At 38.1% G+C, this 45,964-nt stretch carries 38 protein-coding genes, 2 tRNA genes and 1 riboswitch; of the genes, 19 read left to right on the forward strand and 21 right to left on the reverse strand.

Annotation, left to right across the window (positions count from 1 at the left end; genetic code table 11):
- Positions 1 to 36: 36 nt before the first annotated feature.
- From H7254_RS14690 to hscB, 4 genes are all read right to left on the reverse strand, one after another.
- The gene (locus tag H7254_RS14690; RefSeq protein ID WP_301933674.1) at positions 37 to 780 is read right to left on the reverse strand and encodes a hypothetical protein; all 744 of its coding nucleotides are present in this window, start codon (positions 778 to 780) and stop codon (positions 37 to 39) included.
- 14 nt (positions 781 to 794) lie between these two features.
- Positions 795 to 1,874 (reverse strand): site-specific integrase, encoded by a 1,080-nt coding sequence (locus H7254_RS14695; protein WP_301933675.1) that lies wholly within the window; start codon positions 1,872 to 1,874, stop codon positions 795 to 797.
- A gap of 194 nt (positions 1,875 to 2,068) precedes the next feature.
- Positions 2,069 to 2,152, reverse strand: a tRNA-Leu gene (locus H7254_RS14700).
- Positions 2,153 to 2,179: 27 nt separating this feature from the next.
- Positions 2,180 to 2,659, reverse strand: a complete 480-nt coding sequence (gene hscB / locus H7254_RS14705; protein WP_301933676.1) for a Fe-S protein assembly co-chaperone HscB — start codon at positions 2,657 to 2,659, stop codon at positions 2,180 to 2,182.
- A 121-nt stretch (positions 2,660 to 2,780) separates the two neighbouring features.
- Between hscB and H7254_RS14710 the strand changes: the two genes are divergently transcribed.
- Both H7254_RS14710 and rnhA read left to right on the forward strand, forming a co-directional pair.
- On the forward strand, positions 2,781 to 3,983 hold the full coding sequence (locus H7254_RS14710) for an NAD(P)-dependent oxidoreductase (RefSeq protein ID WP_301933677.1): 1,203 nt from the start codon (positions 2,781 to 2,783) through the stop codon (positions 3,981 to 3,983).
- A gap of 80 nt (positions 3,984 to 4,063) precedes the next feature.
- A complete protein-coding gene (gene rnhA, locus H7254_RS14715; RefSeq protein ID WP_301924218.1) occupies positions 4,064 to 4,531 on the forward strand; it encodes a ribonuclease HI in 468 nt (155 codons plus the stop codon).
- Between the two features lie 322 nt (positions 4,532 to 4,853).
- On the opposite strand, the gene H7254_RS14720 is transcribed toward rnhA, so the two are convergent.
- A complete protein-coding gene (locus tag H7254_RS14720) occupies positions 4,854 to 7,073 on the reverse strand; it encodes a radical SAM protein (protein ID WP_301933678.1) in 2,220 nt (739 codons plus the stop codon).
- A 135-nt stretch (positions 7,074 to 7,208) separates the two neighbouring features.
- Positions 7,209 to 7,982: a DUF4197 domain-containing protein gene (locus tag H7254_RS14725; protein ID WP_301933679.1), complete on the reverse strand. Its 774-nt coding sequence runs from the start codon at positions 7,980 to 7,982 to the stop codon at positions 7,209 to 7,211.
- A 93-nt stretch (positions 7,983 to 8,075) separates the two neighbouring features.
- Between H7254_RS14725 and H7254_RS14730 the strand changes: the two genes are divergently transcribed.
- A complete protein-coding gene (locus H7254_RS14730) occupies positions 8,076 to 9,227 on the forward strand; it encodes an FAD-binding oxidoreductase (RefSeq protein ID WP_301933680.1) in 1,152 nt (383 codons plus the stop codon).
- A gap of 4 nt (positions 9,228 to 9,231) precedes the next feature.
- Here H7254_RS14730 and H7254_RS14735 read toward each other — a convergent pair whose 3' ends face one another.
- Positions 9,232 to 10,506: a T9SS type A sorting domain-containing protein gene (locus tag H7254_RS14735; RefSeq protein ID WP_301933681.1), complete on the reverse strand. Its 1,275-nt coding sequence runs from the start codon at positions 10,504 to 10,506 to the stop codon at positions 9,232 to 9,234.
- 299 nt (positions 10,507 to 10,805) lie between these two features.
- On the opposite strand from H7254_RS14735, the gene H7254_RS14740 reads away from it, so the two are divergent.
- Positions 10,806 to 11,624, forward strand: a complete 819-nt coding sequence (locus H7254_RS14740; protein ID WP_301933682.1) for a glutaminyl-peptide cyclotransferase — start codon at positions 10,806 to 10,808, stop codon at positions 11,622 to 11,624.
- 86 nt (positions 11,625 to 11,710) lie between these two features.
- On the opposite strand, the gene H7254_RS14745 is transcribed toward H7254_RS14740, so the two are convergent.
- The 3 genes from H7254_RS14745 to H7254_RS14755 all read right to left on the reverse strand — a co-directional run bounded on the left by H7254_RS14745 (position 11,711) and on the right by H7254_RS14755 (position 17,137).
- Entirely contained in the window at positions 11,711 to 12,265 is a 555-nt protein-coding gene (locus tag H7254_RS14745) for a hypothetical protein (RefSeq protein WP_301933683.1), read from the reverse strand.
- A gap of 123 nt (positions 12,266 to 12,388) precedes the next feature.
- A complete protein-coding gene (locus tag H7254_RS14750) occupies positions 12,389 to 14,032 on the reverse strand; it encodes a hypothetical protein (RefSeq protein WP_301933684.1) in 1,644 nt (547 codons plus the stop codon).
- 57 nt (positions 14,033 to 14,089) lie between these two features.
- Positions 14,090 to 17,137: a tetratricopeptide repeat protein gene (locus H7254_RS14755; protein WP_301933685.1), complete on the reverse strand. Its 3,048-nt coding sequence runs from the start codon at positions 17,135 to 17,137 to the stop codon at positions 14,090 to 14,092.
- 361 nt (positions 17,138 to 17,498) lie between these two features.
- On the opposite strand from H7254_RS14755, the gene H7254_RS14760 reads away from it, so the two are divergent.
- Positions 17,499 to 17,909 carry a DoxX family protein gene (locus H7254_RS14760; RefSeq protein WP_301924209.1) on the forward strand — a complete coding sequence of 137 codons (411 nt, stop codon included), beginning with the start codon at positions 17,499 to 17,501 and terminating at the stop codon, positions 17,907 to 17,909.
- Between the two features lie 164 nt (positions 17,910 to 18,073).
- Positions 18,074 to 18,505, forward strand: coding sequence for a thioesterase family protein (locus tag H7254_RS14765; protein ID WP_301924208.1), 432 nt, complete (start codon positions 18,074 to 18,076; stop codon positions 18,503 to 18,505).
- Positions 18,506 to 18,584: 79 nt separating this feature from the next.
- Here H7254_RS14765 and H7254_RS14770 read toward each other — a convergent pair whose 3' ends face one another.
- On the reverse strand, positions 18,585 to 19,013 hold the full coding sequence (locus H7254_RS14770; RefSeq protein ID WP_301933686.1) for a DUF6526 family protein: 429 nt from the start codon (positions 19,011 to 19,013) through the stop codon (positions 18,585 to 18,587).
- 105 nt (positions 19,014 to 19,118) lie between these two features.
- Entirely contained in the window at positions 19,119 to 20,537 is a 1,419-nt protein-coding gene (dacB, locus tag H7254_RS14775; RefSeq protein ID WP_301933687.1) for a D-alanyl-D-alanine carboxypeptidase/D-alanyl-D-alanine-endopeptidase, read from the reverse strand.
- A 44-nt stretch (positions 20,538 to 20,581) separates the two neighbouring features.
- On the opposite strand from dacB, the gene H7254_RS14780 reads away from it, so the two are divergent.
- The 4 genes from H7254_RS14780 (at position 20,582) to H7254_RS14795 (ending at position 24,619) form a co-directional block, all read left to right on the forward strand.
- Positions 20,582 to 21,844, forward strand: coding sequence for a competence/damage-inducible protein A (locus tag H7254_RS14780; RefSeq protein WP_301933688.1), 1,263 nt, complete (start codon positions 20,582 to 20,584; stop codon positions 21,842 to 21,844).
- 188 nt (positions 21,845 to 22,032) lie between these two features.
- The gene (locus H7254_RS14785; protein WP_301933689.1) at positions 22,033 to 23,385 is read left to right on the forward strand and encodes a dihydrolipoamide acetyltransferase family protein; all 1,353 of its coding nucleotides are present in this window, start codon (positions 22,033 to 22,035) and stop codon (positions 23,383 to 23,385) included.
- A 237-nt stretch (positions 23,386 to 23,622) separates the two neighbouring features.
- Entirely contained in the window at positions 23,623 to 24,195 is a 573-nt protein-coding gene (locus H7254_RS14790) for an RNA polymerase sigma factor (protein WP_301933690.1), read from the forward strand.
- Entirely contained in the window at positions 24,185 to 24,619 is a 435-nt protein-coding gene (locus tag H7254_RS14795; protein WP_301933691.1) for a hypothetical protein, read from the forward strand. Before H7254_RS14790 ends, H7254_RS14795 begins: the two co-directional genes overlap by 11 nt.
- 51 nt (positions 24,620 to 24,670) lie before the next feature.
- On the opposite strand, the gene H7254_RS14800 is transcribed toward H7254_RS14795, so the two are convergent.
- The 6 genes from H7254_RS14800 to H7254_RS14825 all read right to left on the reverse strand — a co-directional run bounded on the left by H7254_RS14800 (position 24,671) and on the right by H7254_RS14825 (position 29,460).
- A complete protein-coding gene (locus H7254_RS14800; protein ID WP_301933692.1) occupies positions 24,671 to 25,015 on the reverse strand; it encodes a hypothetical protein in 345 nt (114 codons plus the stop codon).
- Positions 25,016 to 25,138: 123 nt separating this feature from the next.
- Positions 25,139 to 26,443 carry a ribosome biogenesis GTPase Der gene (gene der / locus H7254_RS14805; protein WP_301933693.1) on the reverse strand — a complete coding sequence of 435 codons (1,305 nt, stop codon included), beginning with the start codon at positions 26,441 to 26,443 and terminating at the stop codon, positions 25,139 to 25,141.
- Positions 26,444 to 26,554: 111 nt separating this feature from the next.
- Positions 26,555 to 27,421 carry a GTPase Era gene (era, locus tag H7254_RS14810; protein WP_301933694.1) on the reverse strand — a complete coding sequence of 289 codons (867 nt, stop codon included), beginning with the start codon at positions 27,419 to 27,421 and terminating at the stop codon, positions 26,555 to 26,557.
- Positions 27,422 to 27,550: 129 nt separating this feature from the next.
- Positions 27,551 to 27,622: transfer RNA gene (locus H7254_RS14815), tRNA-Met, on the reverse strand.
- Between the two features lie 367 nt (positions 27,623 to 27,989).
- The gene (locus tag H7254_RS14820; RefSeq protein WP_301933695.1) at positions 27,990 to 28,712 is read right to left on the reverse strand and encodes a head GIN domain-containing protein; all 723 of its coding nucleotides are present in this window, start codon (positions 28,710 to 28,712) and stop codon (positions 27,990 to 27,992) included.
- 19 nt (positions 28,713 to 28,731) lie between these two features.
- Positions 28,732 to 29,460 (reverse strand): head GIN domain-containing protein, encoded by a 729-nt coding sequence (locus H7254_RS14825; protein ID WP_301933696.1) that lies wholly within the window; start codon positions 29,458 to 29,460, stop codon positions 28,732 to 28,734.
- A 107-nt stretch (positions 29,461 to 29,567) separates the two neighbouring features.
- A riboswitch (TPP riboswitch) is annotated at positions 29,568 to 29,663 on the forward strand.
- A gap of 37 nt (positions 29,664 to 29,700) precedes the next feature.
- Here H7254_RS14825 and H7254_RS14830 point away from each other — a divergent pair.
- Positions 29,701 to 31,866: a TonB-dependent receptor gene (locus tag H7254_RS14830; protein WP_301933698.1), complete on the forward strand. Its 2,166-nt coding sequence runs from the start codon at positions 29,701 to 29,703 to the stop codon at positions 31,864 to 31,866.
- Positions 31,867 to 32,261: 395 nt separating this feature from the next.
- Here H7254_RS14830 and H7254_RS14835 read toward each other — a convergent pair whose 3' ends face one another.
- From H7254_RS14835 to H7254_RS14845, 3 genes are all read right to left on the reverse strand, one after another.
- The gene (locus H7254_RS14835; RefSeq protein ID WP_301933699.1) at positions 32,262 to 33,689 is read right to left on the reverse strand and encodes an ATP-binding protein; all 1,428 of its coding nucleotides are present in this window, start codon (positions 33,687 to 33,689) and stop codon (positions 32,262 to 32,264) included.
- Positions 33,690 to 33,877: 188 nt separating this feature from the next.
- Positions 33,878 to 34,315, reverse strand: coding sequence for a response regulator (locus H7254_RS14840; protein WP_301933700.1), 438 nt, complete (start codon positions 34,313 to 34,315; stop codon positions 33,878 to 33,880).
- 63 nt (positions 34,316 to 34,378) lie between these two features.
- Complete coding sequence (locus H7254_RS14845) at positions 34,379 to 36,259, reverse strand: CHASE3 domain-containing protein (protein ID WP_301933701.1); 1,881 nt, start codon at positions 36,257 to 36,259, stop codon at positions 34,379 to 34,381.
- A 278-nt stretch (positions 36,260 to 36,537) separates the two neighbouring features.
- On the opposite strand from H7254_RS14845, the gene H7254_RS14850 reads away from it, so the two are divergent.
- The 8 genes from H7254_RS14850 (at position 36,538) to H7254_RS14885 (ending at position 45,666) form a co-directional block, all read left to right on the forward strand.
- Complete coding sequence (locus H7254_RS14850) at positions 36,538 to 37,383, forward strand: S9 family peptidase (RefSeq protein ID WP_301933702.1); 846 nt, start codon at positions 36,538 to 36,540, stop codon at positions 37,381 to 37,383.
- A 154-nt stretch (positions 37,384 to 37,537) separates the two neighbouring features.
- Positions 37,538 to 38,257, forward strand: coding sequence for a glucosamine-6-phosphate deaminase (locus H7254_RS14855; protein ID WP_301933703.1), 720 nt, complete (start codon positions 37,538 to 37,540; stop codon positions 38,255 to 38,257).
- Between the two features lie 233 nt (positions 38,258 to 38,490).
- Positions 38,491 to 39,723 carry a DUF6786 family protein gene (locus H7254_RS14860; RefSeq protein WP_301933704.1) on the forward strand — a complete coding sequence of 411 codons (1,233 nt, stop codon included), beginning with the start codon at positions 38,491 to 38,493 and terminating at the stop codon, positions 39,721 to 39,723.
- 7 nt (positions 39,724 to 39,730) lie between these two features.
- Positions 39,731 to 40,594: a fumarylacetoacetate hydrolase family protein gene (locus H7254_RS14865; RefSeq protein ID WP_301933705.1), complete on the forward strand. Its 864-nt coding sequence runs from the start codon at positions 39,731 to 39,733 to the stop codon at positions 40,592 to 40,594.
- A gap of 98 nt (positions 40,595 to 40,692) precedes the next feature.
- Entirely contained in the window at positions 40,693 to 41,979 is a 1,287-nt protein-coding gene (gene fucP, locus H7254_RS14870; protein ID WP_301933706.1) for an L-fucose:H+ symporter permease, read from the forward strand.
- A gap of 95 nt (positions 41,980 to 42,074) precedes the next feature.
- Positions 42,075 to 43,235, forward strand: coding sequence for a glycoside hydrolase family 172 protein (locus H7254_RS14875; protein WP_301933707.1), 1,161 nt, complete (start codon positions 42,075 to 42,077; stop codon positions 43,233 to 43,235).
- Between the two features lie 427 nt (positions 43,236 to 43,662).
- Positions 43,663 to 44,889, forward strand: a complete 1,227-nt coding sequence (locus H7254_RS14880; protein WP_301933708.1) for a tyrosine-type recombinase/integrase — start codon at positions 43,663 to 43,665, stop codon at positions 44,887 to 44,889.
- A gap of 270 nt (positions 44,890 to 45,159) precedes the next feature.
- Positions 45,160 to 45,666 (forward strand): hypothetical protein, encoded by a 507-nt coding sequence (locus H7254_RS14885; RefSeq protein WP_301933709.1) that lies wholly within the window; start codon positions 45,160 to 45,162, stop codon positions 45,664 to 45,666.
- The last annotated feature ends 298 nt before the right edge of the window (positions 45,667 to 45,964 follow it).

The following is a 45,964-nucleotide window of genomic DNA, read 5'->3' on the forward strand; positions in this document are numbered from 1 at the left end:
AGATGCTATTTTATTTGAAGGCGCCCGCCGAGGCGCTCAGACCTTGCCATAAGGCGTCTTAAAAACTATTCTTTTCAATTTAGTAACTCTTTTACTTAATTCTGATTTACTCCTATTTTCTCTCATTTTTTTTATTGCCGCATCAAAATTATGTCCATACCTACTTTCAGCAAAAGACTTTAAATTATCCAGCTTGTTATCCTTAAAAAAATCGCTATCAGAAAGAAAAATGCAAAACACTGCGCATGTATATTTGTCCTTACCTAATATCCACTGGTTGACATTAGCTTGTAGGGTTTTTTCATAATCAGAAAACACTCGTTGTTTATTAGCGGTAATAAAGGCTAAGGATTCCACTTCAGGTCTTTCAGACTTTTTAAACTTTATTGCCTTTTTCAATGACAATAATTTAGCAATGACAGTATTTACGAAAGACAAATTAAGGTTTGCGTTAGGCAAAGGCCAATAATCCTTAGGTTCGTTTATTAAATATTGTTGTAATTCCGCATTAAATTTTTGAGCATATTCATGGGCCTTATTTAGGTAACGTTCAACCCGTTCATTTTTCATTTTGTTCGAATCGTACAAGCCTAAATTATCATCAATTTCTGCCTCAAATAATTTTAGGTATTGCATTAATCGAAAATGTTTATTGGGGCTAATAATAATTTCGCCATCGTTATAAGGGTGTTTGTGCCTTATCTCTGAAATTTCTTCCATAGTCGTATTCAGTAGCTCATTATAAAAATTAAATTCTCCTTCTGTGCTTAGTTGTGCCATCTTACTGTTTGGATTTACAAATCAAAATTTAGTTTATCTGTTCCCTTCTGTTTCATTTCCTCGGCTGCTTGGACATAGCGCATTGTCTGTGCAGTGCTTGAATGCATCAATAATTTTGAAGTGGTTAGTATATCAACGTCATTGAAGATTAGGTTTGTCCCATAGCTGTGCCTTAGATTGTGCCAAGTAATCTTTTTTTTGATCTTTGCTCTTTCAACCCACGCTTTAAGTGTTTTGTTTGCCCCGTTTGCCGTTGGAAGGTTAAACACTTTCCCTCCCGGCAATCCTGCTTCACCTAATAACTTGATTGCAGTTTTATTTAATGGTATAGTATAGGAATTGTTTTCGTCTTTTAGTTTTGATCTAACAATTTCCAACTGGCTACTATCAAATTTTATTTTATCCCACTTCAACTGTTTTATATCAACCCATGCAAGTCCGGTAACAGTGCTGAACAAGGCAGCCCGTTTCACTTCGCTGCTTTCTGTAAGTGTTGCGGCTAAGGTTGCTATCTCAGCAAGAGTCAAAATATCCTTTTTGTTTGCCTTGCCTTTGGCCTTTCGTTCAACCTCATCCAAAATGTTTGATTTTAAAAAACGTTTCCGGTATGCGTTTTTAATCATCTTTTTAAACCGGTTGAAGTATGACTTCGCACCTTCGCCGGTGCTCTTTGATTGCAGGTAATCTATAAAGTCCTCAATCAATAAGGCTGTCAGGTTTCCAAAGGTTAACCCGGATTTTTTTTCCAAGACAAGGAAAGCAGAAAACCTATTTAAAACACCCTGCATGTTTCGTTTGTCTTTTTTCGTGTAGGCATCTACGTAAGTTTGCATCCAAACAGTAATGATCGTCTTTTTTGCAGCATCACTATCCATGTTGTAATTGTTGCCCTCAAGTTCAATGGCCCTGGTTAACCTTATGGCTTCGCCCTGCTGAAGTAGTTCTTTGTTGCTCTCTCTGTCACTTAGGTTTGAAGGCTTTGCAAGTTGCAGGTGCTTTAATGTTTCAATCGTGTGCTTGCCATCTTTATAAATATCTAACCTTAAAGAAGTGGTGCCATTTGCATTTTTTCGCTTTCTTAATGTTACACTCATTTGACTTTGGTTTGATTTTCTTTTCCCTAAGGTATGAAATATTATTGAATAAATGTACCTCAAGGTTCAAATAAGGTACAAGAAATGAGAAATCAATGTATAATCAAAGGAAATAAAAGGAAAGTGAAATAGTTGAAAGGCTTGCCAGTGCTACGTTTTCAGGCATAAAAAAACCTCCTAAAAAGGAGGTTGAGTGCCCACGAAAGGAATCGAACCTTCACACCCTTGCGAATGGCAGATTTTGAGTCTGCTGCGTCTACCAATTCCGCCACATGGGCATTTGTTTAACGGGCTGCAATATTACGTTAATCATCCAATCTGTCCAAAATACGTTGCAAGTATTTTTTCTTAAAATAATATTCCTTTACTTTTAGTAATTCGGCGGTGGTAATTGCAGCAGCATCATACTGTTCAATAATGGATTGAACACCGGAATAAATATCTTTTTCAAAGTCATTAATCGCCGTGGCTGACTCAGCCGTAAGCTCTTCATTCAGCTCCATTACTTCCATTAAAAAATCAGGTGGTAACAGATATTTTTCTTCCTCTTCCAGCAGCCCTTTTAATTGCAATAGATATTTTATAGTGCTGTCTTTATCCTTCAAAATTTTTAATGCCTTGTTAACGGCAGAAGATTTTTCCAGCGCTTCTTCCTGTTCAGCTTCCGTTGCCTGTGTAAAATAATCGGGATGGTATTTTTTTTGTAATTCAAAATACTTTTTTGCCAACTTGCTTTTGTCAACATTCAGACTTACCGGCAGATCAAATAATTCAAAATAATTCATACAGCAAATGTCAACTTACAAATATCAAATTCCAAATTATAAGTAATTGAATTTTGCAAACAGCTTCAATTGATGAAAGTGTATCAGTATAAACAATAACTTGCCGTTTTAAAACTACTGCATGTTAAAAATAGGTTTAATAAGAGAAGGTAAAATTCCTTGCGACAGCCGGGTAGCCCTTACACCGGCGCAATGCAAGTGGCTGCACAAAAATTTTAATGATATACGGGTAACCGTTCAGCACAGCAGCAGCCGCTGCTATAGCGATAAAGAATATCAACTGGCAGGCATAACGGTGCAGGAAGATATGAGCGATTTCGATATACTAATGGGCATTAAGGAAGTGCCGGTGAATATGCTGATAGATAAAAAAACCTACTTCTTTTTTTCGCATACCAAAAAGCTGCAACCTTACAACCAGGCAATGATAGAGGCGATTGCTGCAAAAAAAATTACATTGATTGATTATGAATGCCTGGAACATGAAGATGGCACAAGGATAATCGGCTTTGGTTTTTTTGCGGGCATTGTGGGGGCGCACAATGGTATGATGGCCTATGGTAACCGCACCGGCCTGTTTCAATTGCAAAGGGTTAGTACAGTAAACAGTTTTCAAAAACTGATACATACTTATTTTGGATTAAAAGTACCCGTAATAAAAATAGCGGTAACGGGCAGCGGACGTGTGGCACATGGTGTACTTGAAATTATGAACCTGCTGGGTATACACGAGGTGGAAACAGATGAATACCTGCAAAAAAAATTTACCTACCCGGTATATGTTCATTTAAAAGGAGCTGATCTTTATGCTCACCATCAAACCGGCCTATACAATCGCGATGATTTTCACCTTCAGCCAAAACAGTACCGGTGTAAATTTATCAACTACGTGGGCGAAACTAATATTTTATTAAATGGTATTTACTGGAATAAAGATATCCCCCGGCTGTTTGAACTGGAAGAGATGGCAAAAGAGAATTTCAACATCACAACCATTGCCGACATTACCGATGATATACATGGATCTATACCCTGCAATTTGGGCGACAGCACGATTGAAAACCCGGTTTATGGTGTGGATAAAAATACGTTTAAACGCACGTTGCCTTATGCAACTAACTCCGTAGATGTAATGGCAGTGGGCAATTTGCCCAACGAATTGCCCAGGGATGCCAGCCGTTATTTTGGCGAACAGCTAATAAAATTTGTATTGGATGGCGTACGAAAAGGTGGCAACGAAACCATTGATAAAGCCACGATTATTAAAGATGGTTTATTAAATGAACCGTTTAGTTATATGCAGCAGTATGTTGCTGAAGGATGAACAGTACAGAAATTACTGGAACAGGCCGCTACCTTTTGCTACAGGTGTAATTTATTGTTTACAAATTTTTAATATTATTGATGCAGAATAAAATTCAACTTTATACAGATGGCTCCTCCCGGGGCAATCCCGGCCCTGGAGGGTATGGTGCTCTTTTATTGTTTGGTGATCACCGAAAGGAATTGTCGCAGGGTTTTCGCCGTACTACCAACAACCGCATGGAACTGCTGGCAGTAATTGCCGGGCTGGAAGCCATTAAAAAAAATGAACTGCCCGTGACTGTTTTTTCTGATAGTCAGTACGTGGTAAATTCTGTTGAAAAAGGATGGCTAAAAACCTGGATAAAAACAGATTTTAAAGGAGGCAAAAAAAATAAAGATCTGTGGAAAAATTATTATGAACTGTCCAAAAAATTTACCGTCAATTTTGTTTGGGTAAAGGGTCATGCCAATAATCCTTTCAACAACCGTTGCGATGAACTTGCTACGGCTGCTGCGGATGGAAAACATTTGTTGGTAGATGTTGGCTATGAAGAAGCTGCAAATTAAGAATATGAATTAATAGTAAAGTTGATCGGGAAGAATTACATTAATTTTCCCTCCACATCGTTAAACCGTACAATGGGTTTTGCCGCATGCGGATTTCCGGTATCTTTCATTGCAAACTATCACATGTTGCTTCCTGCATTGTAATTTGTTGAAGTAAGTTGTTCATATTTATAGATCAGTTTCTCAAAGTATGGTGCAAATACCTATTGACCGTTTACTGCCATCCACTTTACCACTACCTATTTTTACAAATTAGTTATTCTTTGTACTGGTCGATATTTACTTCTGATAAATTATTGGTGACTTTAAACCTGCCTTCCAATCACAGTTGCAGCAATCCAAAACGGTATAAACTGTTCACGGGTTTGTTATCCCAAAAAAGCTCAAAGTCCTCCAGGGAGTGGGCTTCATAGCTTTCTTTCACTTCCTGTTGTGTATAAATTTTGCTGTTATCAACAGATAATTTTTCCAGCATACCTGCCAGCCAGTTTCCCTGTTGTTCGCTTACTTTTATGCTGGTGGTTTCTTTTTTATTTTGAAAAATCAGTTCAGCCATTGGCCAGTGATTACCCTTTTTTGATTTGATAAAATGTACAACCGCAGGCTTGTGTCCAAGCCATATAATTTTTGAAGCAGGCTTTGTTGCACTGGTTTCCACCTGTTCCAGCGCATTTACAATATAGTCTGGCGCTACCGTTGTTTTAGGTATCTTAAAATCAAACCATTTTTGCAGGGGATAATCAAAGCAGGTACCGTGCATGTAATTGAGCAACGATTTTTTTAATCCAAAACTATATGTTGGATGATCAGCTCCCGTGGGATCTGTATGCTCAATATCGTTGTTGGCAAAACTGCCGATGGCATCGCTTACTTTTTTTACTTTATATTTTTGTGGATTCAGCCCCACAGGGCTATGTGCCGTCATGGTAAACTGGTGCCAAAAGGCAGACTGCAGAATACCCGCTTCAAACAACTGCCTTACCATTTCCAGTGAGTCAATTGTTTCCTGGGCTGTTTGCGTTGGAAAACCATACATCAGGTAAGCGTGTACCATAATACCTGCATCAGAAAAATTTTTATTAACCCTTGCCACCTGTGCTACCGTAATTCCTTTTTGTATCAGCTCGAGCAAACGGTCAGATGCTACTTCCAGGCCGCCGGACACCGCAATGCAACCCGATGCTTTTAGCAACAGGCACAGGTCTCTTGTAAAACTTTTTTCAAACCTTATATTCGTCCACCAGCTTGCTGTTAATTTCCTTTTTATAATTTCAATGGCCAGGGCACGCATTAAAGCCGGCGGTGCAGCTTCATCTACAAAGTGAAAACCATTTTGCCCGGTTTGCGCAATGATTGTTTCCATCCTGTCGCAAAGTAGTTTTGCTGCAATGGGTTCGTACAATTTTATATAATCTAACGAAATATCGCAGAAAGTGCATTTGCCCCAATAGCAACCATGTGCCATGGTGAGTTTGTTCCAGCGGCCATCGCTCCATAAACTGTGCATAGGGTTAATCACTTCAATGGCAGAAATATATTCATCTAAGAACAAATCACTGTAGTCAGGCGTGCCTACCTGTCCTTGTTTATAATCTGTACAAGCCGCGTTATTGATGTAGTTAACCCGGCCATTTACCAATGTAAAAGTTCGTTTAAGCTGTTCAATGTTTATTTTACCGTCCAGGTGCAATAATAAATTTTCCAGCGGTGCTTCGCCATCATCCAACGTTATAAAATCATAAAATTCAAATACGCGTGCGTCTGATAATGAACGCAGCTCCGTATTGGCAAAACCTCCGCCCATCGCTACTTTTACGCCTGGGTAATGCTTTTTAATAAATTGCCCGCAACGAAGCGAAGTATATAAATTACCAGGGAATGGTACAGAAATGGCTACCAGCGCAGGTTCAATTGCATCCATTCTTTTTTTCAGAATATCAGTCAGTATGGTATCAATATAAGTGTGCTCGGCCTGCAGTGCTGAATACAATTCATCAAAGCTGTTTGCACTTCTCCCGAGTTTTTCCGCATACCTGCTAAACCCAAAATGTGTATCTACACATTCCGTTATCATATCACTCAAATCTTCCAGGTACATGGTTGCAAGGTGCTTTGCTTTATCCTGTGTGCCCATGCTTCCAAAAGCCCATTTTAAATCATCAAGTTGCGCAAAGCGACTGGCTTCCGGCAAAAAATCCCTCTTGCTAATCTGGTGTGCCAGGGTTGGATTTTTTCCCTGCAGAAATAAAATAACCGCATCAATGGTATTGATATAATCCTTTTGTAAAATAATTATCCTGCCGGCATTATCAGACCAGTCTTTTCCTGACTTTTTGATGGATTCAAATAAATGGATAAGTCCCTGTTTACTGAAAATAGCAAGGGTTACTTCAATACCAAGATCAGCCTGGAATGAACCGATGTGTTTTGTATTTAAAAAACCTTTCAGATACGCAGTAGCGGGATAAGGCGTATTTAACTGGGTAAATGGGGGTGTTATTAAAAAAACAGGCGTGCTCAAATGATGTGTATTTATCTGCAAAAATATCGGTTAAAAATTAAATAAAAGATGATGATGTATTGTGGGGATTTAACCTGCCAACGCATTTACTTAAACCGCACAAAAAAAGCATTACCTTTTTGTAATGCTCTTAAGTATCTATATTATTTAAAATAATTATTTACTTCCAAAAACTGATTTTAAAATACCGGTAACTTGTGCCGCAGGGTCTTTTCTTATTTTTTGTTCTTCTAAACTTATGTTTAAAAATAATCCACTTAAGGCTTTTTCAGTAACGTAAGCAGTAAGGTCGGGATTAACTTTTTTTGCAGAAAACCTGTTATAGTTGGTAAATACATCTTTCCAGTATTTGGTGGCATCTACTTTAACAAGGCTGGCTTCAATTACCGGTCTAAATTTTTCGGTTAGTTCCATGGTGGTTGTTTTTCTTAAATAGTCGGTAGCTGCAAAATCGCCTCCCTTTAAAATCTGCAATCCATCAGTAACACTCATTTGTTTTATGGCATTGAAAAAAATATTTCCAACTCCACTGGCAGCATCTTCTGCTGCCCTGTTCATGGATAAAACAGCCTTATCTACCATGCTTCCCAAGCCCACATTGCGCAGTGTTTTTTCTGCCTGTTGTGCTTCGGGAGGCATTAAAATTTTAATAGCAGCATCACCAAAAAAACCATTTGCCTTACTTAATTTTTTACTGCTGCTGTCTGTACCAACCCTTAAAGCTTCTTTTAATCCGGCAATAATATCATCGTTGCTTAAACCTTTTCCCAGGCTGGAAGAACCATTACCCGGATTAATATTATCCAGAATACTTTTACCGGAAGTGCTGTCTTTTTTTGTTACTTTATTCAACAGGCCTTTTAAACCCTGAGCCTGTGTGGTTGCAGTAAAAAGCGCTATGGTAATAATTGAAGTAATGATTTTTTTCATATAATATTTTGATTAGTAAGATAAAATTAGCACAGTAAGGGTTAATATGCTTATTTAGTTTTTATCTTTATCCCTTTTAACAATTTCAATAGCATGGCACAAATATCGTTTTGGGAGAAAGAAAGTTTTTTTGCACCACAGGATGTAATTATCGTGGGCAGCGGTTTTGTAGGTTTGTGGAGTGCGTTGCATCTAAAATTAAAAAAACCTGGATATAAAATTACAATTCTTGAAAGAGGCTTTATTCCTACAGGTGCAAGCACCCGCAACGCAGGCTTCAGTTGCTTTGGCAGCCCCGGCGAGTTAGTGGCTGATGTGGCAACAATGGGCGAAGATAATATGTGGCAACTGGTAGAAATGCGGTACCAGGGTTTGCAGCAAATAAGAAAAAATTTTACCGATGACGCAATTGACTATGATGCGTGCGGCGGGTATGAATGCTTTTCAAAACAATCTGCAGACTGGACCGAATGTACCGACAAACTTAACTGGCTAAATAAGGGTTTACAAAAAATTACCGGCGATGAAAATTTATTTAAAATAGCCGATGAAAAAATCGGCGCATTTGGATTGAAGGGCTTTGATCATCTGATAGAAAACAAGCTGGAAGCAGGTATACATTCCGGTAAATTAGTGCAGGCTCTGTTACAAAAAGTACAGGGCTTAGGTGTGCAGGTATTAACCAATATTGAAGTAACTTCTTATGAAAGCCATTACAATGGAGTACAACTACACACTTCTGTTGCGGGTAGCCCGGAAACGAATATCCCTTTTACGGCAAATCAATTATTGCTTTGCACCAATGCGTTTACAAAACAACTGCTGCCACAAGCCGATATTATACCAAACCGTGGACAGGTACTTATTACGGCTCCTATTAGTAACCTTCTTTTAAAAGGAACATTTCATTTTGACCAGGGCTATTATTATTTTAGAAATGTAGGTAACCGCTTGTTATTGGGTGGCGCAAGAAACAAAGATTTTGATAAGGAGAATACACTGGAAATGCAGACTACACCTATAATACAGGCTGCATTAGAAAATTTTATACAAGAACATTTATTACCGGATACAACCTACACTGTTACAGATTCATGGAGCGGTATCATGGCCATGGGTCAGCAAAAAACTCCCTTAATCCTGCACATTGAGAACAATATATTTTGCTGCGTCCGGATGGGTGGAATGGGCGTGGCACTGGCCCCAATGGCCGCACAAAAAGTTGCTGAGTTAATGAGCAGTTGATAGTTTATTCTTTGATAAGTTTTTTTGTAATCCTGGTAGCTCCTTCCTGGATACTGAGTATATAAACACCTTTGGCAAGCCCCGCAGTATTAATATTTGTTTTTGCTGAAATAACTGTACCACTGTAAACTTTATTTCCCGTTACATTAAAAATATTGATTGTTTTTAAAACAGATGCTTTTAATTCACCGATGTATTCAATTGTTACAATTGACTGCAACGGATTAGGATATATTTTTAACCCGGCAAATGGTTGTACAGCAACCGTGGTATCAATAGCAGGTAAAGCCCCGCCCTGGGCCAGGGTGCTGTCGCAGGCAAAAGAAAGCAGGAATGAATTGCGTATATTATTTTCAGCAAACAAGGCCCTCATTCTTATTTTTTGACCTTTGGTAAAAAGGTTCATACAATCATCGTTTGTAAAATCCATAAAGTTCATATACATGTCGCCGTTGCCGTTTGGAGAGCAATTGGTTACATGCGGAAACGTAGGGCAGCCATAGTTATAATACTGCTGAACAGGCGTATCGTCTACGTCGTCAGTACCGCAGATGGCATCGCCCCAGATATGTTTCAACCCAAGCCAGTGGCCTGTTTCGTGGGTAGCGGTGCGGCCTTTATCGTAAGGAGAACGTACATTGCCAGTGGTTCCAAAAACATCATACGATATCACTACACCATCCGTAGCTGCAGGGCCGCCAGGAATGCTAGAGTAACCCAATGTCCTTCCACCCATATTACAAACCCAGATGTTGAGGTAGCGTTTACAGTCCCATGCATCATCACCACCCTGGGCTGCATATTTCATGGCATCCTCGGGAGAAAAAAAATCTGTTTTGGTGTATTTTCTTATGATGCCTGTTGTTCTTCTGCCCTGCGGATCAACCTGAGCCAGACAAAACCTGATCCTGGTATCAGCAACCAGTGTTGCAAAAACTGTAGGGGTATTTATTCTATCTGCATTTAAATTACTGTAATCATTGTTTAACACAGTAAGCTGCGACTGTACCTGGGCAAGGCTTATATTCTGAATGGATGTATTGTATAAAATATGTATTACTACGGGAAGGTTAATAATTTCATCTGCTACAATATCTCTGGCCGCACTATTATTTGAAACAGCCGTTATTTGTGCAGCCGCTTTATTAAAAGAATTTTTGATGAAAGGATCAGTAGTAATTAATTGCTGGATATACCCGGCGGTACCACAATTGCGCTGTGCCTGCGCAACAGACATCTCCAGCATAAAAAATAAAATAAAGACGGATGAAAATTTCATAAACCAAAAATTTGAAATGCAAAAAGATAATTTGGCTCATGGGGATACAATGATACTGATCAAGGGTATTGGAGATACGGGCATTGGCCGAACAATAGAAAAGGTGGAATTTATAATCTCAGAATAAACAGCAGACGGTATTATTTAATGGGAGTAATTTGTAATATCCGTTTCAGAGATACCGTAAAAGTAAGGACAATTTGCTTGCCGGCAAAAAATATTTACATTTTTTTATTACAATGATGGCATTAAACCTGTTATGCTTTAGTATTTTTGCCTTTAAACCGAATTTAATTTTGATGACAAAGTATTTACTATTTGCAGCAGTATTGCTGCTTACTGCCTGCAACAGCAACAACAATGCTGTAGAAACAACCATTACTGAAACGCCTTTAACCGGTATTGCCGCACCACAAAATATAAACTTAAATATTATTGGTATTTATCCCCACGATACAAGTGCCTACACGCAGGGACTTGAGATTTATAATGGTAAATTATATGAAGGAACGGGGGATTATGAAACCTCTTCACTAAGAATCACTGATATTAAAACCGGAAAGGTAGAGCACAAACACATGATGGGTACCAATAAAATTTTTGGCGAAGGCATCACAATTTTTAATGATAAAATTTACCAGCTTACCTGGCAAAGCCATGTGGTAAATGTGTATGACCTGAATAATATTGATCGGCCCATAAAAACATTTAACTGGCCATATGAAGGCTGGGGTATTACACACACGTCAACCGAATTAATCATCAGTGATGGCTCTGCCAATTTATATTTTGTAAACCCCGATAATTTTAAAATAAGAACCACCACCCAGGTTACCGATAATATCGGGCCGGTAAATAACCTTAACGAACTTGAATTGATTAACGGCTTTGTATTTGCCAATGTATACCAGTCGGATACTATTGTAAAGATTGACCCTGCAAACGGACATGTGGTGGGCAAAATAGATTTGTCCGGCTTAAAGGATCAATATTTTAAAAACCTGTTAGTTCCGGAAAGAACCGATGTGCTAAATGGTATTGCCTATGACAGCACTACCAAAAAGATATACATTACCGGAAAGCGCTGGCCCAAAATGTTTGAGGCGTTTATAAATTGATGACAGCATCAGTGAATGAAAACGGAAGTTATATTACTGCTGTATTTTTTTATTTAAAAAAAGAGAAAGTTCCTGTTCTACATAACCTACGGCGTTATAACATTACCCAATAAATTAAATCCGTACTGCGATAAATAAAGCACAATTATTGACAAACCAACTACGCCTAAAACAATTGCCCAAATCCACCACTGACTTTTTTTAGTTATTTCTGTTTCGTCAAAATAGCCGGTCATTTGTGTAGAGGTTGTTTCCTTGTCGCCTACCAGTAATGCGTGTTCTGTATGTTGTCTTATTACGGTTTGAGCAGCCACAGTGGGTAAAAAAAAACTGTTTACCTTCCGGGGAATAAAATCAATGGCACCTTGCCCATTTTTTATAAAGTCCCCCACCCCTTTTAAGGTCACAATTCCTTTTTCATCAATGTCTTTTTTTATCAGTTCACTGAATGCAGTAAACTCGTTAAATACATTTTCATCAGCCTCCTGCGAAGCAGAAAAAACAATAGATGGCAACGGCGCTTTTATCTGTGCGTTCACTAAATCATGCTCAGCTGAAAGGCTGGTTACAGCAAGTGTACCAATACCGGGTAAGCGGCAGGTTTTATTCAGAAAAAGTGTTGGTGCAATGATGTATTCCATGGTAAATGTGTATTGTTCAAAGATAGGAATATACCATAAAAGACGATTATAGAAATAAGCAGTGCTTATCTGTTGAAAAAAATACTGTTAAACAAACCAGCGCTGTTCTTAATCAAAAAAAAATTAAAACTTAAGTATGATCCCAGCCAACACGCCGGTTCCGTAAACTTCGTACCCATACCAGCGCTGGTATTTATTGTTTAAAATATTATTGATATCCAGCCAGGCGCTTATTTTTTTATTAATCGTTACTTCAACGCCTGCACTCAGGTCGGCTGCGCCGCCTAAGGTTTGATTTATATTACCGGGCAACAGGTAAGCCGATCCGGTATATGCAGTAAAATCACTTTTAATCATTACCTGTTTAAACGCCCACCAGCGCAGGGATGCATCAATTTGCAATGGTATGGTGCCCCAGGCCTTCGCATTGTCATGCATGCCGGTATAGCCATTAAAAGTAAGTCCGCCGGTAATCGTAAATTTATCCTGGTTTATATAACTCAAATCGCCATGTATACGCAGGTCGGCCAGCTTACTTTCGTTGCTAACTTTAAACGATTTGGAATCAGAACCTATGGCAGTATCATTTATAAAGAAAGGCAGGTTTTTATACCTGAGCACGCCACCCTTGGCACTAAAATTAAAATGTTTACCAACAGATGCCTTGATGCCCCCATACAATTCAGTTTCTGTTGTATTGAGTTGAGGGGAAGTTAGCGGCGACAGGTAAGGATTGATAGCGGTTAAATTCTGATAACTGTTTTTAATAAACCGGCCAGTAAAACCAGCCTGCACCAAAAATGATTTATCAGGTATTTGTGCCTCGCCGTAAAAATTGGGTAGTACACTTAACTTACCATTATCCCAGGCAGGTGTTAACCCGCCATGTAACGATAACTCCGGTGTTGTATAAATTAATTCAGGTGCAATTGAAAAAATATTATTGCTGAATTTGATATTATCAGGCATGTAATTTTGAGTGGTATAGCTGGTTATGTCCGCTTTGGCAACCACTTTTACTGAAAAAATATCTCCCAGTTTTTTTTCTACCGGAGCCTCTATCAGCAAAGAACTTTCGGTTAATTTTTTCTGGTTAGTAAAAACATTGATCTCTATATTAGGGTTGTAATTAATATCCTGCTCATTTACATCTTTGTTGCGAAAGCCTCCCTTCAATTTAACATCTGTTAACCGCTGCAACAGATCGCTTTTATTGTAATTGTGCAGCGCATGATCGTAGCCGTATAAATAGTAATCATTCTGACTAATACCAGCACTGCCATACACTTCAGCCTTGTCTGTAAAATAACTACCGCTTGCTTTTAGGTTCATCTTGCTATAATCCTGGTTCTTGATTTTACCTTTTGATGAAATATAATCAGCATACACATTTACTAAACTTTCTTTGCCGTCGCCAAAACTAAATCCCGCATTAATGTACGGTGTTGAATAGTTACCAAAGCCTGCTTTCAAAAAATTACGGGAACCCATATCCAGACTGGTATCCTGTGTTAAAGCCAACGGTTTTAAAGTCATTGGCTGATAAGTATAAAATAAATTTTGTGCTGGAATGGCATACGGTGAAACCTGTCTGACCGTATCTGCGGTTAAATTGGTAGCCGAAAAATTAATTTTAACTGCGTTGCGCAATACGGGTTTATAGCTGGAAGTAATATCAATGCTTTGCTTTTTAGTGGTATCTCTTTGAGCAAAACATGCCATTGCCGGTAAACAAAATAAACCTGTTATTATACTTTTTGTACGCATAGTAATGTATATATTTTAAGCTGCTCTTTAATAAAAATGGTAATAGTAAAAGACGTTTTAATTTACTTTTGACGACTCTTTTTCTGCAGCCATCGCTTTATCCAGTTTTTGCTGAGCGGTTGTTTTCAATTCCGGCAGGGTAGAATTTTGAGCTACACTTTGATAAGTTGCTTTTGCATTAAAAAAATCTTTTTGCTGCATAAAAATATCACCCAATAAAATATAGCTGCTGGTAAGCCAGTAATCATAACTGCTGGTTTCTTTTATTACAACTTGTGCCGCTTTTTCTGCAGCTGTATAATTACCAATGCTAAACAAACAGTTCGCAATTTCATACCTGGCTTCTGCACCCCAGGCCGATTTATTGATAGCAGCACATGATTTGAATGAAGCAATAGCACCGTTGCAATCATTGCTTTTTTGCTGCGACTTTCCCAACACTAAAAAGGCAACCGATTTATCATCGGTACTAATACCTTTACCTTTTAACAAATCCTTTGCTACTTCATTTGCCTGGTCATATTCCTTTAACTGGTAATCGCATCTAACCAGGCCCCTTGCGGCTTCCAGCTGATTGTCCTGATTGACGGCACCTGAACGAAGCAATTCAAAAGCCTTTTTTGCATTGGGATAATCTTTTAATTCAAAATAATATATGCGGCTGGCTGCCAGCGCAGCCCTTTCAAAATATTTATTGATGCCTTTGCTGCTTACATAATTATATCCTATCAATGCATTGCTCCAGTCTTTATTTTTTGAGTAACATTCACTGCGAAAAAAGCTGGCTTCCAGTACAGAAGCGCCTACAGGAAACTGCGACAAATAATTGGTAAAGCCGGCGATAGCACCTGCACAATCGTTGCCATTGTATTTTAATTCTGCAGCCGAATAAGTAATGCCATCGGCCTCTGTTGCTGAAATATTTTTACCATTTTTACGCATCAGTTCAACGTACTCATTTGGTTTTCCGGATTCCACATAAATGCCTTTAAGGTTGTCCAGCGCTTCATCTACCTCAACCGACTGAGGGTATTGCTGTATCAGCTGCTGGTAGTTAGCCAAGGCTTGTTCGTTGTTATTGAGATTGTAATAACTAAGACCAAGTTTTAAATATGCTTTTGGTTTTAATCCGCCTGCACTATTATAGGTTAGTACCTTGTTTAAATAAGGAATGGCTTCGGTGAATTTTTCATCGGCCATATAAGTATTGGCTACTTCCATTGTTGCATCGGGTACCAGGCTGCTTTGCGGATACAGGCGGATTAAGCTGTTTAGACCGGCAATTTTTCCAGATGCGCTTTTTATACCCGCAATCATTGCTTTTTGAAACAGGGCATAATCACTTTGTGTCAATCCCTTGCTGATTACAATATCATACATGCTGCTGGCTTTGGAAAAATCTTTTACCATAAAATAATTATCCGCACTTCTTACATAAGCATCCTGTTCAACAGGAGTGGCTGTGATAGCTGATTTGGCTATAGCTTCAAAATTAGCCAGCGATTGCCTGTAGTTTTCCTTTTTCATCCAGCAATACCCAAGATCGTATTTTGCAGTGGCAGGTGTTGCTTCGCCTTGCGCAACAGCACCACTTTGTAAATAAAAAGATAAATACCGGATGGCTGCATCATAATCAGGTATGCGGTAAGCAATTTCTCCCTTCCAGAAATTAGCATACGGTGTAATAGATGAAGCTGGAAGTTTTAATATTTTTGAAAATAATTCATCGGCCTGTATTATTTGCTGATCGTTAAAATACTCAATAGCACGGCCATATAAAATACGCGGATAAACATTTTGCATGGCAGCGGTTGGTTTACTAAACGACTCATATAAAGTAAGCGCATCATTAAAATTATTAGTATTCGCCAGCAGGCCTACTAAAATTTCTTTTGCCTCGTTGGTAGAAATTGAATTGGGATAATTATTTAAAAAATTTCTCATTTCATTCAGGGCTACATCCGGGTAGCCAAGATCGTACGATAACTTGGCATAATTGAACAATGAAATTTCCTGTTGTTTTTTATTACTGCTGTTATTGGCACAATATTGAAAAGCCGTTCTTGCATTTGCTTTTTGATTGGTTCTTAAATAACAATCGCCCAGCAGGTACATCGAATTTTGTCCCAACGAATCCTGCTCATTGCTGAGTTGTTTAAAGCCCTCAATTGCTTTGTTCAATTGTTTAGCTTCATAATAACAATAACTCAATTCATACAAATCTTCCTTGCTTACCTTTTTTGTATTTTTTACATAATATTCCAGTAGTGGCAGAGCTTTTGCGTAATTCTTTCTTTCAAAATACATCTGTCCCAGCAACTGTTTCATTTCTTTATCATAATACAAACCTCCCCTGCTTAAAGTGCTTTCGCCATACCGTAAACTCTCCTCCTTTTTATTTTGAAAATAATAGATTTCGGCAATGTAGTAAGGTACCACACTTTTATATTCATCTTTCATTTCTACCAGCTTAAACGATTTTAATGCATCTGCATAACTGCGGTCGTAATAACTTATAAAACCGTAATAATAATTGGCAGGAATGTAATATTTATTTTCAGGCAGCTGGTGAATTTCGTTAAACAAAGGTTTGGCATCTTTAAAACGTTTCAGGTTAAAATAGCAGTACCCCATTTCAAATTTTGCATCAGCAATTTCTTCATTGCTCAGGTTATCGAGCGATGCCTGTTCATAATATTTTATAGCATTGGTAAAATCATTTTTCACAAAATAAAATTTACCTAAATGATAACTCATTAATTCTAACCGGGGCTGATTGTTTATCCATTCTATGTAATGCTTTGCTTCTTCTTCTGCAATGGGCAACCCCAGTTTCAAACGGCATACGATGTAATAATAATTTACATCATCATGCAAATACACATTATTACTTTTTTGATCATCAGGATATTCTTTCTTTACCACTTCCAGTAAGGGATACGCCAGTGCATACTGCTGTTTAATAAACAATTCTTTTGCGTCTTTAAACTTTCTTTCTGCATCTGTAAAAACATGTGTGGGTTGTGCAAATACTGAAAAAGAAAAGAGTACTGCTATCAGCAGCAAAAAATAGGTTGGTTTTATCATATTGATTATATCTTTCATTATTGCTAATGGTAAAATTAACTCTATTGCCGTTTACGCAAACACCATTCCAAACCAGTTGTTAATAAGTGGATAACTGTTGCATTCAAAAGGAAATGTACAGTTGAAAGCCTGTTAAAAAAAAGGTAAAGAATAAATATCTTTTATTGCAGTTCAAAAATTTTAACCCTCATTGATTTTTATTTTTCAAATAACATTATCATTTTTATAAATTATTTGCTAACCATTTGGTTTATGACCTTCTTCATACTGCTTCTAACAACACTTTATTACATTGCAATTGATGAATACAAATATTTTTACAGTATAAATAATGATAAAGATTAAATTGCCGGAAATTTATAACGTTTAAAAAACCAGGATGAAAAAATTGTTCTCTTCAAAATACAGTGCCAATGCTGTAAATGCAGCGATGCTGGTGTTAAGACTGGGCCTTGGCATCCTGATGCTGGTGGGGCACGGGTTTCAAAAAATTACCCACTTCAGCGTTACAGCGCAACACGTGCCTAACCTGCTGGGAATGGGAACAACCGTTAATGCTTCCTTAATAATTTTCGCTGAATTTTTTTGTTCCTTGTTCTTAATACTTGGACTGTTTACAAGGTTCGCATGCATCCCTTTAATCATTGCCATGAGCGTTGCATTGTATAAAGTAAATCATCTTGATTTTTTTGGACAAGGGCATGCAGCTGCTTTATACCTTACAGGTTTTGTTGCTATTTTATTAATTGGTCCTGGTAAAGTGAGTGTAGATGGAATGATGGGGAAATAGAGTTAATTGGCCGGATTTAATTAGCTAATTAGCACATGTGCTAATATGCCAATCAAATACCGCAGCATTCATAATTTTAATTCACTAATTTACTTTTTCCCTAAAATACAGCTGAATTCAGCAATTAATAAATCATCAAATTAGCACATCAGCACATTATCAATATGTATACTACAGAAACTCAAATAAGAATTCATTATGCCCTTACAGACCAGATGGGAGTGGTTTACCATGGCCATTATGCTGAGTTTTACGAAATAGGAAGGGCCGAAGCAATCAGGGAACTGGGGTATAGCTATAAAGATATTGAAGCCATGGGCATTATTATGCCTGTAGTAGATATCCACAGCCGTTTTTTAAGACCGGCAAAATATGATGACTTAATAATGGTTAAAACTATATTGAGAGAATTACCAGTACACCACAAAATTGTCTTTCATTCAGAAATTTACAATGAAGCAGGCGATCTTTTAAACACCGGTGATGTAACACTTTATTTTATGGAAGCAAAGCATATGAAGCGCTGCGAAATGCCCGCTGCGCTGAAAGAAAAGTTAGTGGGGTATTTTACGGAATCTGTTGATAAGACAAATTAAATATTGACGTTACCAACGTTGACACACATTTTGATTCCATTTTATACAACTGCTTAATCCGCATTAATTTTGCGCAAAATTAAGCCCGGTGATGATCACCCTTCCATTGCTGAATAGCCAGTTTAATTTCTTTGGCCGACATATTTTCATCCACTACTTTTTTTGACAGCCCTATGTATTCATCATCACCGGCAAAACGCAACGCAATAATTTGTGACATGGTTAAACGGCTGTCCTGTTGCTTTCCGGCAGCAAGATAATACCTGAAATTTTCTTCTGCCCTGATGGCCCTGTCCTGCACTTTTAATACAGAACCACGTACAATAAATGCCAGCACAAGGGTAGCAAAAGAAAGCGCTACCAGCAAAGAAGCTGAATAAATATTTGCAGGTTCAGAATGAAAAACATTCACTATTGAACCAATAAAAACAAATAACAGCAAGGGAACTATTACAAAATGAAATGCGGGAACAAACTTGCTGTGATTTTTATAATTCTGTTTGGACATATAATTAGTTTAGATACGAAATACAGCCATTCATTTCAATAAAAAAAATAAACCTTTATTTCTTGTAAAAATCATTATGTATTCAGAGGTATTGTTATGGAGTCATCACTTCATAACATCCAGAAGCTTCCATATTTTTTCTCTGACAGTGCCAGGATTGCCATCAAAATTATTTACCATAAAACAAAAAGTATAAGTAGTGCCATTGTTGCTGCTGACATAACCAGCGTACGTTCTAACGCCATTGATATAGCCATCCTTCATAGTAATGTTATTGATTACGGGTAAGGATTTATAAAAAGATGAATACCATTTTTGTTGCCGGGCATAATTTAAAATAGTAACCAATGCATTGGCCGTAACCCTGTTGGCAGGCGATAAACCGCTACCATCAATAATATTTAATGAGGGAGGATCAATCCCTCTTTTACTCCAAAAATCTTTTATAATAATTACACCATCCCCGGTAGTGCCTTTGCCCGCTTTTACGGCAGCGATTGTTTTTACCAGTGCTTCTCCAAAAAGATTCACACTTTTTTTAAGGAACCAGTAATTAATAGAATCCAATGAAGGTGATACAATTGAATCGAGGCGTATGCCATTGGGAATAAATAGTGCTTGATTGTTAACCAGGTGTTCTGTGTAACTCCAGTTTTTTTCCTGCACCTGAATACCATTGTTCTTTAAATACGCATCAACCGTTTGTAAAAAAAGGTTTGGCGGATCTGGTATGGAACCTGAAATGGTAAATCCATTTACCGTTGGAGGTACCGTTCCTTTGGCAATAATATTTTTCACAAACGGTGCTGAAAAAAGATACCCATTGTCGCCACTTCCTTTCTCGCCCGTTTTTACAAAATTAATAAATGACCAGGTCGATAAAACTGCCGCTGGCTGTGTTGCAATAATCGTGGTTGCATCATTTGCATTATTGCCTGTTTTAAAGGTTACATCAAACTGGTTTTCCCGCCAGTTAAGTCCCCAAACACCGGCACCGTAATAATTGCCTATATCTTCCCAAATCCAACCTTTCGGTATCGCATCCAGTAAAAAAAAATGATCGTCGGCTACTATACCTCCTGCAATTGACTGTATATTATTTTTTTGAAGACATGCTGCAATTTTTTTAAGTACATTTTCCTCTGAAGAGCCTTTCCAGCGTGAACTTCCAAGCGTTGGATCGCCGCTGCCAGCAACATACAGGTTGCCTTGTAAAATACCATTTTTTATTGGCTGGTCATGTGTTAAATAAGTTTTGTAACGGTAATCATTTCCCAGTAACTCAAAAGAGGTAGCACTGGTTATAATTTTCTGGCAACTGGCCGGTGCAAGGCCAATACTACTGTTTTTATCAAATACAATTTTGCCTGTCTTATTATCTACTACATACATGCTGATAATGGCATGTTTAAACTGCTCATCGGCTTCCAGTTTTTTTACACTGGCAGCCAGTTGAGTAGTTATGTTTTGTCCAAACAAAATTACAGGCAACCACCCATAAATAAATAAACAAACTGTTTTCATACATGAATTATCTTGCACTAAAATTAATCTTTTTTTTTACGAGTATGACACAAGCAAGCATCATTACAATAGGTGATGAATTATTAATAGGACAAGTGATTGATACCAACAGTGCCTGGATGGCACAGCAACTAAACATTGCAGGCATTAAAGTGTTGCGGCGTGTTGCAGTAGGCGATATGTGGGATGAAATTTGGAAAGCACTGGATGAGGAAAGTAAACATGCAGATATAATTCTTATTACCGGAGGCCTTGGCCCTACTGCAGATGATATTACCAAACCTTTACTTAATAAATATTTTAACGGTAAACTGGTAATAGATGAAGGTGCCTTAAAAAATGTAAAACATATTTTTGAAAGGGTGCTTAACCGGCCCATGATTGAAAGCAATTTTAAACAAGCTGAAGTTCCGGATACCTGCAAAGTTATTTTAAACAAAAGAGGAACTGCCCCTGGCATGTGGTTTGAAAAAGAAGGAAAAGTGTACGTAAGCATGCCGGGTGTACCGTATGAAATGAAGGGAATGATGGAGGATTATGTTATTCCGCAACTAAGCACGCATTTTATATTTCCACACATCACCCACCGCACTTTATTAACGGCTGGCATTGGAGAATCTTTTTTAGCAGAGCAAATAAAACAATTTGAAACCGGATTGCCTGCACATATCAAACTGGCCTATTTACCCAACTATGGCATGGTGCGTTTACGGTTATCGTCTGTAGGTTTTGACCGGGTGGCAGTGGAAAAAGAAATACAGGAATATTTTGAAACCCTGCAGCAACAGGTAAAAGAATTTCTGGTTACAAACCTGGATGAACCAATGGAAAAGGTAACTGGGAAACTTCTGGCTGCAAAAAACAAAACCATGTGTACTGCGGAAAGCTGCACTGGTGGCTATATTGCGCATTTACTAACCACAATCCCCGGAGCATCTGCCTTTTACGATGGCAGCGTGGTAAGTTATTCTTATAAAGCCAAAGAGGATTTATTACAGGTATCTAAAGAAACTTTGGAAACCAAGGGAGCAGTAAGCGAAGAGGTAGTAATGCAAATGGCAAAGGGTGCATTGGCAGCCATACAATCAGATTACGTGATTGCCGTTTCCGGTATCATGGGGCCTGATGGTGGCCTGCCCGATAAACCCGTTGGTACGGTATGGATTGCGGTTGGCAACAAAAATAAAATAGATGCACATAAATTATATTTTCGTTTCGATAGGGCAAGAAATGTTCAGCTTACTGCAACCCATGCTTTAAATCTGCTTAGGAAATTTATTTTGACAGATACAGAATCTGTTCCTTAGCAAACAGCGTATTAGCGGAAATAATTATCTTTGACGCTTACAACAATGATTGCTGTATTTTTAGTGTAAGGGCGGGAGTATATTTTGTCCGGGCATTTATTTTTCAAATTAACATCGTTGCATCGCCCTCTTGTACCATATACCTGTTGGGGATCACTCATTCAATTCTAATCTTTAATATAAACAGCATGGCACTTGTAGATTTAATAATGCCCAAACTAGGTGAAAGCATCATGGAAGCAACCATTTTGAAATGGCATAAAAAACCAGGCGATACCATAAAAGAAGATGAAACTGTACTGGATATTGCTACAGATAAAGTGGACAGCGAAGTGCCTTCTACAACTGCCGGTGTGCTGGAACAAATTTTATTTAGTGAAAACGATGTTGTTCCTATCGGGGCCGTTATTGCAAAAATAAGGGCAGGTACAGATTCGGCTGTAACCCAATCACAGCCAACAGCACCAGCATCACAACCCGAATACGAAGAAGCAAAATTAATTGAAGAAGTTCCTTACCAGCCATCACAGTTTATTGTACAACCTTCTGCTGCTGCTGGTAAAACTGCATTAAAATTCTACTCTCCACTGGTGCTGAATATTGCACAACAGGAAGGCATTACCATGGTAGAACTGGAAAAAATTGAAGGTACAGGGCAAGACGGCAGGGTTAGTAAAAAAGATATTTTAGCATACGTTTCGGCAAAGGCATCCGGCAATTATCCAGCGGTAACTGTTTATCAAAAAAAGGAGGTCATTGCAGAAAATGAAATACCTAATAACGAGGTTGCGGTAAGCAGTACTGCGCAGGTAATGACGGGAAGCTACACAGGCAATATAGAAATAATAGAAATGGACCGCATGCGCAAACTGATTGCAAAACATATGGTTGACAGTAAAAATACCAGTGCCCATGTAACCAGCTTTGCAGAATGTGATGTAACCAATCTTGTTTTGTGGAGAGAAAAAATTAAAAAAGATTTTGAAAAAAGAGAGGGCGAAAAAATAACCTATACCCCTTTGTTTATAGAAGCCATTGTAAAGAGTATTAAAAAATATCCCCTGCTAAGCAGTTCTATAGACGGTGATAAAGTAATTATTAAAAAAGATTTAAACATTGGTATGGCCACCGCTTTACCCAATGGTAACCTGATTGTACCCGTTATAAAAAATGCAGACCAATTAAACCTTACCGGGTTAACCAAACAGGTAAATAATCTGGCCAATGCAGCAAGAACGGGCAAATTAAAACCAGATGATACCAATGGAGGAACTTTTACCTTAACCAATATAGGTAGTTTTGGAAGTATTATGGGAACGCCTATTATTAACCAGCCCCAGGTTGCCATCATGGCTGTAGGCGCTATTAAAAAAAGAGCGATGGTTATTGAAACACCTCAGGGCGACAGCATTGCCATCCGCCACATGATGTACATTTCATTAAGCTACGATCACCGGATTATTGATGGCGCACTGGGCTCTACTTTTTTAAATGCTGTTTCAAAAGAACTGGAAAATTTTGATGGTAACCGTAGTATTTAAATTTTGAGTTCCTGTTCAATTTCGCATTAAAATTTTATTGGTTTTAAATTATTCCCTGCTAAATTTTGTAATGTTAGATCTTTATATTTCCCACTTAAAGGCAAATTATCCCTGGCGGGAAAGTTATCAAATTAATCATTGCCAGTAAGCTTACCATAAGACAATAAGATTTTTTTACCTGAACGCAGCTTATGGAATTTTATTAAGTTTACATCTTAATTTGTATACCTGACAACTTTGAACCCGGACAAATACAAACATATAGACGACGGCGAACTGCTTAAACAATTTTATGCAGATAAAAACAATGAGTGGCTTGGCATATTGCTTCAACGCTATACCTTATTGTTACTAGGTGTTTGCATGAAGTATTTAAAAAACGAAGAAGAAGCAAAAGATGGTGTGCAGCAGGTTTTTTTAAAAGCCATTACAGAGCTGCACAAATACAAAGTAGATTATTTTAAAAGCTGGCTGTACATGGTAGCAAAAAACCATTGCCTGATGAAGCTAAGAAATAAAGCACAACAGTCTTTGGAAATAAATGAAAAGCTTTTGGCTACACCCGATGAAGCAGAAGATAAAAATAAATTTGTGGCCCGGGATATTGCGCTAACCCAAATGGAAACCGCTTTACAGCAATTGAATGCGGAGCAGCAACAATGCATAACTTTGTTTTACCTGCATAAAAAAAGTTATCATGAAATAACTGCACAAACGGGGTATAGTTTACTGCAGGTAAAAAGCAATATTCAAAACGGAAAACGAAATTTAAAAATAATGCTGGAGCGTTTACAACAACATGAACAATGATTTAAAAGACATATTATCCAACAGCAATAAAGATATTGATAACCAGCAATTGATGGATTACCTGAGTCATCATATATCCCAGGCAGATATGCATGAGCTTGAAAAAAGCATGGCAGAAGATGATTTTATAAATGATGCAGTGGAAGGTCTGCAGGAAATTAAACCTACCAAAAATCTGCAGATATATGTTGAACAACTAAACAAGGATCTTCAAAAACAGGTTATAAAAAATAAAAGCCGGCGTTTAAAAAGAAGGATAAAAGATCAGCCGTATACCTATTTTGCGATTATCCTCATTTTATTACTTGTAATAATTGGTTATATCGTATTGAAAAGAAATAATCGTCCCCTGCCTGCTATAAATAAAATAACAGCAATTCAAAAAACTACCGCACAAATAATCAGTAAAACATGGCTAAACTAAAAGGTCCTCCTGAAAAATTCAGGAGGACCTTTATCATTTATTTTGTAATGCTTAGTGTTTAACAGCTTCTTTAGCCTTATCCACCATTTTATCAGCACCAGCTTTCATTTTGTCTGCGCCTTCTTTAGCTTTATCCGCCATTTTATCAGCAGCGTTATTTACCATCTTACTAGCACTATCCGCAGCTTTATTAACCATTTTGTTGGCACTATCAGCAACATTGTTCATCATTTTTTTAGCAGTATCAACTGTAGCTGATGCAGCTTTTGAAGCAGAATCAGCAGCAGCAGTAGCAGCTTTTGCAGAATCAGCAGCAGATGCAGGTGTAGATTCGGTACCATTGTTACAAGCGGTCATTGACACTGTAACAGCAAGAATAGCAATTAATTTTTTCATTGTAGTTTTTTTTGTTTTTAAATTTCGCTGCGAATATACTATCTTTTTTTAATTAGTCAAATATATTTACATAGTCCAACATAAACGTACTTAAAGCAATAAAAGTACAAGTGACTAATAAATTTATTTTTTTCTGAAAAATATTCTGACTGGTACGCCGGTAAATTTAAAATTAAGCCTCAACTGGTTTTCTAAATAATTTTTATAAGGTGTTTTAACATCATCAGGATAATTACAGAAAAATGCAAAGGAGGGCACTACAACCGGCAATTGGGTAACATATTTAATCTTAACCTGGCTGCCTCTAACTACAGGCGGATGATACGCTTCTACCGCTTTCAACATTTTATCATTCAGTTTGGAAGTAGCTATCTTTTGTTTACGGCTATCATACACTTCAAGCGCAACTTCCATTGCTTTAAATATCCTGGTTTTTTCAAGAGCCGAAATAAAAATAATAGGCAGATCACTAAAAGGTGCAAAGCGTTTTTTTAATTCTACTTCATAATCCCGGGCAGTATTGGTTTCTTTGGGCATTACATCCCACTTGTTCACCAATACAACAATACCTTTTCCTTTTTTTACAGCCATAGCAAATATGGAAAGATCCTGGGCGGCAATTCCTTTTTCAGCATCCAGTAACAGTAAACAAACATCCGCTTCATCTACTGCTTTTATTGCCCGTATTACAGAATAAAATTCAAGATCCTCATTTACTTTTGCTTTACGGCGGATGCCTGCTGTATCTATTAAAACAAATTCTTTATTAAATAAATTATAGTGGGTGTGAATGGTATCTCTTGTTGTACCTGCTATCTCACTTACAATAGTACGCTCCTGCCCCGTTAAGGCATTTAGCAAAGAGGATTTACCTACATTGGGCTGCCCGATGATGGCAAACTTGGGTAAATTCTTTTCTTCTTCTGCAGGTTCATCTACAATCAGGTCCGTCAACTCATCTAGTAAATCGCCCGTTCCTGTACCGCTGATGGAGGACAAAAAGTGTATCTTATCAAAACCAAGACTATAAAATTCGGAAGCTTCCAGTAATCTGTCGTGATTATCAACTTTATTAACTACCAAAAAAACCGGTTTAGCCGTTTTGCGCAGCATTTGAGTCATCGCTTCATCAAGGTCAGTAATGCCGGTTGCTACATCCACCATAAAAATAATGGCATCTGCTTCCTCCACCGCTATCAAAACCTGCTTGCGGATTTCCCTTTCAAAAATATCCTGGCTTTTTGGTACAAAACCACCGGTATCAATCACATTAAATGATTTACCATTCCAATCGGCTATACCGTACTGACGGTCACGGGTAACGCCACTTACATCATCCACAATGGCCTTGCGTTCTTCCAACATCCTGTTAAAAAAAGTACTTTTACCAACATTGGGTCTTCCTACTATTGCTACTGTAAAACTCATCTTTATTATTTGATAATTTATTATTTGATAATTTATTAATTGATAATTAATGGAAAAATGAAAACCTGTTTGAAAAAAATTTACAATAACCCATTATTCAATTATCCATTATTAATACCCGTATTCTTTTAGCTGCATTTCATTGTCCCGCCATTTAGGACGAACTTTTACAAACAGTTCTAAAAATACTTTACTGCCTAAAAATTCTTCGATATCTTTTCTTGCCAGTGTACCCAGCTGTTTAATCATTTTACCACCTTCACCCAGGATAATTCCTTTTTGTGTATCTCTTTGTACAATGATATCTGCCCCAACTTTTATCAGCGTTGATTTTTCTTTAAACTCCTGTACCAACACAGTTGCGTGGTAGGGAATTTCTTCTCCATACAATAAAAATATTTTTTCTCTGATGAGTTCACTTACAAAAAATTTTGTTGGTAAATCACTAATGTCATCTCCTTCATAAAAAGGGGCACCTTCCGGCAACATGTCAATAATAATTGCCAACAGGTTTTCAATACCTTTTTTCTTTAATGCGGAAATGACAATTACCTGCCTGCAGTAAGGCTGTTGTTCAAAAAAATGGGTGGCTTTTATAATATTTTCTTCACTCACCGCATCTGCCTTGTTTAAAATTACCAGTGCCGGAACTTTCAATCTTAATTGCGAAAAAATTAAATTACTTTCTTCGGGGTTTTCCCTGGCATCCGTCATCAACAAAGCAATATCGGCATCTTCTAAACTTCCTTTTACTGCCTGCATCATTTTTTCGTGCAGCTTGTATTTGGGTTCGATTATACCCGGTGTATCAGAAAAAATAATCTGGTGACCTGATCCTGTTAAAATTGCTTTAATACGATGCCGCGTAGTTTGTACCTTATGAGATACAATAGCGAGCTTTTCGCCAATGAGCGCATTAAGCAATGTACTTTTACCTGCATTGGGCTTTCCAAAAATATTTACGAAACCTGATTTCATGTATGACCTTTAAAGGCAAGTCTTAATAAGACTTTGATAACCGCATACAAACAGACTGGAGGAGGTGATCAAATTCATCAGCAACTTGCCAAGAATAAAAAAGGCTCTTGCGAGCCTTCGTGTTTTTAGTTGCGAAGAGAGGGATCGAACCTCTGACCTTCGGGTTATGAGCCCGACGAGCTACCGCTGCTCTACTTCGCGGTGCAAAAGTAAGGGATTACACTATTGCCGCCAAATATTATACATCAGTATCTCAAATTAAATGATAAACCAAACGGTACAATGGTGCATAATGCCAGTGGCAGCATGCTTATTACTACCTGGTGGTGGCAAAAAAATAAAATAAAAGGAAGATGAAACACACAGCCCCTGCCCGCAGGAACCGATTAAACTTATCATCACCAGCACTTGTATGCCGGAGATAAAGAAGAAATCAGCAACCCGTTATAAGGATAAAATAACGGAGATGGCGGATGATATGAAAGACCGGCTGACCATCATCAACATAAAATCAGGTTGATCGTTGGTATTATGAACCGGTCAACCTGATTACGTTTTATAGCAAATATTATTTTCCTTTTCTGCCAATGCTGCTGGCACCGCTGCTGTGCTGGTTTTTTATCACCGCGTTTCCCCTGTAAGAAATATCGCTGGCACCGCTGGCATCGGCTGATATTTCTTTATTTACTGTAATATGGATGTCAGAGGCGCCGGATGCTTTTGCGTTGCAAATATCTGTAACAAGGTTGTAGCCTTTAAAGTCGCTGGCGCCGGTAGAATATATACTCACCGTGTTGGTAACACCACTGATGGTTGCATCGGAAGCACCACTTAATTCGATTATAAGGTCGTTTACTTTTACGGCACCTTTAAAATCACTGGCGCCGCTCATATCCAACGCTAATGAAGGCACATTGATGGTGCCGGCAAGCTGCACATCGCTTGCCCCTGAGGCCTGAAGCTTTTCTAAATTTTTGAAGGAAACATACACTTTCAACTTTTTATTTCCCCCGCTCCACATTTTGTCTCCTTCATAATATATTTTCAGGGTATTGTTTTCCACCACGGTTTTAATATGCTCTTTATATTTATCTTCAGCAGCACTAACGGCAATTGATTCGGCGTCAAACTGGGAAAGATACAGATCAATACCACCAGATATTTTGATTGCATTAAAACTTCCAGTCAATGTTCTAAGTTGTGCATTGGCATCGTTTACAAATACTTTATTTTGCCCCTGCCCTGCTACAGTAGCCGTAAGGATTGCCAGAGATAAAATTATCTTTTTCATATTTGGATTTTTAATACAATTAGATAGACTCTTTTTTTACCATACCGCCGCTTGAAACACTTAAATCCTTCATCACGGCATTGCCTTTGTAACGAATGCCACCACCACTGTTTGCTTTGGCGTTTAATTCTTTGTTAACTGTAATTCTTACTCCGCCGCCACTGGTTGCTTTTGCCTCGCAAAAATCAACAGCCAGATCGTATCCTTTAAAAATGGCACCGCTGCTTACATCTACCTGCAGTTTTTCTGTTTTGCCTGATAGGTCAATTTCTGATCCGCTGTTTTGCGAAATTGCCATTTCGCCTACATTTACGTGCCCGCTAAAATGTGCACCGCTGGTAAATGTACATTGCAATTTATTTACAGAAACAGTACTTTTTAAAATTACGTCAGCCCCTGAAGATGCATAAATTTTTTCGAGCGCTTTAAAAGAAACATATGCGTTCAGTTTTCTTTTTTCGCTGTACAACCAACTTAAACCACTTTTATCAAAATAAATTTTTAAGGTACCGTTTTCTACAACCGTTTTAAACCGTTCCATATACTTTTCTTCTGAAGCGCTTACTGCAACAGACTCTTCGTTGCCCTGAGTAAGATACAAATTAATACCGTCGGACACGGTGATGGCAGTAAAGCCGGCTATTACTGTACGTTGTTGCGCATTGGCATCATTTACCGCTACCTTATCCTGGGCAAATGTGCTTAAATTGATTAATGTAATAATTAGTGCGATTACTATTTGTTTCATGGTAATTTTTTTAGTAATACGCTTACTGTAAACTATTTGTTACACAAAAGATGAAAATAATTTAAAACTCCTTTACCTTCGTTCTTCAAAACTGTTCTTATTCATCGTCTGAATTTCCGGGGTGCTTCTTTAATAGAGGCTGAGATAATACCCGTTAACCTGCTCAGGATAATGCCTGCGAAGGGAGCAATAATTCACATCGGATCGTCATCCGGATGTTCAGCACAAAATTTTATTGAAATGAAAAAACTACTAATGAGTGGTATGCTTTGTGCTATGGCAATTAAAACAATTGCCCAGGAAATTAAAAAATTTAATGACACTTCGTTTATGCAGCCGGTGGAAGTTACTGCCATCAGGGCAAATGATAAAGCGCCCTTTGCCAAAACAAATCTTACCAAAAAAGACATTGAAAAAAATAATCTTGGCCAGGATTTGCCGTACCTGCTAAATCAAACGCCTTCCGTAATTATTAATTCGGATGCAGGCAATGGCGTAGGTTATACCGGCATCCGCATTCGTGGTACAGATGCAAGCCGCATCAACGTTACGCTCAACGGCATCCCCTATAACGATGCAGAAAGCCAGGGCACTTATTTTGTAGATCTGCCCGACATTGCTTCCTCCGCCAATAGCATTCAAATACAGCGTGGGGTGGGAACCAGCAGCAACGGCGCGGGATCTTTTGGTGGCAATATCAACTTATCTACCAACGAAATAAATGAAAAACAATACACCGAACTAAACAATAGCTACGGTAGTTACAACACCTGGAAAAATACCCTGAAATTTGGCACCGGTATCATCGGAAAACATTTTACCATCGACGGCAGACTGAGCCAAATCAGTAGTAACGGCTATATTGACCGGGCCAAAACCAACCTGAAATCTTTTTATTTTAGTACTGCCTGGGTAGATGAAAAAAATTCACTACGACTCAATATTTTTTCGGGTAAAGAAAAAACCTACCAGGCATGGAACGGTGTTCCGGAAGCATTACTGAAAACAGATCGTACTTATAATATTTCAGGGCAGGAACAGCCGGGAACACCTTACCCAAATGAAACTGATAATTACACCCAGACTCATTACCAATTATTTTACAATCATCAGTTTAATAAATACCTGAAAGCAAATGCTGCAATTTTTTTAACCAAAGGAAAAGGCTATTTTGAAGAATACAGGGCAGATCAAAGCTTGTCGGCCTATGGCTTACCTGAATATATTGTTGGCACCGACACAACTAAAAATACTGATATGGTAAGGCGCGAATGGCTTGACAATAATTTTTATGGAACCATATTTTCTTTACAATACAAAAAAGAAAATACCCAGCTAACTTTTGGGGGAGGGTGGAATAAATACGATGGCAAACATTATGGAGAGATTATCCATGCTGTAGTACAACCTGCTGTTCCATTAAATTATCGCTGGTATGGAGATTTGCCTGCGCACAAAAAAGATCTTTCTCTTTATACAAAATTTACCCAACAGGTTAGTGAACATTGGCAATTGTTTGCTGATATGCAGGTAAGAACTGTAAACTATATTATCAATGGTTTCAGGGATAATCCTCTGTTGGTTATTAAAAACAATTATACTTTTTTAAATCCAAAAATCGGGTTTACTTATACCAATAAAGAATGGCAGGCTTATGCCTCTTATGCCCGGGCGGGCAAAGAACCCAACAGGGATGATTTTGAAGCCGGCAAAACGCAGCAACCCATGCAGGAAGAATTAAATGATGTGGAACTGGGCGTAGAAAGAAAAAGCAACACCTTTTCTTTTGGGGCCAATCTTTTTTATATGAAATACCACAACCAGCTGGTATTGATTGGAAATATTAATGATGTGGGATCTTACACAAGAACCAATATTGACAACAGTTACCGTGCTGGCATTGAGTTGCAGGGAAGAGCAGTGATTACAAATTATTTAAATCTTACAGCCAACCTAACCTTAAGCGAAAATAAAATTAAAAATTTTAAAGAACTGATAGATAACTACGACAGTGGCGGAACTGTAACCAACCAATACAAAAAAACGGATATCTCGTTTTCACCAGCAGTTGTGGCCGGAGGAAGTATTAATATTATACCGGTTAAGAACGGAGAGATTAGTTTGCTGAGTAAATATGTAAGCCGTCAATACCTGGATAATACCTCTCAAAAAAGCAGGAGCCTGGAGGCTTATTATGTGCAGAATATCAGGTTAACCTATGCCCTGCCAACCATTCATTTTTTAAAGGCTGTTACATTTATTCTGCAATTAAATAATGTATTTAATAAAAAGTACGAAGCCAATGGTTATACATTCAGTTATATTTCCGGCAAATTAACTACTGAAAATTTTTATTTTCCCATGGCCCCGTTTAATTGTATGATGGGGGTAAACATCCGCTTGTAAACCAATGCCGGATGGCTGATGTCGGAAGTAGGATTTTTTATACTTCTCAGGAGCAGTCTGAAAACAATTTTTACATTACCCTATAAGTAACACAGTGGCCGGTGGGGATACCGGCCACTGTGTTAGCCGGGGTTAGAGTACGCCACTAACCGCAGGATGCGAAATGAAAATTCTGTTTTTAAACAGCTTTTCCCTTCCGGCTATTTACTGAAATATATTATTTGGATTACTGCGGAGGAAATTCGACGTTCCTGAAGTCTGCAGCATTCGTTCCAATGCCCCTACTACATGGAAACTTTAACATGAAAGACAAATTTGGTTGCACCATAGGGTTTTTAATAAGATCGCTTACCCAGCGATGATTTATTGTTTTGCAGTTTGTAATAAGCAAGTCCTTATACTTTTTGTTCAGGAAACACAACGGAAAATACGGTACCCGATTCTACCTGCGACTGCACATCTATTTTTGCATGATGGCTTTTAAGAATATTGAATGTAGTGGCCAATCCCAGGCCAATCCCATTTCGCTTGGAAGTAAAATATGGTTCAAATAATTTTTCTTTATTTTCCGGGCTGATACCGCATCCGTTATCAATTATCATTAAACTGGTTTGGTTGTTTTGAACAATGGTTTTTACTTCTATTAAACCGGTTGTATCTGGTACTGCTTCGATGGCATTTACCAATATATTTAAAATAGCCATTTCCAGTTTTGCCGCATCTGCCCTAATGATCGTATCACGCTGATCGCAATTGGTAACGAGAATGATATTACGCATTACCAGTTTATCCTTTACTGCTGCTATTACTTTATCCAGCAGGCCATGCAACGACACATCCGTTAAATTCATATCCGCCGGTCTTGAGCTTTGCAGCAGTTCCGTTATAAGATCGTTGATGCGCTGACTATTGCGCTGTATAATATCAAGTAAAAAAATATCTTCTTCGATTATGGTTGTCTCCTGCAAATTTTCTGTAGCAAGTTTAATATTGTTTAACGGGTTTCTCACTTCGTGTGCCAGGGTAAGAATAAATCGTCCGGATGCAGCCAGTTTTTCTGCCCGCTGGCTCGCTTTTTCTGCCTTTTTCAGATCCGTGATATCATGAATTATTCCCTGCATATATGGCTCATTGGCACTATCAGCTTCAATTGAAGCAGATATTAAACAAGTTTTAATTTCTTTGCCGGCAGTAATAAAATCCAGTTCAAAATTTTCTATTTCCCCGTTCGCTTTTACCTGCGTAAAAAAGTATTCCATATCCGCAGGATTTTTTAAAAAATCAGCTAAAGGTTTACCTATGCAGCTGGCTGCATCAAAATCAAGAATATCTGTAACGGCATAATTAATATTTGTAAGCGTTGTATCTGGTTTTGCAATAAAAACAATGTCTTTCGACTTTTCAAAAATACTGCGGTAACGCCGTTCGTTTTCCTGTATTATCTGCATACTACGAACGCGTTCCAGGGTATAGCGGATGGTTCGTTCCAGTTTATCTTCATCCAGTTCTGCTTTTATCAGGTAATCAAAAGCACCGGCTTTTGTGGCTTCGGTATCAATATTGTAATTACCCTTGCCGGTTAGCAAAATAATGGGCGTAAACATGTTTTTTGCTACTGCATCTTTAATAAGATCAATGCCATTTTTTGCACCAAGACTGTAGTCGCAAAAGCATAATGTATAGTTGTTGTTGCACAACTCATCCAACGCATTTGAATATCTCTGTACCCAATTGACTTCAAAGGTCCAAACAGTAATATTTTTAAAATAATTACTAATCAGTAAAAAATCATCTTCATCATCTTCCACTATTAAAATCTTCACAAGTTGGTGACGGGTGCTCATAATTGGGTGATTGATATTGTGACAGAAAATTGGAAAAATTGCAACATGGGCGAAAGCTAAAGTACGAAAGATAATTTTACCCTTATGAATTCTTCAAAATTGATGGCACAATATTTAGATAAAACCAGCGATTAATTTAACAGGGCGAAGATTTAAAAGTGATTATTTTAAATTAAAAAATCAGGAATGGAAGAAGATTGCTTTATGGCAGCAGAGGTGCTGTCTGTTAGCAACTGTTGAAGCTTATTCAGTAAATTATTGAAATCAATCGGTTTATGAAAAAAAGCAGTTGCGCCTAATTTACGGCTTCGCTCAATGGTAACATTGTCATTGGCTGTGGTAAAAATTATCACCGGTATATCTTTTAAAAATTGATCTTTTTTTATAGCACGTAAACATTCAAATCCATTCATTACAGGCATGTTGAGATCAAGAAAAATGATATCCGGGACAGGGTTGATTTTTAATTTTTCAAGGGCTTCTGCTCCATTAAAAGCAACCTCACATTTCACTAAACTATTTACCTGTTTTAAAGCCTCTTTAAAGAGCATCTGATCATCTTCATCATCATCTACCATTAATATATACTCGATAGTTTTGGTCATTTGTTTAGTTTGTTAGTTGGGGGTATCGTTAAATTACGGATTTAACACTCTATTTGCTGCACATTAATTTTGATAGGGTAAATATAAACAAAAAACAGCACCCGTACCGCTTTCCCCTTTTGCCGATATAATCCCATTATGATGATGCATTATTTTTTTACAAATTGCCAATCCAATACCGGTTCCTTCGTAAGCTGTTCTGCCATGCAACCGTTGAAAAAGCTCAAAAATTTTATGTTCATATTGTTGTTCAAAACCTATTCCATTGTCCGCTATAGAAATTTTCCAGAATTTACCTTTCTGGCCGGGATGATCTGTTTTCATTTCTTCTTCAGAGAGCACGGAGGCTGTAATGATAATATGAGGCGGCACATCCTTTCTGCCATATTTAACAGCATTATGAATAATATTGGAGAACAATTGCAAAAACTGTATTTGTACTACATTCAGTACCGGCAAATTATTGGTTTCAATAGTTACATTTTTTTCTTCCAGCATTTCGGCCAGGTTATTCTTTACTTCTTCCACAACACTGTTAAGATCGGTGCGGATAAATTTAATTTCTGAATTGTTGGCATTGGAGTAACTTAGTAATGCCTGTATCAGATTTTGCATACGGGCCGCAGCAGCAATGATTCTTGTAAAATAATCCTTTCCCGTTTCCGACAAATTAGCATCTTCCTTTTTTGCAAGAATGAGCTTACTGAAAGATTGTATTTTTCGTAAAGGTTCCTGCAAATCGTGAGAAGCAATATAGGTAAAAGACCCAAGTTCTGCATTGTTGCGTTCCAGTTCCAGGTTTTTGGCAGCCAGCGTATCATTTAATAAAATATCTATTGAAACATCCTGTATTGAACCTACCAACAATTCATTGTTTTCACTTTGAATAAACGCACCGCTCGACCTGCAGTAAATAATGGTATTCTGTTTAGTGATAATGCGGTAAACATGTTCAACAAGCGTGTGTGTGTCTAATGTTTCTTTGCCATCTTTAATTACCTGTTCCTTGTCATCAGGATGAATAAAACTGGTAAACTTTTCAAAACTGGGAACAAATTCCTGCGGCTCATATCCAAGTAGCCGAAAAAGATTATCAGAATATTTGAGCCCACCAGTTTGCAGGTTCCAGGAATAACTGCCAATCAATGCATTTTCTTCGGCATAAGAATAAATACTATTGGTGAGTTTTAGTTCTTCATTTAAAATTTTTAATGCTTCCGTTCTTTCAGATACTTTAATTTCCAGTTCGCTTGCAAAATGTTTAGTGGCCCGCTGCAGTTCCTGCGCAGAGGCCTCATTATCTTCTGCCTTAACGCGTAAATGCATTTCGTTTCTAAGCCTGAAATAAGCAACTGTTACAATAACGATGGCTATCAGCGAAAGTAGTAAGGAATAAAGCGGAGTTATAAAAGCGGTACGGTCTTTTTGTAATGTTCTGTGTAATAATAAATCATTTTCAATCTGTGTCATCACTGCAATATGATCCCTTATTTCATCCATGGAAGCTTTACCTTTTTCCAGGTAAACAATCATGCTATCTTTTACACTACCCTCGCTCATTGATTGTTTAAAAATGAAGGCTAAAACATCAAACTGTTTTTTAATCAGTACGGATAAAATTTCATTATTTTTTTGCTGGGTATTATTCGTACCAATAAGTATTTTTACATCTTCGATATTTTTTTTTACTTTTTCAAATGCCCCGTAATAGGGTTGTAAAAAGGCGGGCTTTTTTGTAAGCAGGTAACCCCGTTGGCCTGTTTCAGCATTCAGCAGGTTTACTAAAACCAGGTTTAGTGTATTACTTACCTGGTAACTATTATTTAATAAATTTTCTGCATCATTTTGCGAGTTAATCCGCTGATAAGAAATAAAGCTTGTTGCCAGTAAAATTAAAAGCAGGCCGGTAAAAAATACATCTGGTAATACTATCTTTTTTTTCATTGATATCTTTTAAAAATTGCCTGGTGGCATCCGGTTACTTTTGTTGTACCTGTTATTTAAGCACATTTTTTGCAACACCATACGGTTAAATAAAAATATAGAATTGCATTGAATAATTGCGTAGTTTTTTTTCTGCATTTATTATTTATTAAAGAAGAAATAAAAGGTACAAGTGTTACAGTTACTTTGTTACTACGTGTCGCTGCAGCTGCAGGCTTTTATAATAAGGCGAAAATACTGTCAGCAAAAAATAGATAAATCCCGTAATTTTAAATATCATGAACTCGATAAAAAACATACTGATCACAGCAGGCGGTAATCGCCAAATGGCACTGGATATTTTTTTTGAAAAAAAAATGGAGCAAAAACCAGTGGTGATTTATGCGCATGGTTTTAATGGCTTTAAGGATTGGGGGAATTTTGACCTGATTGCTGAAAAATTTGCCGGGCGGGGATTGGTATTTATAAAATTTAATTTTTCGCACAACGGCACCACGCCCCGGCAACCGGAAGAATTTGCAGACCTGGAAGCATTTGGAAATAATAATTATTCAATGGAACTAAATGATTTGAAAGAGGTAATAGATTGGGTAGTAGATAAAGAAAATCCTTACCGGCAAGCCATTGATAACAGTGCTATCTATCTGACAGGACATAGCATGGGCGGAGGTATTGCCATCCTGCAGGCAGCCAGAGACCGTCGCATAAAAAAATTAATTACCTGGGCAGCCATCAGTCAGTGTAAAACGCCCTGGGGTAGCTGGCCTCCTGAACAAATGGAAGAGTGGAAGCAAAGCGGGGTTCAGTATTATACCAACAGCCGCACAAAACAGCAACTGCCTTTGTATTACCAGTTGTATGAAGATTATTGTAACAACCAGCAAAAGCTTGACATAAAAAGCGCTATGCAAAGCCTGCAAATTCCTGTATTGATTTGCCATGGTACAGCTGATACTGCCGTACCGGTTGAAAATGCAATATTGTTAAAAACCTGGCAACCGGCGGCACAAATTTTTACCGTTGAAACCGATCATGTATTTGGAAGAAAACATCCCTGGACTGATAATGTTTTGCCCTCCGCAATGGAAGCCATTGTACATGCCAGCATACAATTTTTATTGTAGGGTACAACGGTTTTAAAAATAGTATTCAATCAGCAAAGAAAGTGTAGGATTAGGGCAACAGACTCTTTCAATTTTCACTTGCTGTAAAAGCCAACCGGCAACGTATATTGATTGATGCCCAACTGTTTATTTTCAGCTTAAATAATATTAGCCAATGGTTGCTACGTTTAAAAATTATCAGGATTTGTCTGCCTTTGCAGCTAATAAAATTATCCGTTTAGTAAAGCATAAAAAAAATGCCGTATTGTGTTTGGCTGCCGGCGATACGCCGGCTTTAACTTATCACCTGGTAGTGGAGACAGCTAAAAGAGAAGCAATCAGTTTTTCGGAAATTATATTTACAGGCCTGGATGAATGGGTGGGCATTGGCCCGGATATACCCGGCAGTTGTTATCATTTTTTGCAGCAAAAAATATTTGGCCCTTTGGGAATAAAAAAAACGCAGATTCATTTTTTTAATAGCATGGCAACTGATCTGCAGCAGGAATGCAACCGCATCAATACCATCATTCAAACAGTGCGTGGTATTGACCTGGCACTGGTAGGCATTGGGCTAAACGGTCATGTTGGTTTTAACGAGCCAGGCATTGATCCTGCAGGGAATGCTCATGTAGTTACCCTGGATGAGGTAACCAGTATTGTGGGACAAAAATATTTTAAAACAAATACTGCTTTATCCAAAGGCATCACATTGGGGATGGCGCAAATAATGCAGGCCCGTGAAGTTTTGTTACTGGCGAACGGCGCAAAAAAAGCAGCGATCATCCGCAGAACATTAAAAGAAGATATTTCAAATGCAGTGCCTGCAGGCTTTATTACCACCCATCCAAATGGATGGATATTGCTGGATGAGGAAGCGGCGGCTGAATTGTAATTTGTTTAGCAATACTATAAATTGTACAGGTAGGCTTTATTATAAGTAATGTAGTAAAAGAGTATCTGTAAAACTCTGCCTGTTAAAATCGCTATGCTTTATTTGTATATGTTTGAGGAATTATTTTTTACATAGGGCGGTAAAGATTTCAGGGCAACCATGTTGTTTTATTTTTAGCGCTACAATAACCAGGCGTTGCTGCAACTAAAATTATATTAATTAAATTGAGCTATATGAAAAATTACCTGTTTTTTTATCCCTGTTTATTACTGGGTGCAGCAGGCTGCAATCTGCCGGCTAAAAGCCCTGCCGCTGCAACGGCAAAGGATTCTGCTTCAAAAGGAACTTATGCTTATGATGTAGACTTTTTAAAAAAGCACACCACCAAAGTAATTGAACTAACCAGCGAAGACAGCTCCGCAAAAGTATTGTTATCGGCAGATTACCAGGGCCGGGTTATGACCAGCACTGCTTTGGGCGATACCGGTATCAGTTTTGGCTGGCTGAATTATGCATTGATAGCTGCACCCGAAAAAAAGAAACAATTTAACCCCGTGGGGGGAGAAGAACGTTTTTGGATGGGCCCGGAAGGCGGCCAGTATTCATTGTATTTTAAAGGCGGTGATTCTTTTAATATAGCGCACTGGCAGGTACCTTCGTTTATTGATACTGAAATGTACGATGTAACACAAGCCAGTAAATCAATGGCTGTTTTTTCTAAAAAAGCCATTATAAAAAACTATAGCGGAACCAGTTTTGATATTGCGATTGAAAGAACCGTAAGCCTGCTTTCAAAAGATCAACTGGCAAAAAAACTAAAAGTATCCATCCCTGCTGATATTGATTTTGTAGGTTTTGAAACAAGTAACAAAGTAACCAATACCGGCAGCACCAACTGGACAAAAGACAACGGATTATTATCTATCTGGCTGTTGGGAATGTTTACTCCTTCCCTTGAAACAACCGTTATCATTCCATTTCATCCAATTGCCAACGCACGATCTTTTATCACGGATAATTATTTTGGCGATATACCCAAAGAACGTTTACACGTTACCGATAGTGTACTCTATTTTACCTGCGATGGAAAACTGAGAAGTAAGATTGGTTTATCGCCCTTGATTGCCAAACCAATTGCAGCCAGCTTCGATTTTAAAAATAATGTGCTCACAGTTATTATTCCGCAGGTAAATAAGGAGGCCGCTTATGTAAACAGCAAATGGGAAATGCAGGCACAGCCTTATAAAGGCGATGTAATCAATTCGTACAACGACGGACCGCTGGCAGACGGAACACAGATGGGGCCGTTTTATGAAGTGGAATCTTCGTCACCGGCACTTGAATTAAAAACAGGTGCAACGGGCGAATATAAACAAACCACTTGCCATTTTCAGGGCAGTTATATCACCTTGCAACAATTGGCAAAACAACTGCTGGGCGTTGACCTTAACACAATAAAAAAATAACATCACCATGCATTTATACAAAACTTTAAAAGGCAATTTACTGAAACAGCAGGAAAATTATTATTTACTAAAAGATGATTGGGATACATTGATCAATCAGCCGGATTTGTACAAACATCTTTTACAACTGTCAACAACTGCCGAAACGATTTCCGGCGATGAAGCAATACACGGAATTAATAATTATTTACAGCCACCGGTAGGCAGCCAGGAAGTTTGGGCAGCGGGTGTTACTTACCTGCGCAGCCGCGATGCAAGAATGGAAGAATCAGAAGATACAGGAGCCGCCGATTGTTACCAGCGGGTTTACGAGGCAGAGAGGCCGGAGCTGTTTTTTAAGTCGCTTTCACACCGGGTTTCAGGTCATGGCCAGCCGGTGCATATTCGCAGGGATTCAAAATGGGATGTACCCGAACCTGAGCTTGCTTTGTACATCAATTCGTTGGGCAATATACAAGCCTACACCATCGGCAACGATATGAGTTCAAGAAGTATTGAAGGAGAAAATCCTTTGTATCTGCCGCAGGCAAAGATGTATGAAAGAAGCGCAGCACTTGGGCCTTGCCTGCTGATCATTGAGGAGCCAATTACATTGGCTACTTCCATCGGCATAACCATTTACCGCAATAATAAAAAGATGTTTGATGATGCCACTACACTTGCCAATATGAAACGCTCTTTAAGCGAACTGGCCGGGTGGCTGTATAAAGAAATGGATTTTGAAACCGGTTGCTTTTTAATGACGGGCACCTGTGTAGTACCACCCAATGATTTTACATTGCAGGAAAAGGATGTAGTAAATATCCGCATAGATGGCATTGGTATATTGACAAATACCGTTGCTCTTAAAAATAAATTTTCAGGAGCGTAAAGTATTATTTTAATTGAAACTTTTTTTTATTGCAGGTACAGTATATTTATAGTTGAAAAAAAATTAACCCGGTTTTTAAAAAATCTTTAACGATCAACATGTCCAATCAACCACCGAAAGCCGCAAGCTATAAGGTAGCTTTTGTATTAATTACCAGCCTTTTTTTTATATGGGCTTTTTTACACAACATCAATCCAATCCTTATTCCGCATTTAAAAAAAGCCTGCCAGTTAACAGACCTGCAATCTTCTTTTATTGATACGGCTGTATACCTGGGTTATTTTATTATTGCGTTGCCTGCAGGCTGGTTCATGCATAAATACGGGTATAAAAAAGGAATTCTTTTTGGTTTAATTTTATATGCTATTGGTGCAGCATTGTTTATTCCAGCGGCTTCTGCCCGCAGTTATAATTTCTTTTTAGTTGCGTTGTTTATCATTGCCAGCGGCGCTACATTTTTAGAAACCGTAGCCAATCCTTATATCACCAAGCTGGGTGATAAGGCGTCATCTGAACAACGCTTAAATTTTGCACAATCCTTTAATGGAGTAGGTGCTTTTATAGCACCCATCATTGGTGGACAATTTATACTTTCGGGCATTGAACATACGCCCCGGGAGCTTCAAAATTTTTCACCGGAGCAACTTAACAATTATCTTTCTTTTGAAGCAAACAGTATAAAAATACCCTATATGGTTATTACAGGTGTGGTATTATTAGTAGCACTTTTTTTTGTTTTTACCCGTTTACCCGAAATTGTGGAAGAAGATATTGAGGACGACGGACATGGCCACAAATCTTTTTCTTTAAAAATATTTCGCCACCGGCATGTAACCTGGGCAGTAATTGCAGAATTTTTTTATGTGGGTGCACAGGTTGGTGTGGGTAGTTTTTTTATCCGTTTTTCCAGGTTTACCATGGGGCTTCCTGAAAAAGAAGCCGCCTATTTGTGGGGCTTTATTGCAATGGTTGGCTTTATGCTGGGCCGCTTTGCCGGAACGTTTTTTATGCGGTATGTCAAGCCTTCAAAACTGCTAAGTTTGTATGCAGTAATAAATATTGTATTGCTCATTATTGCCTTAATGGCTTTCGGTAAAATAGCCGTGTATTCCTTGCTAGCCGTGCCTTTCTTTATGTCTATCATGTTTCCAACCATATTTGCTTTGGGTATTAAGGGGCTGGGAGAAGAAAGTAAAATTGCTTCTTCTTTCCTGGTAATGTCCATTGTTGGCGGAGCCATTATTCCTCCCATTATGGGACAGATTTCGGATAAAACGGGCAGCATACAGATGGCCTATATTGTTCCGTTGCTTTGTTTTGTATTTGTATTGTATTTTGGCTGGAAGGGGTATAAATTTGTTGAACCAAAAACAGTTGTTGTTTAAAAATAATTGTTGAGGAGAAAACAAACTTTTAGCACCTGATGATTAAATGATCCGGAAGGCTTCTTTAGATTTTCATATATTTTAAAACTACCATCATGCAAAAGACTACCAGTTGTTTATTTTTTTGTATCGTTATCTGCGCCATTTCGCAGGCGCAAAAATTTAATGGCATCGAATCCAATATGGGCAATTTATTCCGGATGTCGGATGCCAAAACGAGGTCTATCAGTCCGGAGAATTTTACCGGTGCAAAAGGCGAAGGCGGTAAAGCCACTACAGGAACAGGTTCTGGCGCAAGTAAAGATTTAGGGCAGGGCTGGAAGGTAAGTCCGAGTGTGGTCATCAAATCTAAAACTACTTTCACTGTTGCAGAAATCAGCGGGCCAGGTTCGGTGCAGCATATCTGGATGACACCCACTGGCAACTGGCGGTATTCCATCCTGCGTTTTTACTGGGATGATGAAACCACGCCTTCCGTAGAAGTTCCGGTGGGAGATTTTTTTGGTATGGGCTGGGGCAAATATTCTCCGTTGCAGTCGCTGGCAGTTTGCGTAAACCCAGGCAGCGCTTTTAATTGTTACTGGCCAATGCCCTTTAGAAAAAAATGTAAAATAACCATGGAAAATATGGATGATGCAGATATGGTATTGTACTACCAGGTTGATTATATTTTAACAGAGGTACCCCCGGATGCTGCTTACTTTCATGCACAGTTTAACCGTACCAACCCATTGCCTTATAAACAGGAGTACGTACTGGTAAATAATATAAAAGGAAAGGGACAGTATGTGGGTACTTATATAGCCTATGGCGCTCACAACAATGGCTGGTGGGGCGAAGGAGAAATAAAATTCTTTATGGATGGCGATACCAATTTCCCCACCATTTGTGGCACCGGCACCGAAGATTATTTTTGTGGCTCGTATGATTTTGATACACAGAAAAAAAATGAAGCAGGTGTGGAGCATTCTAACTACACAGAATATTGCACCCCGTATGCCGGCTTGCCTCAGGTAATAAAAGGTGACGGGCATTATGAAATAGCGCAGCGTTTTGGCTTGTACCGCTGGCACATTAAAGACCCTATCCGTTTTGAAAAAGATTTAAAAGTTACCATACAGGCGCTGGGCTGGAAGCACAACGGCACTTACCTTGTATTGCAGGATGACATTGCTTCTACGGTGTTCTGGTACCAGGCAGAACCGCATACCCCTTTTCCAAAATTACCGGCAAAAGATCAACTGGAAGTTAATTAAAAACACGCTTTCATCTCAAGGTTTGCGAGGACACCAGCCCCGGCAAAAAGGCGAATACGTCGGATGTTGATTTACAAGACACAACATTGGCTTCGGGAAATTGCAGGATATTATGATTAAAAAGCGGGTTCCAGCAAGGGCTAAAAAAAACGCAATATTTGTTTTTTTCTTTAGACAGTGGGTTTATAATGCTCAGTTTAGTTATCAATCTCAACGCTTTTCATAAGTTAAATATTAAAAAAGTTTGGTTTTAAAAATTAATAAATAAATAGTATTTTAGGTTTGTCAAATCAATTATCCATGTGTAAATCTGTAACTCAGGTATGGCATTGCTTTTAAAAAAACACCATTTAGTTGTATCAAGCCTCAGCAATTAATAATGCAGAAATCATAAGCATTTGTAAAATAAACACCAAAATGTTGGATTATGATTACGATTGTTTTAAAACCATTTCACCAAAATGCAGAAGAGCGTATTGGGATTTTTTTTGACTTTAATTTAAGTCTTGACAGGAAAATAAGAAAAATACATTTTGTGCGTTGGAACAATGCCTTTAAATGCTGGCACTTGCCAGTAAATTCAGAAAGTTACAATGAGTTGTCTGCAGCCGTAGGGGATGCTGCAGCGATTGACAACAGCCGGTTAAGGTTTTATCTTGAAAAAAGAAATAAAATTCAGGCAGGCAATCAATTTGCCATTGCAAACAAGAGTGATGCCGTGGCAACAAATAATAACTTTTCGATAAAACGAATTAAGCCACCAGCATCGGCCAAATCCCTGATATGGCAGGTAAGTAACGAAAATTTAGAAGAGCTGGCAAAAATGGTACAGCTATTAAAATTACAAGGCAAAAGCGATCGTACAATCGATACTTACCGCAGTGAATTTCTGCAGTTGCTTCAAACCATACAAAAAAAGCTGGTGAGCAGCCTTACCACGGAAGAGTTAAAACGGTACATGGTGTATGCAATGGAAACGAAAGGCATTTCTGAAAATACCGCCAATAGCCGCTTAAGTGCGATTAAATTTTACTTTGAACAGGTATTGGGCGGGGAGAAATTTTTTTGGGAGATACCAAGAGCAAAGAAACCGAAGCTATTGCCAAAACTTATCAGCGAAGAAAAAATAATTTTGGGGCTGATGAACGTTGCCAATCTGAAACACCGCACGCTGTTGTTACTTGCCTATAGTGCGGGTTTAAGAGTAAGCGAAGTAGTTGGGTTAAAAATAGCGGATATCAACAGCGACCGGATGCAAATTTCCATTAATGGAGCCAAAGGCAAAAAAGACAGGATGGTAATGCTAAGCGCATCGATACTGGAATTATTGAGGGAATACTATCAATGCTATAAGCCAAAAGAATGGCTATTTCAGGGACAGCACAAGGGTGAACATTACAGCAGCCGGTCGGCACAGGAAATTTTTAAATCAGCCTATAAAAATCTGGGGTTGCCGGAGCAATGCAGCTTTCATAGTTTGCGGCACAGTTTCGCCACCCATTTACTGGAAAACGGAACGGATATCAGCTATATTCAAAGACTGCTTGGGCACAGCGATATAAAAACTACATTAATATACGCCCAGGTAAGTAACAGAGATGCAGGAAAAATTGAAAGTCCGCTTGATAAGATACTGCGGAAAAAGAAGGGCTAGAATTAGATTTCAGATGTTTTATTTAATATGCGGAAGTTTGCTCAAAACTTGCGTTTTTCCAATTAATCATACATTATTTAATATTTTATACGAAAGTTTAAACTTTCATATATTAATTCCCCGTTTATATATAATTTTAGTAATTAAAAACTTATGCGGTTTTAACATTTTTCAGAAAAATGAACATTCGCATATAATTACGTTGGTTGCTATTTTAAAGACCCCCACCATTTGACACCATTTTTGACAATTTCAACCATATTAAAAGCAATGGACATCAAAATTATCATAACTGCTATCTTAACTTTTATTGCGACGGGAATATTAGCACCATTTAGTAAAGTAATTTTTGAAAAGATATTTTCTGCATATAACCCAGACCCAAAAAAAATAAATTCAGGAATAAAGAATACTCTCCTTTTTGCATTGCGGTATTTAGTGCCAATTGCTAATGTTATATACTTATATATTTCACATAAAGAGGTTGACAAGTTTTTAGTTTTAACGACTGTTTTTATTTTTTCGGTATTAGTATTAAATATTTCGTTAGACATGTTATTTAAGTTTATGGACAGGTTTTTTATTAATAAAAAGACAGATTTACTTTCTCCAATAATTTCAATTATTAAAGAATTATTAGATAAGAGTGTAACACATGATAAAGTGCTTATTAAACTAACTGAAGTCCAATATGACCATATAAACATTGCAAATAAACTCTCCGAGCAAGTTGCATCTATCCCTAAACAGCAAGACCAAAAACAGCAACCAACATGAGGTTTTATAATATTGGGGCCTGACCAACAAACATCAGCTAAAAGCAAAGCCAGGCATCAGTTTCGGCTTGACCAGCATCTTTAATCTTTAGTACAAACAATGAACTTTTAATTATTAATTTGGCTTCGGTTGCGGGCAGACGGAAGTTAATATCCCAACATCATAAAGCCCTACCGTTGTACGTCACCCTATTGAACATCCTACACATATACAAGCATCCATGACTTTTGCCGACACGACCCAAAGCACAAAGTCAGGCACATTGCAAGGCACACAAAAACGAAACACAAAAGCCAAC

This window comes from Ferruginibacter sp. (assembly GCF_014377975.1).
GTDB lineage: Bacteria > Bacteroidota > Bacteroidia > Chitinophagales > Chitinophagaceae > Ferruginibacter.

What these genes read in the sequence shown, in the direction of transcription:
- H7254_RS14690 (WP_301933674.1), bottom strand. Translation starts at nt 780, where the DNA reads ATGGCACAACTAAGCACAGAAGGAGAATTTAATTTTTATAATGAGCTA.
- H7254_RS14695 (WP_301933675.1), bottom strand. Translation starts at nt 1,874, where the DNA reads ATGAGTGTAACATTAAGAAAGCGAAAAAATGCAAATGGCACCACTTCT.
- hscB (WP_301933676.1), bottom strand. Translation starts at nt 2,659, where the DNA reads ATGAATTATTTTGAATTATTTGATCTGCCGGTAAGTCTGAATGTTGAC.
- H7254_RS14710 (WP_301933677.1), top strand. Translation starts at nt 2,781, where the DNA reads ATGTTAAAAATAGGTTTAATAAGAGAAGGTAAAATTCCTTGCGACAGC.
- rnhA (WP_301924218.1), top strand. Translation starts at nt 4,064, where the DNA reads ATGCAGAATAAAATTCAACTTTATACAGATGGCTCCTCCCGGGGCAAT.
- H7254_RS14725 (WP_301933679.1), bottom strand. Translation starts at nt 7,982, where the DNA reads ATGAAAAAAATCATTACTTCAATTATTACCATAGCGCTTTTTACTGCA.
- H7254_RS14730 (WP_301933680.1), top strand. Translation starts at nt 8,076, where the DNA reads ATGGCACAAATATCGTTTTGGGAGAAAGAAAGTTTTTTTGCACCACAG.
- H7254_RS14735 (WP_301933681.1), bottom strand. Translation starts at nt 10,506, where the DNA reads ATGAAATTTTCATCCGTCTTTATTTTATTTTTTATGCTGGAGATGTCT.
- H7254_RS14740 (WP_301933682.1), top strand. Translation starts at nt 10,806, where the DNA reads ATGACAAAGTATTTACTATTTGCAGCAGTATTGCTGCTTACTGCCTGC.
- H7254_RS14745 (WP_301933683.1), bottom strand. Translation starts at nt 12,265, where the DNA reads ATGGAATACATCATTGCACCAACACTTTTTCTGAATAAAACCTGCCGC.
- H7254_RS14750 (WP_301933684.1), bottom strand. Translation starts at nt 14,032, where the DNA reads ATGCGTACAAAAAGTATAATAACAGGTTTATTTTGTTTACCGGCAATG.
- H7254_RS14755 (WP_301933685.1), bottom strand. Translation starts at nt 17,137, where the DNA reads ATGAAAGATATAATCAATATGATAAAACCAACCTATTTTTTGCTGCTG.
- H7254_RS14760 (WP_301924209.1), top strand. Translation starts at nt 17,499, where the DNA reads ATGAAAAAATTGTTCTCTTCAAAATACAGTGCCAATGCTGTAAATGCA.
- H7254_RS14765 (WP_301924208.1), top strand. Translation starts at nt 18,074, where the DNA reads ATGTATACTACAGAAACTCAAATAAGAATTCATTATGCCCTTACAGAC.
- H7254_RS14770 (WP_301933686.1), bottom strand. Translation starts at nt 19,013, where the DNA reads ATGTCCAAACAGAATTATAAAAATCACAGCAAGTTTGTTCCCGCATTT.
- dacB (WP_301933687.1), bottom strand. Translation starts at nt 20,537, where the DNA reads ATGAAAACAGTTTGTTTATTTATTTATGGGTGGTTGCCTGTAATTTTG.
- H7254_RS14780 (WP_301933688.1), top strand. Translation starts at nt 20,582, where the DNA reads ATGACACAAGCAAGCATCATTACAATAGGTGATGAATTATTAATAGGA.
- H7254_RS14785 (WP_301933689.1), top strand. Translation starts at nt 22,033, where the DNA reads ATGGCACTTGTAGATTTAATAATGCCCAAACTAGGTGAAAGCATCATG.
- H7254_RS14795 (WP_301933691.1), top strand. Translation starts at nt 24,185, where the DNA reads ATGAACAATGATTTAAAAGACATATTATCCAACAGCAATAAAGATATT.
- H7254_RS14800 (WP_301933692.1), bottom strand. Translation starts at nt 25,015, where the DNA reads ATGAAAAAATTAATTGCTATTCTTGCTGTTACAGTGTCAATGACCGCT.
- der (WP_301933693.1), bottom strand. Translation starts at nt 26,443, where the DNA reads ATGAGTTTTACAGTAGCAATAGTAGGAAGACCCAATGTTGGTAAAAGT.
- era (WP_301933694.1), bottom strand. Translation starts at nt 27,421, where the DNA reads ATGAAATCAGGTTTCGTAAATATTTTTGGAAAGCCCAATGCAGGTAAA.
- H7254_RS14820 (WP_301933695.1), bottom strand. Translation starts at nt 28,712, where the DNA reads ATGAAAAAGATAATTTTATCTCTGGCAATCCTTACGGCTACTGTAGCA.
- H7254_RS14825 (WP_301933696.1), bottom strand. Translation starts at nt 29,460, where the DNA reads ATGAAACAAATAGTAATCGCACTAATTATTACATTAATCAATTTAAGC.
- H7254_RS14830 (WP_301933698.1), top strand. Translation starts at nt 29,701, where the DNA reads ATGAAAAAACTACTAATGAGTGGTATGCTTTGTGCTATGGCAATTAAA.
- H7254_RS14840 (WP_301933700.1), bottom strand. Translation starts at nt 34,315, where the DNA reads ATGACCAAAACTATCGAGTATATATTAATGGTAGATGATGATGAAGAT.
- H7254_RS14845 (WP_301933701.1), bottom strand. Translation starts at nt 36,259, where the DNA reads ATGAAAAAAAAGATAGTATTACCAGATGTATTTTTTACCGGCCTGCTT.
- H7254_RS14850 (WP_301933702.1), top strand. Translation starts at nt 36,538, where the DNA reads ATGAACTCGATAAAAAACATACTGATCACAGCAGGCGGTAATCGCCAA.
- H7254_RS14855 (WP_301933703.1), top strand. Translation starts at nt 37,538, where the DNA reads ATGGTTGCTACGTTTAAAAATTATCAGGATTTGTCTGCCTTTGCAGCT.
- H7254_RS14860 (WP_301933704.1), top strand. Translation starts at nt 38,491, where the DNA reads ATGAAAAATTACCTGTTTTTTTATCCCTGTTTATTACTGGGTGCAGCA.
- H7254_RS14865 (WP_301933705.1), top strand. Translation starts at nt 39,731, where the DNA reads ATGCATTTATACAAAACTTTAAAAGGCAATTTACTGAAACAGCAGGAA.
- fucP (WP_301933706.1), top strand. Translation starts at nt 40,693, where the DNA reads ATGTCCAATCAACCACCGAAAGCCGCAAGCTATAAGGTAGCTTTTGTA.
- H7254_RS14875 (WP_301933707.1), top strand. Translation starts at nt 42,075, where the DNA reads ATGCAAAAGACTACCAGTTGTTTATTTTTTTGTATCGTTATCTGCGCC.
- H7254_RS14880 (WP_301933708.1), top strand. Translation starts at nt 43,663, where the DNA reads ATGATTACGATTGTTTTAAAACCATTTCACCAAAATGCAGAAGAGCGT.
- H7254_RS14885 (WP_301933709.1), top strand. Translation starts at nt 45,160, where the DNA reads ATGGACATCAAAATTATCATAACTGCTATCTTAACTTTTATTGCGACG.